Here is a 57,472-nt window from a genome sequence, read left to right as displayed (position 1 = left end):
GGCCGTCTTCAACAACCCCGTCGGGACCGTCGCCGAGCAGCAGGCCGTGGTGGCGCGGCAGGTGGAGCTCATAGCGGGGGCGCCCGCCGGGGCGCGGATACGGCTGGCCATGTTCTACGCCGACGATCCGGCCCTGCCCGACGCGCTGATCGCCGCCCATCAGCGGGGCGTCGACGTGCAGGCGATCTTCGACGAGAAGGCCGTGGGCATGGCCCCGTACAAGAGTCTGCTGGCCGAGCTCGGTGGGGATACGGGCAAGTCGTCTTGGGTGATGAGCTGCGGGGCCGGGCGCGGGTGCGTCGGTACGCGGGCGCTCGGGACCGTCAACGCCATCAACCACAACAAGTTCCTGCTGCTCTCGCAGACCGGCTCCACCCCGAACGTCGTCGTCCAGTCCTCCGCCAACCTGCACGTCGGACGGGACGGGACCAAGGGGTGGAACAACGCCCTTGTGTTGGTGGGGAATGAGGGGATTTACGCCGCCTACAACGGGTACTTCGACGATCTGCGCGCCCGGCGCGCCAACAACGACTACTACTCCACCGGGCGGCCCCCCGTCGCCTCCGGCAACGCCAAGGCGCACTTCTATCCGCGCGCCGAGAGCAACGGGGCGCCCTACAACGACCCGTCCGAGGACACCGTCGCCACGGTGCTCGACAACGTGAAGTGCTTCGGCAACTCCAAGTACGGCACGACCGACAACCACCGCACCCGCATCCGGGTCAGCATGACCATCTTCAGTCGGCCCTACCTCGCCGACCGGCTCGCCGAGCTCGACGCGCAGGGGTGCTACGTCGAGGTCTCCGAGACGTACAACCCGGACAGCGCGCTGGAGAAGCAGTCGCTTGAGACGCTGCTGAAGAAGACCTCCAGTGTGTACGGCGGGGTCATCACCAAGTACTACTGCCAGGCCGACTCCACCTGGATCCACGACAAGTACCTGCTGGTGGAGGGGAATTACTACAACACCCCGGACCGCAAGGTCCTGTGGACCGGCAGCCACAACTGGAGCGGGAACTCGCTGCGGCAGAGCGACGAGACCATGCTCCAGCTGGAGGACAGCACCGTGTTCGACTCGTACGTGGCCAACTTCAACCAGCTGCGCGCCGCGACCACGCACCAGCCCGCCAACGGCGCCGCCGCCACCTGCTGAAGAGCTGAAGAGAAGCCTGGTGAAGTGCCGCGCCCCCGGTCCGTGAAGGGGCGCGGCACTCGCTCGTCAGCGGCCGGAGCGGATCAGCGCCCGGACCATCCGGCACGTCGTGTCGGACGGCGGGTGCACTCCGATCAGCTCCGCCGTGCTCCGTATCTTGCGGTTGGGCGCGTGCTCCGGCTGGTACACACCCGTGTCGAGCAGCGCGATGGCCAGGCGCATCGCTTTGAGGCGCCTGTTGTGCGTCTCGTACCACACCCGCGGACGCCCGGCGGGCAGCGGCACCTTTTTCAGGGACATCAGGGATATCAGGGACAGCTGTTGCGGGGCGCGCGAAGTCAGTACGGCAGCGGCCATGGGCATCCTCCTGGGCAGTCGGGAACCCTCTCGAACTGCCTCAATTTTACTGCCCACCACTGACAATCGCCGTTGACCGAGGGGTCTTTGAGCTGGTCACGGGCGTATCGGCGGTACCTTGGGCCCCATGGAGATCTGGATCAACCCCGCCTGTTCCAAGTGCCGCAGCGCCATCCAGCTGCTCGACGCGGAAGGCGCCTCGTACACCGTCCGCCGCTACCTGGAGGACGTGCCGTCCGAGGACGAGATCCGGGCCGTACTCGAACGGCTCGGCCTCGAACCGTGGGACATCACGCGCACCCAGGAAGCCGACGCGAAGGAGCTCGGGCTCAAGGAGTGGCCGCGCGAGGCCGCCTCGCGCGACCGCTGGACCGCGGCGCTCGCCGCGCACCCCAAGCTGATCCAGCGGCCCATCATCACGGCGGAGGACGGTACGGCCGTGGTGGGCCGCACCGAGGAGGCGGTACGGGACGCGCTCTCCCGGTGAGGCCCCTGCGCCTGGCCTAGCGCACCCGCTCGTCCGTCCCCGCCACCTTCCGCGCGGTGACGTTCAGGCGGTTCCACGTGTTGATCGTGAAGATCAGCGCGAGCAGCCCGCCGAGCTCCTGCTCGCTGAACTCCTCGGCCGCCTCCTCGAACACCTCGTCGCTCACCTCGCCGTCCGCGATCAGCGTGACCGACTCGGTGAGGGCGAGCGCCGCGCGCTCCTGCGGCGTGAAGAAGTGCGGGGCCTCGCGCCACACGCCCACCATGTGCAGGCGCTCCGGGTTCTCGCCCGCCTTGTGCGCGTCGCTGACGTGCATGTGGAGGCAGTACGCGCAGTTGTTGATCTGCGAGGCCCGTATCTGCACCAGCTCCACCAGGGCGGGGTCGAGGTGCTCGGTCGCCGCGATGTTGAGGGCGATGATCGCCTTGAACGCCTTCGGGTTCGCCTTGGCGAAGTCGATCCGTACGGGGTTCTGGGCGGCGGCCCGGGCGATGGTCTCGGTGATGTCGGCGGTGTCGGTGGTCCTCGGGGCGATCTGCGTCGTCGTCATGATCATTAATCTACGGGGGCGGGCGACCGGTCCACAGGTGCATTTCCGTGGCGAAAAGGTGGGTCAATTTTGCTTGGCCCGCGAGGCCGCCTCCGAGCCCGGCCCGCCTCTCCCGTTGTCATACTTTCGGGCGAAATATTTCGTACTTAACGGGGACGATCACCCCCGAAACCCTCGCCTACCTTGGAGGCTTCCCCACCCGCACCCCGCAGGGAGTCCCCATGCAGCAGAACTGGCTGTTCGGCGGCGTGTACGGGACGGTCCTGAGCAGCGCGCTGCTCGCGGCGCTGCACAGCGAGGGCACACCGTTCACCCCGTACTACAACGCCGCCTGGATCCTGGTGACCGCCGGCACCGCCGCGCTCGCCCACGCCTACGCGCACCACATGTCGTCCCACCGGCAGAACGGCGGCACCCAGCGCTGGCGACGGCTCGGTGTGACGCTCGCCGACGAGTGGCCGGTGATCATCGCCTGTATGCCGACCGTGCTGCTGCTCGTCGTCTCCGGGCTCGCGGGCTGGGCGGAGAAGGACGTCACCAGCGCGGGGCTGATGCTCAACACGGCGCTGCTGTTCGGCTGGGGCACGTTCGCCGCGCTGCGGGAGGGCTATCGGCGCCGGTCCGCCGCGCTCATCGGGGGCGCGGACGCGGCGATCGGGCTGCTCATCGCGGGGGCGAACGCCGTCATCAAATAACCCGGCCGGTCGCCGCCCCCTTCGCGTTCGTCTGCGGACCGTGGGTGGCTGGTCGCGCAGTTCCCCGCGCCCCTAAAAGTGCCGCTCCGCGGCAATCCCCTGGGCGCCCCGAAGGGGCGCATCTCAGGGGCACGGGGAACTGCGCGAGCAACCCACCACTCACCCGCAGACAAAACCCGGGCCAAAAACGCAAATCGTCGGTTACGAACGAAACCTGAGTAACACCGGGTTCACAAACGGGCAACGGACGGGAAATCCCGGGGTGTGAGGCTGCCCGCAACAGCCGCGGTGCCCCGCACGGCGCCCCACCGGCTCCCGCACCACCAGCAGCTCCCGCAAAGGATGGCTTCCGTGACGTTCAAGGCTGAGTACATCTGGATCGACGGCACCGAGCCGACCGCCAAGCTCCGCTCGAAGACCAAGATCATCGCGGGCACGCCGGACGGGACCGAGCTGCCGGTGTGGGGTTTCGACGGCTCCTCCACCAACCAGGCCGAGGGCCATGCCTCCGACCGCGTGCTGAAGCCGGTCTTCTCGTGTCCGGACCCGATCCGCGGCGGCGACAACGTCCTCGTCCTGTGCGAGGTCTTCGACATCGACGGCACCCCGCACGAGTCCAACACGCGCGCGCTGCTGCGCCCCCTCGCCGAGCGGTTCGCCGCGCAGGAGCCGATCTTCGGCATCGAGCAGGAGTACACGTTCTTCGACGGCGCCCGTCCGCTGGGCTTCCCGGTCGGCGGCTTCCCGGCCGCGCAGGGCGGCTACTACTGCGGTGTCGGCGCCGACGAGATCTTCGGCCGCGAGATCGTCGAGAAGCACCTCGACCACTGCCTCGCCGCGGGCCTGAGCATCTCCGGCATCAACGCCGAGGTCATGCCCGGCCAGTGGGAGTTCCAGGTCGGCCCGGTCGGCCCCCTGGAGGTCTCCGACCAGCTGTGGGTCGCGCGCTGGCTGCTCTACCGCACCGCCGAGGAGTTCAACGTCTCCGCCACCCTCGACCCCAAGCCGGTCAAGGGCGACTGGAACGGCGCGGGCGCGCACACCAACTTCTCCACCAAGGCCATGCGCGAGGGCTACGACGCGATCATCACCGCGTGCGAGTCGCTCGGCGAGGGCTCCAAGCCGATGGACCACGTCAAGAACTACGGCGCGGGCATCGACGACCGCCTCACCGGCCTGCACGAGACCGCCCCGTGGAACGAGTACTCGTACGGCGTCTCCAACCGCGGCGCCTCCGTCCGCATCCCGTGGCAGGTCGAGGTGGACAAGAAGGGCTACATCGAGGACCGCCGCCCGAACGCCAACGTCGACCCGTACGTCGTGACCCGGCTGATCGTCGAGACCTGCTGCACCGGCCTGGAGAAGGCCGGCCAGGTCTGAGCCGGAACCGGCCCGCAGGAACCGTCCCGGAGGGCGCCCACCGCACACGCGGTGGGCGCCCTCCGGGCGTTGCGGGACGGTGAGTTCCGGTCACCGAGTGCCAAGGTTCCGTATCAGACTGTGGGAGGGCGCTGCTCAGTGCCGGGAGGATCTGGTTGAATGGGCCCATGGCCAGCTACCCGAACCCCGCGACAGGTCGCAGCGACCTAGAGCCGTTCTGGCCGTCTCGTCAGGACCACGACTTCGACCGGGTGTGTTGCCGCGCGATGAACGCGCCGGCCCTCTAAAGCCTCCCCTCATCGAAGGCCTTCGGCCCGCGCGCAACGACGTACGTCCCCTGCCGACGACTCCGCGCGAAAGAGCTGACCTCTCATGGCGAACGCCCGTACCTTCTCCGCCTCCGCTGCGACCGCTGCCCGCCCCGGTCCCGTACCCCTGGGACGCCATCGACTCCGTGCCGTCGACCGCGACGAGGTGGCCGCCACCGGCACGGTCGTCGACTTCCTTCCGCCGGGCGCCACTTGGCTGCCCGCGCCCCAGCACACCCTGCCCGCGCTGCCCGGCCACCCGCCGATGGTCGGCTACCTGGTGCTCGTCCCGGCCGACCAGCAGCCGCTGCTCGCCGCCGCGCCCGACCCGGTGGCCGAGGAGCCCGACGCGGACGCGGCGGCCGGCGACGCGCTCGTGCGCATCGACGCGGTCCGCCGGACCGCCGAGGTCGACGGGCGCGTGCTCGACCTCACGTACCTCGAATTCGAGCTGCTCGCCCATCTGGTGGCGCACCCCCAGCGGGTGCACACCCGCGACCAGTTGGTGACCACGGTGTGGGGGTACGGCCACGTCGGCGACGGCCGGACCGTGGACGTCCACGTCGCCCGGCTGCGCCGCAAGCTCGGCACCCAGCACCGCTACGCGATCCAGACGGTGCGGCGGGTCGGGTACAAGTACGCGCCCTGATCCGCCCGTACGCGCTCACCGGGCCGCCCCCGGCACGGACCGCCGTGCCGGGGGCGCCCCCTTTTCCGGCAAACTGGGAGGTCAGGGGTGGTGGTAGGTACACCCCGGCCGGGGGGACCGGCCCCGTGACCGCGCCCGTGCGGCGCGGCGAGAATGGGATCCGCAAGTACGCGGGGGCCCGTGAAGGGGGACGAGGACGATGGTGACGCGCACAAGGGCGGGGCTGCTCGCCGGTGGCCGGGGGTTCGGCCTCTCGACGAGCGCCATGGCCGTCGGGATCCTCCTGTTCACCCTGACCACCGTGTCGATCGCCCTGATCCCCGTCGGCGTGGGCGTGTTCACCACCCCGGTCGTGCTCGACGCGGTACGGGTGTACGCCAACCGGCGCCGCTCCCTGGCCCGGGAGTGGCTGGGGATGGAGATCGCCGTGCCGTACCGGCCGCTCCCCCGCGAGCGGGCCGGGGTGCTCGGCGCGGTGGAGCGGTGCGGGTCGCTCCTGAAGGACCCGGCGACCTGGCGCGACCTGGAGTGGCTGCTCGTCGACATGACGGCGGGCGCCGTCATCGCCCTCCTGGCACCCGCGCTGCTCCTCTACAGCGTGTGGGGCGTGGTGCTCGCGGCGGGCGTCTGGAAGCCGATCGACGACGCGGGCGGCGGCCTGTGGTTCACCTTCGTCCACATCACCTCGCAGCCGACGGCCAACCTGGCGGCCGTCCTCGGATTCGCGTACGCCGTCCTCGGCCTGTTCGTGAACCCGGCGCTGATCAGGGCCAACTTCACGATCGCCAGGTCGCTGCTCTCCCCCACCCGGGAGCAGGCGCTCGCCCTGCGGGTGGAGCGCCTCACCGAGACCCGGCACGACGCCGTGGACACCTCGGCCGCCGAACTGCGCCGCATCGAGCGCGACCTGCACGACGGGGCGCAGGCCCGGCTGGTCGCCGTGGGCATGAGCCTGGGCACCGTGGAGGCGCTGATCGAGAAGGACCCCGCGCAGGCCAAGGCGCTGCTCGCCAAGGCGCGCGAGTCGTCCGCCGAGGCGCTCACCGAACTGCGCGACCTGGTCCGGGGCATCCACCCGCCGGTCCTCGCCGAGCGGGGCCTCGGGGACGCGGTGCGCGCCCTGGCGCTGCGCCTGCCGGTGCCGGTCGAGGTCGACGTGGAGCTGCCGGCCGGGCGCGCGGACGCACCGGTCGAGTCGGCCGCGTACTTCGCGGTCAGCGAAGTCCTCACCAACGCCGTCAAGCACGCGCGGGCCGACCGGATCTGGGTCGACCTCTCGTACGGGAGCGGGGCGCTGCGGATCTCGGTCACCGACGACGGGCGCGGCGGGGCCCGGGTGGGCGGCGGCTCGGGGCTGAGCGGTCTGGAGCGGCGACTGGGTACATTCGACGGCGTCCTGGCCGTCAGTAGTCCCGTGGGCGGCCCCACCATGGTGACCATGGAGATTCCTTGCGCGTTGTCCTAGCCGAAGACCTCTTCCTGCTCCGCGACGGGCTCGTACGGCTGCTTGAGGCGTTCGACTTCGAGATCCTCGCGGCGGTCGAGAGCGGGCCCGAACTGACCAAGGCGCTGGCCGAGTTGGACCCCGAGGTGGCGATCGTCGACGTACGGCTGCCGCCCACCCACACCGACGAGGGCCTGCAGTGCGCGCTGGCCGCCCGGCGGGCCCGGCCGGGGCTGCCGGTCCTGGTCCTGTCGCAGCACGTGGAGCAGCTGTACGCGCGCGAGCTGCTCGCCGACGGGAACGGCGGGGTCGGCTACCTCCTCAAGGACCGGGTCTTCGACGCGGAGCAGTTCGTGGACGCGGTGCGGCGGGTGGCGGGCGGCGGCACGGCGATGGATCCTCAGGTGATCTCGCAGCTCCTCTCCCGCAAGGTGCGGGACTCGCCGGTGGCCGGGCTCACTCCGCGCGAGCTGGAGGTGATGGAGCTGATGGCCCAGGGGCGGTCCAATGCGGCGATCGCGCAGCAGCTCACCGTCACCGAGCGGGCCATCGCCAAGCACACGTCCAACATCTTCGCGAAGCTCGGCCTGCCCGTCTCCGATGATGACAATCGGCGGGTGCTGGCTGTGCTTGCTTACCTTGAGCGCGGGTGAGCTGTTCTCTGGTCGGGCGTTCGGCTGCGGACCGTAGGGGCTGGGCGCGCCCACGCGGCGGAGCCGCACATGTCACAGCCCCGCGCCCCTAGCGGGTTGGCGTGGGCCGGGACCGCGATGGACCGTCCTGGACGCCCCCAGCCGCAGTCTCGCGCGTGGGTGGCGCGGCACGCGGCCCCCGGCGGGTTAGCCTGGCCGCAATGAACCGTATGACCACGCCCTGGGGCGAGTACGACCTGACCCGTTTTCCCGAGGACCCGCGCGACCAGCTGCGGGCCTGGGACGCCGCCGACGAGTATCTGCTGCGGCACCTGGAGGACACGGACCTCTCCGGGTCCGTGGTGGCCCTCGGCGACCGGTGGGGCGCCCTGACGACCGCGCTGGCGGCCCGGGGGGCGGGCTCGCTCACGCAGATCAGCGAGTCCTTCCTGGGCCAGGAGGCGACCCGGGCGAACCTGGCGCGGGCGGGGGTGGCGGAGGACTCCGTCACGCTGCTCTCCACCCACGACGAGCCGCCGGCCCGGGTGGACGTGCTGCTGGTGCGCGTGCCGAAGAGCCTGGCCCTCCTGGAGGACCAGCTGCACCGGCTCGCGCCGGGCGTGCACGCGGGCACCGTGGTCGTCGGCACCGGCATGGTGAAGGACATCCACACCTCCACGCTGAACCTCTTCGAGCGGCTGCTCGGCCCGACGAGGACCTCGCTGGCCGAGAAGAAGGCCCGGCTGATCTTCTGCGAGCCGGACCCGGAGCTCGCCCGGCCGGTGAACCCGTGGCCGCTGACGTACTCCCTGGAGATGGGCATCGGCCCGGCCTCCGGGCTCGCCGTCACCAACTACGCGGGCGTGTTCTGCGCCGACCGCCTCGACATCGGCACCCGCTTCCTGCTCCAGCACATGCCCGCCCGCTCCGGCCCGGACCGGGTCGTCGACCTCGGCTGCGGCAACGGCATCGTGGGTACGGCGGCGGCGCTGGCCAACCCCGAGGCGACGGTGGTGTTCACGGACGAGTCGCACCAGGCGATCGCCTCGGCGCGGGCGACGTTCCGGCTGTGCGCGGGCGCGGCCCGGGAGGCCGACGCCGAGTTCCGGCTCGGCGACGGGCTGAGCGGGTTCCCGCCGGGCTCGGCCGACCTGGTGCTCAACAACCCGCCGTTCCACACCCATCAGGCGACCACGGACCGCACCTCCACGCGGATGTTCACGGACGCGCGCGAAGCGCTGCGCCCGGGCGGCGAGTTGTGGGTCGTGGGCAACCGCCACCTGGGCTACCACCTCAAGCTGGAGCGGCTCTTCGGCAACAGCGAACTCGTCGCCAGCGACCCGAAGTTCGTGGTGCTGCGCGCGGTCAAGCGCTGAACGTCCGACCCGGCCGACCGGTGTTCCTGGAGATACCTACGAAATAGCCGGGGCGTTGAACGCCCCACGTGCCCCATGCGTATGGAACGACGCGCTGCTTCAAGCGAAGGAGTTCCATGGGACGCTCAATACGAAAACGGCCGACCTTCCCCCGGCGGATGACGATGGCCGCCGCGGCACTCTTCATCGGTGGGGGCGGCCTTGTCGCGGTGAATGTGTACGCCTCGGCGAGTGACGACCCGGGGAAGGCCCAGGTGCGGGCCGCCCCGGTGCGGAATTTGTCGACGATCGACTGCCCGGACGTGTCCAACAACCTGCCGGACGTGCCGGATGCGGCCCGCCCCGAGGTGGATCGCGAACTGGCCGCCATTGATACGCAGATCACCGACGCATACGAGAAGTTCGCCTCGAACAAGGACCGCGTCGACCGGGATCCCGGGTACGCCCAGCAGGTCGTACTGGATCCGCTGAAGGACAAGCGGACGGCGTCGCTGGACCGGATCACCGGCGCCGTGGGCCGCGGCGGCGGACAGCAGCCGCAGGGAATGCAGGGGCTCGCCCCCTGCACCCTGCGCGCCGACGACAACGGCACAGGCGGCCAGGGAGCCGCCCAGGCGGCCGGACAGGCCCAGGGCCAAAACCAGGGTCAGGGCCAATGGCAGAACCAGAGCGGCCAGGGCCAGGGACAGCAAGGCCAGGGCCAAGGTCAGGGCCAGGGCGCCGGTGGTCAGGCGCAGGGCGTCGGGAACGGGCCCGCGAAGAGCGACTTCGTCGACATCCGTTCCGTACGGCCGAACGTACGGGCCCCCCAAATCCAGCGCAACGGCTCGACCGGTCTCTTCACCAGTAGTTGCGGCGTCAACCAGAACGCCAAACGGAATCCGGACAACGTCATCGTCGCGCCCGGTGTGAGCAATGGCGCCCACCATATGCACGACTATGTCGGAAACCAGGCGAACGACGCCTTCGCCAGCGACGCCGATCTGGCCAACGGCGGTACGAGCTGCCGCAATCAGGGCGACAAGTCCACGTATTACTGGCCCGTGATCCGCCTTCAGAACGGCCAGAACGAGAACGACGCCAATGCGGACGGCGGCGGCAAGGACAAGAACGTCGGAAAGATCCAGACGCCCGTCCAGGTCACGATCAAGTTCGCCGGGAATCCCGTCAGCAAGGTCACCGCGATGCCGCGCTTTCTGCGGATCATCACCGGCGACGCCAAGGCCTTCACCAACGGGAACGCGAATGCCAACGCGTCCTGGAGCTGCACCGGATTCGAGAACCGCCAGCTCAAGGACAAATACCCGATCTGCCCCCAGGGCAGCAAAGTCGTCCGCACCTTCAATTTCCAGAGCTGCTGGGACGGAAAGAACACGGACAGCGCGAACCACCGGACGCACGTCGCCTTCGCGGGCAGGAACGGTGCGTGCCCGCGCGGCTTCAAGGCGATCCCGCAGCTCCAGCAGCGGATCGTGTACGCCGTGCCGCCGGGCCCCGGGTTCGCCGTCGACTCGTTCCCCGAGCAGCTCCACAAGCCCGTCACCGATCACGGTGACTTCATCAACGTCTTCAGCGATCAGCTGATGAGGAAGGCGGTGACCTGCATCAACACGGGGCGCAGCTGCGCCTGACCGACAGGGCGCGCACGCGCCTGGAAACCCGCTCCCCCTGATTGGCTCCCCCGGGTCACCCCACCCGGGGGAGCATCCCCTGCGCGGTCAGCTCATGTGGTGGTGTCCGGAATGGTTGGTCCCGGTCTCGACACTGCCACCGAGCCGGCCGCGCAGCGCGTTGACCACGTTCTCGTCGCCGACGGCGACCCACTTGCGGCCCACCAGATAGGCGCCGCCGTAGTCCTTGGCGCCGTTGATCCACTCCCGCTGGCCGCGGTCCGTGGCGAAGGTCGCCAGGACGTAGCGGCCGTCCGCAGTGTCGCAGTTGGCCTGTCGCAGCTCGGCCGCGTTCGTGGAGATCTTCGGCTTGCAGGCGGCCTGGGCCGCGATCTGTTCGAGGGTTCCGCCGGCCGTCTTCGGCGCGTCGTGGCCGTGCCCGCCGCAGCCCGCGGCTAGGGTCACGACCGCGGTCACCAGGGCCGCTCGTACAAGAGTGCGCATGCCTCCATCGTGCCCTCAACCACCCTCTCCCCGTGGGCATTTGGCCATTTCAGTGGCCCCATTGCCCGGCACCCGCGCCGCCGTTAACGTGCGCTCCGCACGCGCCTGTTGTCACCCCAACAACACGAGGAGCGCCGAGCCCATGACCGAGCTGTCGAGTCCCCCGACCCCCTCCAGACGTACGGTGCTGAGCACCGCGGGAGCCATCGGCGCCGGGGTCGCGGTCGGGGCGGCAACCCCGGCGCTCGCGGCCCCGGCATCCTCCGCAGTTGCACAGCCGCTTGACATCGGACCCGCCCGTGCCGCCCTCGTCCGGCTCCTGCCCGACCACGCCGCCCGGATCCGCCTCACATCCCTGCCCGCGGGCGGCCCCGACCGCTTCCGGGTCACCGGCTCGGGCGGGCGCATCGAGATCGCCGCCACCGGCCCGGCGACCGCCCTGACCGGTCTGCACTGGTATCTGAAGTACACCTGCAAGGCCCATCTGACCTGGGCGGGCAGCCGGCTGGACCTGCCGCGCCGGCTGCCCGCGCCCGACCGGCCGGTGGAGCGCGCCGCGACCGTCCCGCACCGGTTCGTCTTCAACGACACCCACGACGGCTACACCGGCCCGTACGCCGACTGGCCGCGCTGGGAGCGGCTGATCGACGTCCTGGCGCTGCACGGCTACAACGAGGTGCTGGTGACGCCCGGTCAGGAAGCCGTCTACCACCGCCTGTTGCTGGATTTCGGGTACTCCGACGAGGAGGCCCGGGCCTGGCTGCCCGCACCCTCGCACCAGCCGTGGTGGCTGCTCCAGAACATGAGCGGGTACGGCGGCCCCCTCTCCCCCGCGCTGATCGAGCGGCGCGCGGAGCTGGGCGCGCGGATCACCGCCCGGCTGCGCGAGCTGGGGATGCGGCCGGTGCTCCCGGGCTACTTCGGGACCGTCCCGGACGGGTTCCCCCAGCGCAATCCGGGCGCCCGGGTCGTTGCGCAGGGCGGCTGGAACGGGCTGCGGCGACCCGACTGGCTCGACCCGCGCACCGAGGTGTTCCCGCAGGTCGCGGCGGCTTTCTACCGCCACCAGGAGGAGCTGTTCGGCGACGCGCGGCACTTCAAGATGGACCTGCTGCACGAGGGCGGCACCCCGGGCGGCGTGCCGGTGGCCGACGCCGCACGGGCCGTCGAGAAGGCCCTGCACACCGCCCGGCCCGGGGCCACCTGGGTGATACTCGGCTGGCAGGCCAACCCCCGCCCGGACGTCCTGGACGCCGTCGACAAGTCGCGGATCCTGATCGTGGACGGCCTCTCCGACCTCGCCACGGTCACCGACCGCGAGAAGGACTGGGGCGGCACGCCGTACGCGTTCGGCACCATCCCCAACTTCGGCGGCCGCACCACCCTCGGCGCCAACACCCACCGCTGGACGGGGAAGTTCGCCCAGTGGCGGGACAAGCCCGGCAGCACCCTGGTCGGCACCGCCTACATGCCGGAGTCCGCCGAGCGCGACCCCGCCGCCTTCGAACTGTTCAGCGAGCTCGCCTGGCGGGACGGGCCGGTGGAGCGGGAGGACTGGTTCCGTACGTACGCGGACGTGCGCTACGGGCGCGAGGACGGCCACGCGCGCGAGGCGTTCGCCGCGCTCGCCGCCACCGCGTACCGGCTGACCACCGCCGACGGGCGCCCCGTCGACTCGCTCTTCACCCGGCGACCCTCCATCACCGCCTCCGTCACCACCGCGTTCGAGTCGGCCCGCTTCGACCGCGCCTTCGCCGAGCTGCTCGCCGTACGGCCCTCGCTGCGCGGCTCGGACGCCTACGCGTACGACCTCACCGATGTCGCCCGGCAGGCGCTCGCCGACCGCTCGCGGCTGCTGCTGCCGCAGCTGCGGACCGCGTACCAGGGCAAGGACCGGGCGGCGTTCGGGGTGCTGAGCGCGCTGTGGCTGAGGCTGATGCGGCTGGCCGACGAGATGTCCGGCTGCCACCGGGCGTTCCTGCTCGGCCCGTGGCTGGAGGACGCCAAGCGGTTCGCGACGAGCGCGGAGGAAGCGGTCCGGCTGGAGTGGACGGCGCGGACGCTGATCACCACCTGGGCGGGCCGCTCGGCGGCCGACAACCTCAGCAACTACGCGGACCGCGACTGGCAGGGTCTGCTGACGGACCTTCACTTCCCGCAGTGGCAGGCCTACTTGGACGAACTGGCCGATGCCCTGGCGGCCGGGCGGGCGCCCAGGGCCTTCGACTGGTACGTGGGCGAGGAGGCGTGGACGCGGCAGTCGGGCACGTATCCGGTACGGGCGACCGGCGACCCGTACCGGACGGCGCGGCGCGTCCACGACGCGCTCGCGCGCGCCCCGTACCAGGGGGCCGTGACCGTCGCCGCCGACCCCGTGAGCTTCACGCCCGGCTCCACCGGCACGGTCACGGCGGTGCTGCGCAACCTCAACGGGCTGCGGGCGACCGGCCGCGTCGACTTCGCGCTCACCGGCCTCGACGCCGAGCCGCAGGGCGCCACCCGGCTGAACCGGGTCCCGGCGGCGGGCGAGGGCTCGGTGCGCTGGCGGGTCACCGCGCCCGCCGAGCCGCTGACCGCGCCGCTGCGGGCCATGCCGTACGAGCTGACCACGCGGTACGGACCGGCCGGCGAGGACCGGGTGGCGGTCGTCCGGCGGTCCGCCGTGTATCTGGCGGCGCCGCTGAGCGCCGGGTGGCGGACGTTCACCAGCAACGACGCGGTGTTCGGTGAGCTGGACGGCAGGTTGGCGGTCAACGGCGGCGGCCTCGACCTGTGGAAGGGCATCGCACAGTTCGGCACGGCGTACCGGGAGGGGGCCCTGCGGGAGGGAACGGTGGTGACGCTTCGGGTCGACTCCCTGGAAAACACGGGGAGTTGGGCGCGCGGCGGGATCGTCGTACGCAATGGCCTGGGGGTGCCGGGGGCGGCGGGCTTCCTGAATCTGGCGGCGACTCCTGGGCAGGGCGTGGTGCTCTCGTACGACGCGGACGGCGACGGGCTGCTCGACACCTACCGCCGGATCACGGGGGTGGCGGCGCCGGTGCTGCTGCGGCTGAGCCGCGGCCCGGCCGGGTCGTTCACCGGCGCCTGCTCGACGGACGCGGGGGCGAGCTGGGGGACGGTGGCGACGGTGACGGTGCCGGGGACGGCCGCGGTGCAGGACGTCGGGCTGTTCATGAGCGCGGCGAACGGGGGGAGTGGGGCACGGGGGACGGCGGAGTTCGGGGGGTGGGTGGTGGTGTAGGGGGCGGGGTTACGTTTCGGGGCGGATGGGGGCACACATGGACGCGTCCGCGTCGTGTTTCTTTGTTTCCTGCCCCAGGAGTGCGTCCGCCCATGACCGCGATCCCCGCCACCAGCGTCGCCAACCTCCGCGATCTCGGCGGTACGCCGCTCGCCGGGGGCCGTACGGTCCGGCCCGGCCTGGTCTTCCGGGCCGGGGCGCTCGACCGGTTCGACCCGGACCGGGACCCGGCGGTGGCCGGGCTCGGGATCCGTACGGTCGTCGACCTCCGTACGGACGCCGAGCGGGCCGAGCGGCCCGACCGGCTGCCGTCCGGGGCGCGGCTCGTGATCGCGGACGTGCTGGCGGACGCGGTGAGCGAGTCCGGGGCGCCGACGGCCGCGCGGCTGCGGCACGTCCTCGCCGACCCCGTCGCGGCCGAGCAGCACCTGGGTGGGGGGCGGGCGCAGGTGGTGTTCGGGGACCTGTACCGGGACCTGGTGTCGTCGCCGTCGGCCCGGGCCGCGTACCGCACGCTGCTGCTCGAACTGGCGGACCCGGACGCGGGGCCGGTGCTCTTCCACTGCACGGCGGGGAAGGACCGTACGGGGTGGGGGGCGACGGTGCTGCTGTCCCTGCTGGGGGCGTCGTCGGAGGTGGTGGAGCGGGAGTATCTGGCGGTGAACGGGGCGGTGCGGCAGGCGTTCGCGCCGCTGATCGAGGGGTTCACGGCGCAGGGGGGTGACCCGGAGGTCGCGCTCGCGGTGATTGGCGTGGTGCCGGAGTATTTGGCGGCGGGGTTGGGGGAGGTTTCGTCCCGTTACGGGTCGATGGAGGTGTATGTGCGGGAGGGGTTGGGGGTGGGGGACGGGGTGGTGCGGCGGCTGCGTACCCGCTTGGCGAGTTCCCCCACCCCGCCCCTTCCCTGAACCCTCCGGGGGCGGGTGGGGGTTGAGGTGGGTTTCCCGGGGGCTACGCCCCCGGCCCCCGGGCGGGGCCTGCGGCCCCTGCACCCCGCGTCCTTTCGCCTGCGAGCCGGTGGGGGCTGGTCGCGCAGTTCCCCGCGCCCCTTGAATGCCGCTGCGCGGCAATCCCCTGGGCGCCCCGCAGGGGCGCATCTCAGGGGCGCGGGGAACTGCGCGAGCAACCACCCACCCACCCGCGGACAAAGACCGGGCCGAGTGACTATCCCACCATTCGCTCGTTTTGCTGAACGTGGCCCCGCCCCAGGACATCCTCAGCCGTCCCACCCCCATCGGCATCGAGCAGGCCGAAGCCGCTCTCGTCGAGCACTATCCACGGCTGACCCGGCTCGCCTACCTCGTGCTGCCGCCCTCCCTCGGGCGCAACCGGCGCGTGTTGACCGCGCACGCGCTGGTGCAGCGGTCGCTGCCCCGGAAGCACGGGGGCGGGGAGGCCGCGATTCCGGCGCCCCGGCGCGGGGACCCGGGGTACGGGTTCGTACGGCGGCAGGTCGTGCGGCAGGCGCTGGAGGCGGGGCTGCCGTTGCGGCGGCGGGCCTGGCCCAAGCGGGCGCAGTTGCCGCCGGTGCTGCCGCAGGTGTGGGGGCTCAGGCTCTTCCCCCGCTCCGGCGGAGCCGATGAACTCGCCCTGGACCAGCGGCTCTCCGCCCTCAGCGGGCCCGCCAGAGCCGCCTTCGTACTGCGGGGCCTCGACAAGTTGAGCGATGCCGAGGTGCGGAGAGAACTTGACGCCGTCGGCGTCGAGGATCCGGAGCAAGCCGTCAAGGAAGCCGGGGACCCCGGCGACGGCGCCGCGCTGCTCCAGGCCGCCGAGTTCGACCCCTGTTCCCTCCAGGCCCGGCCCACCGACCTGATGCGCCGCCGCCAGCACCTGCGCGCCGCCCTCGTCGCCGCCGCCGCGCTCGTCGTCTGCGGCACGCTCCTCGGGCTCCCGGGCGACGGCTGGGGGCGGGACGGGGCGGCCGCGCCCCCGTACGCCCGCAATCCCGCCGCCGAGGCCGCCCTCGACCCGGCGCGGGTCGTCCGGGTGGACGCCGCCGCGTGGCGCACCTCGGCCCGTACCGACTTCTCCGTCTGGCCCGCCCGGGGCTCCCTCACCGGCGACACCGCGCTGCTGCGGCGCGCGCTCGCCGTCTGGGCGCGGCCGGGCCGCTCCGTGCAGGTCTCGGCCACGCCGGGGACGCCGTCCGGGCCGCCGATGGGCGCGCCCCAGCTGCTGTACGCGGGGCGGGTCGACCGCGCCTCCGTCGTGCTCTTCTACGACGGGTTGCGCGTCGCCCGGTACGCGGAGCCGGTGGACGGCACCTCCGGAGCCGCGCTCGACTTCGCGCGCGTGGACGGCGCCGACGCCGCCTCCGCCGGGGCGCTCGTGGTCGGCCGCACCGACGGCAACGTCCGCTATCTGACCGCCCCCTGGGTGCGCGAGGCGGCCGTACGGGACCTGCTCGACCCGGCCGCCGCGCCCCGCCCGCTCCCCCGCGACTCGGACGGCGTGACCGGCCCGCTGGTCTCGCCCGCCCAGGCCCGCGACTGCACCTCCTGGGACGTGCTCCAGCTGCGCGACGACTCGGCCGGGCGGCTGCTGACCGACCTCGGGGAGCTCGCGCCCGCCCGGCTCACCTGGGGGCCGCCGGACGCGCCCAGGGACATCACCGGCACCGCCGCCCGCGAGGCCTGGGCCCGCACCGCCTGCCTGCTGCCGACCGTGCGCTCGCGCGGCGTGCGGGCCGTCAACGCGTGGCAGTTCGCCAGGCAGCAGCTGCCCGAGGCCAACGGCACGGCCGCCTGGCTGTGCACCCGGGCCGACACCTGGTCCGGCACGGACAGCCGGGTGCTCGCCCAGTTCCAGGCCCCGGGCGCCGGGAAGGCCACGGCGGGCGCGGTGGCCGCGCGCGCCGAGAACAGCGCGGCCTGCGGCACGCACGAGCCGCGCGTGCTCGCCGGGGTGCTGTGGAAGTCCCGGGGCGGGCACTGGTACGTGCTGGCGGCCGGCAGCGAGGACCTGGCCAAGGTGACCGTCTCCGGCGGCGTCGACGCCTCCGAGCGCGGCCATCTGCTCGCCGTGCGCACCCAGGAGGGCGCCCGCGCCCAGCTCGACGGCCGGCTCACGGACGGGACCCGGGTCGCCGCCCTGCGCTGAACCAGTGCCTGTCGTCAAATTCCCGTCGTCGCCCGAAGGGCGGCCGCGCGGCGTCTGGTGCGTGCTCTGGGGGTCCCCCCTGCTCGAAGAGCTTGGGGGAGTGCCGGGCGGAAGTCCTCGTACTGGACGTACTAGGGCTTTCGCCCGGTGCGGCGAGAGCACGTGCCAGGCGTCGCGCGGCAGGCGGGAATTTGACGACAGGCCCTGGGCCCCGGTGACCGGTTCCGTACGAACAACTCCTCGCACAACCCTGTTGCCAGACGCCTACCCGTCAGTACATTGACGCCATGTCTAATACGCCGCAGCCCGCTCCGGTGGTCTCGGAGCACATAGAGCTCAAGGCCCGGAACGTCTCGTTCGAGTGGGAGAAGACACCGCTCCACTGGATCCCGGGCGACCCGTTCACCGGCCACACCATCAATGTGCTGCACCTGCTGCTCCCGGCGGGCGAGCGCTGGTTCGTGCACGTGTACAAGCAGGTGCTGCCGTACATCCGCGACGAGCGGCTGCGCGAGGACGTCATCGGGTTCATCGGGCAGGAGGCCACGCACTCGGCCGCCCACGACGACGTGCTCCCCCACCTCAAGGCGCTGGGCCTGGACCCCACCCCGTACACCGCGCAGGTCGACTGGCCCTTCGAGAAGCTGCTCGGCGACCGGACGCTGCCGCCGGGGCGGGCGCGCCGGTGGTGGCTGATGGAGCGGGTCGCCACGATCGCGGCGATCGAGCACTACACGGCGTTCCTCGGCGACTGGATCCTCAACGCCGACGCCCTGGACCGGCGCGGCGCCGACCCGGTGATGCTGGACCTGCTGCGCTGGCACGGCGCCGAGGAGGTCGAGCACCGGTCGGTCGCCTTCGACCTGTTCATGCACGTGGACGGCAGCTACCGGCGCCGGGCCAGGACCTGGGCGACCGCGTTCACCGCCCTCCTCTTCCTCTGGCAGCGCGGCGCCCGGTTCTTCATGGAGAACGACCCCTCACTGCTCGACGGCAAGGCCACCGTCGGCGCCTTCCTGCGCGCCGGACGGCAGGGCACGCTGCCCACCGCAGGCGCGATGGCGCGCTCGATCCCGCGCTATCTCAGCCGTACGTACCACCCCTCGCAGGAAGGCTCGACCGCGCAGGCCGTGGCCTATCTGGCGAGCTCGCCCGGCGCCAACGGAGGCCGCTGACATGCCGCGTACGAGGTCCGTGATCCTGGCGGCGGGGGCGGCGCTGCTCGTGCGGCGGGCGGTGCGCCGCCGCATCGCCACCTCGCCGCTGTGGCCGATGCCCGCCCTTCAGACGCCCATCTCGGGGCAGGGCGGGCGGCGCGTGCCCTCGCTGCGGCTCACCGTCGCCGAACGGGCCGTCCCCGCCGAGGGGGTGGCGCTGCTGCGGCTTGAATCCCCGGCGGGCACGCCGCTGCCCGGGTGGCGGCCGGGCGCCCACCTCGACCTGGTGCTGCCGTCCGGGCTCGTCCGCCAGTACTCGCTCTGCGGCGACCCGGCCGACCGCGCCACGTACACCGTCGCCACCCGGCTGATCGAGGACGGCCGTGGCGGCTCGCGCGAGGTGCACGAGCAGCTGCGGGAGGGCGCCGAACTGGTCGTGCGCGGGCCGCGCAACCGGTTCCCGCTGGCCGGGGCACCGGCGTACGCGTTCGTCGCCGGCGGCATCGGCATCACCCCGATTCTGCCCATGCTCAGGGCGGTCGAGGCGGCGGGCGCCGAGTGGCGGCTGCTGTACGGCGGGCGCTCGCGCGCCACCATGCCGTTCCTGGACGAGATCGAGAAGCTCGGGGGCGAGCGCGTCACCGTAGTCGCCGAGGACGAGTCGGGGCTGCCGGACGCGGCCGCGTTCCTGGCGGGTGCGGGCGAGGGCGCGGCGGTGTACTGCTGCGGGCCCGAACCGCTGATGGACGCGGTGGCGGCGGCCCTGCCCGAGGGGCGGACCCTCCACCTGGAGAGGTTCACACCGGGCGCGAGCACCGCGCAGCTCGGCACGTTCGAGGTCGAACTGCGCCGCACCGGCCGCACGCTCACGGTTCCGGCGGGCCGCTCGGTGCTCGCCACGGTCCGCGACGAGCTGCCGAACCTCTCGTACTCGTGCGAGCAGGGCTTCTGCGGAACCTGTCAACAGCGGGTCCTGGAAGGGGAGATCGACCACCAGGACGAGCTGCTCACGGACGCGGAGCGGCAGGACTCGATGCTGATCTGCGTATCGCGCTGCCTCGGACGGAAACTCGTGCTCGACCTGTAGGTACTCTGTTCGCATGACGACCGGGGTGCGGCGCAGGATGGGCGTCGAGGAGCGCAGACGGCAGCTGATCGGGGTCGCGCTGGAGCTGTTCAGCCACCGCTCCCCCGACGACGTCTCCATAGACGAGATAGCGGCGGCGGCCGGGATATCGCGGCCGCTCGTCTACCACTACTTCCCCGGCAAGCAGAGCCTGTACGAGGCGGCGCTTCGGCTCGCCGCCGACGAGCTGGCGGGCCGGTTCGTGGAGCCGCGCGAGGGGCCGCTGGGGGCCCGGCTGCTGCGGGTGATGGGCCGCTTCTTCGACTTCGTCGAGGGCCACGGCCCGGGCTTCGCCGCGCTGATGCGGGGCGGGCCCGCCGCCTCGGCGGTCGGCTCGACCACCGCCAACGCGATGATCGACGAGGTGCGGCACGCGGCGTACCTCCAGATCCTGGCCCACCTGGACGTCCAGGACCCGCCCGCGCGGCTTGAGTTGGTGGTGCGCTCGTGGGTCTCCCTCGCCGAGTCGACCGCCCTGATCTGGCTGGACGGGCGCCGGATCCCGCGTGCCGAGCTGGAGTTGCAGCTGGTCCACGACTTCGCGGCGCTGGCGGCGGTGAGCGCGGCCTACGACGACGAGATGGCGGCCGTGGTGCTGCGGATCATCGCGGACGAGCCGCCGGACGGCCCGTTCGGGGACCTAGTGGCGCGCCTGGTGGCTTTGGCGCCCACCGAGGGCGCCCCGTAAGGGGCGCGGGGAACTGCGCGACCAGCCCCCACCGGCCCGCAGACGAATGGCCACTGCGTACCCGTACCTTGATCGCATGACGACACCGACGGAGACGCTCTCCTTCCGCCTCGCCGCCGAGGACGACCTGGCCACGCTGGTGGCCCTGTACGACGGAGCAGCCCGCTGGATGCAGGGCACCGGCATCCACCAGTGGCAGCCCGGCGAGAAGGACGCGACCCACTTCCAGCAGCGGATGGCCGAGGGCGAGGTCTGGCTCGCGCTGACCGCCGACGGCCGCGCGGCAGGCGCGTACGAGCTGTGGTGGCGGGACGAGCCCGCCTGGGGCGTGCGGCCGCCGGAGGCGGGCTATGTGCACCGGCTGATGACCGACCGTACGCTCGCGCCCGCCGGAACCGGCCGGGCCCTGCTCGCCCACGCCGAGCAGCGCATCGCGGCGGCCGGGCGCCCCCTGTCCCGCCTCGACTTCAAGGCCTCCAGCCCCGGGCTTCGCGCCTACTACGAGCGGGCCGGGTACGCGGTGGCCGGGCAGCAGCCGTTCAAGGAGGGCGGGGGCGGCAGCAACTACGCGGTCGTGCTGATGGAGAAGCGGCTCGGCTGAGCCGCGTCACACCAGACCGGTGAGCCGCAGGGCCAGCAGCGCCACGTCGTCCTCGCGGCTGCCGAACGCGCTCAGCAGCGCGTCGCACAGGGCGCCCGTGCCGCGCGCGGCGTTCGCCGCCGCGATCTGGCGCAGCCGCTCCATGGAGAGCGCGAGGTCGGTGCCCCGGGTCTCGATGAGGCCGTCCGTCACCATCAACAGGACGTCGCCGGAGGCGAGTTGGTGGCGGTACGGGTCGGGGTGGTCGAGACCGAGGCCGAGGAGCGGGCCGTGGACGTCGAGGTAGTCCGTCCCGCCCCGGCCCGGGACGACCAGCGGCGGTATGTGGCCCGCGTTGGCGATCCGGGCGCGACCGAGCAGCGGGTCGATGAGGGCGAGGCAGAGGGTGGCGGTGGCCTCGGGGTGGTAGAGCTGGAGCATCCGGTCCAGGCGGCGCACCAGGACGGCCGGGTCGCGCTCGTCGGTGGCGTACGCCCGTAACGCGTGGCGCAGTTCGACCATGACGGTGGCCGCGTCGAGCGAGTGGCCCACGACGTCGCCGACGCCGACGAGGAGTCCGTCGGGGGTGGGCAGCGCGGTGTAGAAGTCGCCGCCGATCTCGGCGCGGGTGGAGGCGGGCACATAGCGCACGGCGACGTCGGCGCCGGGCAGCCGGGGCTGGTGCTGGGGCAGGAAGCTACGCTGGAGGGTGAGCGCGATGTGGCGCTCCTCGGCGGCGCTGCGCAGCGACTCGGCGGCCAGCGCGGTGGCCTCGGCGAGATGGCCGAGCAGGGCGCGGGTGTCCTGGCCGCCGGTGTCCTGGACGGGGGTGACCAGGCAGACCGGCGGCTGGTCGGCGCGGCTGCGGGCCAGTATCAGCCGGGCGTCGCCGTCCTCCTCGCCGGTCGGCAGTACGCCCGAGGGCCACAGCGGGGCGGGCGCGATCCGCGACCGGACGCCGGTGCAGCCCGCCATGGCCCGCTGGAGCAGCGGGGCGACCGCCGCGGTGGTGGCGGCGGGTTCGTTGCGTGGCGGGCCGCCCGCGTACAGCGTGCCGTCGGCGCCGAAGACGTAGGCGGCGGCCCGGCAGCGGAGCAGGGCGGTGACCGCGGCGGCGGCCGTGTCGGCGAGCTCCTGGGGGCAACTCGTCCCGTACAGCGCGGTGGTGGCGGTGGCCAGGCGGGCGAGGCGGCCCGCGCGGGCGTCGGCGTCGTGGCGGAAGCGGGCGCCGCGCAGGGCGGCCCGGACGACGGCCTGGATCTCCTCGGGCTCGACGGGCACGGCGAGATAGGCGTCGGCGCCCGCGTCCAGGCCCCGGGTGCGGTCGCGCGGGGTGGTGGCCGCGGCCGAGAAGTGCACCACGGGCATGGTGGCGATCTCGGGGTGCGCCTTGATGCGGCGGCACAGCTCGAAGCCGTCCATGTCGGGCAGGCCCACGTCGACCAGGGCCGCGTCGGGCAGGGCGCCGTTCCTGGCCCGGGTGTCGAGCTCGACCAGGGCCTCGGCGGCGGTGGCCAGCGGCACCACCCGGTGGCCCGCGCGCCGCAGGACCGCGCCCATGGCGTAGCGGTTGGCGTCGATGTCGTCGACGACCAGCACGGTGGTGCGGGACGGGTTCACGGCTCATCCCCCGTGGGGCCGTGGGCCCCGGTGGGCATGGTGCGGACTGGCTGCAAGTACGTCCACACGGTAGCGCGCGGGCCGCCCACGGGGGTGCCGGGTCAACTTCCCTGTGCGAAATCACCCTTGAGGGCGTAGCTGAGCCCCTGGTCGAGCCCGGCGCGCGCGCCCCGGCGGAAGGCGCTGTCGTACGCCTGGTCCCCGACGGCGGCCCTGGCCCGGCGCTCGCACTCCTCACGCACGGCGGTCAGCCGGGGCGCGCCCATCTGGGCCTTGCCGACGGTACGCCAGTACTCCTGCCCGATGCCGAGGACCAGGGCGCCCTCCTCGCCGTCGCCCCGGGCGGCCAGCGCGCAGGCGAGCAGGTCGAGGCCGATGGCGATGCCGAAGCTGTCGTGGAGCAGTCGCTTGCCGGCCAGCATGGCGCGGACGTGCTCGGCGGCCTCGGTGGCGCGGCCGAGCGCCAGCGCGGTGACGGCGAGCATGTAGTCGGCGTACGCCCGCATCCAGCGCTCCCCCCGGCTCGCGCACTGGTCGCGCAGCCAGGTCGCCTCGGCGGCGGCCTCGCGGTAGCGGCCGAGGTTGGTGAGGGCGTAGATCCGGGCGAGCGCGCACAGGGCGAGGCCGGGCGAGAAGTCGTCGTCGGCCGCGTCGATGGCCGGGGTGCACACGTCGAGGGCGCCCTCGGCGTCGCCCGGCATCAGGATGGCGCCGCCGAGCAGATAGGCGGCGCGCAGCCGGGACTCGGGGTCGCCGGCGCTCGCCGCGCACCGTCTGCCGTACCGCAGCGCGGTCTCCATGTCGCCCTGGAGGAAGGCGGTCATGCCGAGCGCCCACTCGGCGCGGTCACGGCGCGGTCCGGGCTCGGAATCGAGTGCGAGGGCGCGCTCCAGGAAGCCGCGGCCCTCGCGCAGGTGCCCGCAGCAGAACCAGAAGAACCAGAGCGAGGAGGCCATGTCGAGCGCGGCGTCGGGGTCGGTGGCCAGCAGATGGTCGAGGGCGGTGCGCAGGTCGGCGTGCCCGGCGGCCAGCCGCTCGTACCACTCGACCTGGTCGGGGCCCATCCAGTCGGCCTCGGCTGCGCGGGCCAGGCGGCGGCAGCGCTCGGCGTGGCGGCGGGCCACGGCCGCCTCCTCACCGAGTTCGCCGAGCCACTGGCGGCCGTACTCGCGGATGGTGTCGAGCATCCGGTAACCGGCCCGGCCGCACTGCATCCTGGCCCGGACGACGGACTTGGCGACCAGGCCCGCGAGCGCGGGCCCGACGGCCTCGGGGGCGAGCGGGCCGCCCGCGGCCACCTCCTGGGCGGCTTCGAGGTCGAAGGCCCCGGCGAACACCGAGAGCCGGGCCCACAGCAGCCGCTCCAGCGGGGCGCACAGCTCGTGGCTCCAGCCGATGGTGGTGCGCATGGTCTGGTGGCGGGGCAGCCGGGCGGCCCGGGTGTCGGCGAGGACCTCGAAGCGCGAGTCGAGCCGTTCGGCGAGCTGCTCGACGCTCCACAACCGCAGCCGGGCGCCCGCGAGTTCGATGGCGAGCGGGATGCCGTCGAGTCTGCGGCAGACGGCGGCGGCGGCCTCGGCGCGGGCCGGGGTCTCGAAGGACTTCAGCGACAGCTGCGGGACGGCGTCGACGGCGCGCTGTTTGAAGAGGGTGAGCGCGGCGCCCTCGGGCGGCAGCGGGCCGAGCGAGAAGACACGTTCCTCCGGGCGGCCCAGGGACTGCCGGCTGGTGGCCAGGACGGTGAGCCCCGGCGAGGTCTGCAGCAGCTCCCCGATGAGGTGGCCGCAGGCGGAGACCAGGTGCTCGCAGGTGTCCAGGACCAGGAGCAGCCGTTTGTCGCCGAGCCAGCCGCACAGCGCCTCGGCGGCGGTGCGGGTGGTCTGGTCGGTGACGCCCAGGTGGTCGGCGACGGTGGCGGCGAGCAGTTCGGGGTCGCACAGGGGCGACAGCTCGACCCACCACACCCCGTCGGGACAGAAGGAGCTCCGCTCGCGCGCGCCGCGCAGGGCGAGCCGGGACTTGCCGACGCCGCCCGGTCCGGTGACCGTGACGAGCCGGTGGCCCCGCAACAGGCCGTCCAGGGTGGCCAGTTCCACCGACCGGCCCACGAAGCTCGTGGTCTCCGCTGGAAGATTCCCCAACACGGGCACAGTCTGGACCAGAGAATGGCCTGGTCCAGACACGATCGCACGGTTCAACCAGAAACAATCGAAAAGCGGCCAGGAGCGGTCAGGGCAACGCCATTTCCGAGCGTACGCAGAACACTGACGGACGTCGGCCGGTCACCCTCGCACTCACCCTCGTACGCGCGCGGTGGACCCCCGTACCACCAGCTCCGGCTGGAACACGAACTCCGTGCGCTGCACCGGGTTCCCCCGGATCTCTTCGAGCAGCGCGCCCACCGCGGCCGTCGCCATCGCCCGCACGGGCTGGCGGACGGTGGTCAGCGGCGGGTCGGTGAACGCGATCAGCCGCGAGTCGTCGAAGCCCACGACCGAGACGTCCTTCGGCACGTCGAGCCCGCGCTCGCGCGCCGCGCGGACCGCCCCGAGCGCCATCATGTCGCTGGCGCACACCACCCCCGTACAGCCCTGGTCGAGCAGCACGCCCGCCGCCACCTGGCCGCCCTCGACGCTGAAGAGGGTGTGCCCGATGTACGCGGCGGCCTCCTCGGCGCGCAGCCCGAACCGCTCCCCCAGCGCGGCCGCGAACCCCTCGGCCTTGCGCCGCGAGGGAACGTATCTGAGCGGCCCGGCCGCCAGGCCGATCCGGGTGTGGCCGAGGTCCGCGAGATGGCCCACCGCCATCGCCATCGCCGCGTGGTCGTCGGGCGAGACGAAGGGCGCGCGGATGCGCTCGTTGTACCCGTTGACCAGCACGAACGGCACCCGGCGCTCGGTGAGCGCCAGATAGCGGGCGGGGTCGGCGGCGGTGTCGGCGTGCATCCCCGACAGGAACACGATGCCGTTGACCCCGCGCTCCTCCAGCTGCTCGACCAGCTCGTCCTCGGTCGCCCCGCCGGGCAGCTGGGTGCAGAGCACCGGGGTGTACCCGTGCCCGGCGAGCACCTGCTCCACGGCCTGGGCGAACGCGGGGAAGATGGGGTTGGTGAGCTCCGGGGTGACCAGGCCGACGAGCCCGGCGCTGCGGTGGCGCAGCTGGGCGGGCCGCTCCCAGCCGAGGACGTCCAGGGCCGCGAGCACCCGCTGCCGGGTGGCGTCGGCGACGCCCGGACGCCCGTTGAGCACCCGGCTGACGGTGGCCTCGCTGACGGCCGCCTGGGCGGCGATGTCGGCGAGGCGCGGCCCGGCGTCGGTCACACCGCCCACCACACGGTGGTGTCGGAGTCGAGCACGAACTCGGCCTCTCCCAGGGCGATTTCACCGCTGCCGCTGGAGAGGATCGGCTTCCCGGGCGCGGGCAGGCGCACGGCCTCCCCGGTGAGGTTGACCGTGCAGACGAACCCCTCGCGGGCGAAGGCGAGCACGCCCTCGGGGGCGTCCAGCCAGCGGACCGCGTCGCCCGAGCCGAGGCCGGGGTGCTCGCGGCGGGCGGCGAGGGCGGCGCGGTAGAGCTCCAGGGTGGAGTCCGGGTCGCCGGTCTGCGCCTCGACGGAGAGCGCGCCCCACGACGCGGGCTGGGGCAGCCAGCTGCCGCCGCTGCCGAAGCCGTACGAGGGCCCGTCGACGGTCCACGGGAGGGGGACCCGGCAGCCGTCGCGGAAGCCGTCCTGCCCTTCGGCGCGGAAGAAGGACGGGTCCTGGCGGACCTCGTCGGGCAGGTCGGTGACGTCCGGGAGCCCGAGCTCCTCGCCCTGGTAGAGGTATGCGGACCCGGGCAGCGCCAGCATCAGCAGGGTCGCGGCGCGCGCCCGGCGCAGCCCGAGCGCGCGGTCGCCCGGGGTGCGCAGCTGGGTGCCGAGGCCGGGCGGGTTGGCGAAGCGGGTGGCGTGCCGGGTCACGTCGTGGTTGGAGAGCACCCAGGTCGCGGGGGCGCCGACCGGGCGCATCGCGGCGAGCGAGACGTCGATGACCTCGCGCAGGGCCTCGGCATCCCAAGGGGCGCCCAAATACTGGAAGTTGAAGGCCTGGTGCAGCTCGTCGGGGCGTACGTAGTGGGCCGTGCGCTCCACGGTGGGCGTCCATGCCTCGGCTACGGCGATGCGCTCGCCGGGGTACTCGTCGAGGATGAGGCGCCAGGAGCGGTAGATCTCGTGGACGCCGTCCTGGTCGAAGAACGGCATGACATCGTTGCCCAGCAGCTTGAGCTGGTCGCTGCCGCCGATGTCGGGCAGCCCGGGCGCCTTGACGAGCCCGTGGGCGACGTCGACGCGGAACCCGTCGACGCCCATGTCCAGCCAGAACCGCAGGATCGAGCGGAACTCGTCGGCGACGGCGGGGTGCTCCCAGTTGAAGTCGGGCTGCTCCGGGGCGAACAGGTGCAGATACCACTCGCCGTCCTCGGTACGGGTCCAGGCGGGCCCGCCGAAGATGGACTCCCAGTCGTTGGGCGGCAGTTCGCCGGTCTCGCCGCGGCCGGGCCGGAAGTGGTACCGGGCTCGCAGCGCCGAGCCCGGTCCCTCGCGCAGGGCGCGCTTGAACCACTCGTGCTGGTCGGAGGAGTGGTTGGGGACGAGGTCGACGATGATGCGGAGGCCGAGGTCGTGGGCGTCCCTGATCAGGGCGTCGGCGTCGTGCAGGGTGCCGAACATCGGGTCGATGGCGCGGTAGTCGGCGACGTCGTAGCCGGCGTCGGCCTGCGGGGAGGCGTAGAAGGGGGAGAGCCAGACGGCGTCGACGCCGAGGTCGCGGAGGTACGGGAGCTTGTGGCGTACGCCGTCGAGGTCGCCCATCCCGTCGCCGTCGGCGTCGGCGAAGCTGCGCGGATAGACCTGGTAGATCACGGCGTCCTGCCACCAGTTGGTGCGGGTCCCGTCGTGGGCGGGGGTGGTGCCGGGGGCGGTGAGGTGCGGGGTCATTTTGTCCCTGGGTCGGTGTGGGTGGTGGGTGTTGCGTGCGGGTGGGCTGCGCCTGCGGCGGGCTGGGCCCCCACCCCGCCCCTTCCCGAAAGCCCTGGGCGGGCGGCCGGGTTCGTCGGCTGCGGGCCGGTGGGGGCTGCTCGCGCAGTTCCCCGCGCCCCTGAAAGCCTGTGGCTGAGCAAAGTTCCCCGGCTGCGGCCGACTACCTAAGGGGCGCGGGGAACTGCGCGACCAGCCACAGACGGCCCGCAGACGAAGGCCGGGCAGGAAAAGCCGTCACCCCTTCGTCGCTCCCGCCGTCATCCCCGCAACAAGGTGCTTCTGCGCGAACAGGAAGAACACCGCCGCCGGCACCGCGATCAGCACGGACGCCGCCGTCATCGGCCCCCAGTTCGCCGTGTACTGCGTCACGAACGTCTGCAGACCGCCCGCCAGCGTCAGGTTCTCGTCGCCCACCATGAACGCCGACGAGTACGCGACCTCGCCCCACGCCGTGATGAAGGAGTAGAACGCCGTCACCGCGAGCCCCGGCTTCGCCAGCGGCAGGATCAGGCGCCAGAACGTGCCGAACGGGTTCAGCCCGTCCACCCGCCCCGACTCGTCGATCTCCACCGGGATCCCGTCGAAGAAGCCCTTCATCATCCAGGCGCAGAACGGGACGGCGATCGTCAGATACGTGGTGATCAGGCCCACCGGCTGGTTCAGCAGCCCCAGTTGGCCCATCAGGTTGTAGAGCGGGACGATCAGGATCGCCATCGGGAACATCTGGGTGATCAGCAGCGTCCACATCAGCGGGCGCATGCCGGGGAACTTGAAGCGGCTCACCGCGTAGCCCGTCGTCGCGGAGATGAAGACGCCGAGCAGCGTCGTCACCCCGGCGATCAGCGCCGAGTTCCCGAACCAGGTGAAGAAGCTCGTCTTGTCCACCAGATAGCGGTAGTTGTCGAGCGTCGTGTCCTTGAAGAAGTCCGTGGTGATCGCGTACTTCGCCGGCTTCAGCGACGTCAGCAGCACCCACAGGACGGGGAAGACGGCGATGACCGACGCCCCGATGAGTGTGGCGTGCAGGCCGACCGAAGCCAACGGCGACCGCTTACCGCGTTGCGACGACATCGTCACCACACCTCTCCCTGCTTGCGAAGCGACCGCCGGTACACGACGGCGAAGATCATCAGCACCGCCAGGATCAGCACGCCCCAGGTCGCCGACCCCGCGAAGTCCCGCGGGCTCTCCACGAAGGCCTGGCGGAACGCCTGGGTCACCAGGATCTCCGTCGAGTCGCCGGGACCGCCCCGCGTCAGCAGGAAGATCACCGGGAACATGTTGAACGTCCAGATCGTGGAGAGCAGGATCACCGTGGACGAGACCGAGCGGAGGCCCGGGACCGTGATGTAGACGAACCGCTTCCACGGGCCCGCCCCGTCCATCTCCGCGGCCTCGTACAGCTCGCCCGGGATCGACTGCAGGCCGCCGAGCAGCGCCACCATCATGAAGGGCACGCCGAGCCAGACGTTGACCGCGATGACCGAGAACTTCGCCCACGTCGGGTCGTCCAGCCACGGCACCGCCGAGATGCCGCCGCCGTCCAGGACCTTGTTCAGCAGGCCGTTGTCGCGGTTGAAGAGGAAGCGCCAGGCGAACACCGAGACGAAGCCGGGCACCGCCCAGGGCAGGATCAGCATCATCCGGTACGCCGCACGGCCGCGGAACTGCCGGTTGAGCATGTTCGCGAGGACCAGGCCGAGCAGGAACGTGGCGGAGACACAGCACACCGTCCACATCACGGTCCACACCAGCCGCTGCGCGAACACGGGGTCGTTCAGCACGTCCACGTAGTTGTCGAAGCCGACGAACTTGTACGTGGCGTCGATGTGGTTGGCGCCGATCGTGCGGCCGACGTTGCGCTCGTTGGCGTCGGTCAGCGACAGGTAGATGCCGCGGCCGAGCGGCCATCCGATGATCACGCCGAGGACGATCACCACGGGGGCGACCATCGTCCAGGCGTACCAGTGCGTCGAGAGCGCCCGCCGGAGCCGGCCGGGGCGCTCGCCACTCGCGCGGCCCCGGCCGCGGGCGCCCTCGCCCGCGGCCTTCGCCGTCGACTGGCCGGTGTGGACAGTCATGTCAGTCAGTACCCGTCTCCCGCTGCCCGTCCGCTACTTCCAGTCCTTGAGGATCTTGTGGAAGGCGGTGGCGGAGGCCTTGGCCGCGTCCTCGGGCGAGGAGGCGCCGGTCACGGCCTTGGTGAACTGGAGCTTCAGCGGCTCGAACAGGGCGCCGTTCTCCGGGATCCAGGCGCGCTCGACGGCCTTGTCGACGGCCGGCTTGAAGAACTGGACCATCTCGTTGGACTTGACGTCCGGCTGGTCGTACGCGGCGGTCCGGGTCGGCAGCAGGCTGAGCGCCTTGGTGGTCTGCACCTGGACGGTCTGCGAGGTCAGGTAGTCGACGAAGGCGTGCGAGGCGTCGCGGTTCTTGGAGCCCGCATAGACCGCGAGGTCGTGGCCGCCCTGCGGGGCGCCCTGGCCGGCCGAGCCCGCCGGGACGACGGCGACACCGAGGTTGGACTTGTCCTTGAACGCGTCGCCCGCGTACACGTCGGCCACCGACCAGGGCCCGTTGACCATCATGGCGACCTTGCCCGACTTGAAGGCGGTCTCCATGTTGTTCCACCCGTCGGTGGCGTTGGTGATCGCGGCGCCGGAGGTGACCAGGTCGCGCGCGGCCTTGAAGGCCTTGACCCCGGCCGGGCCGTCCACGGTGACCTTCTTGTTCTTGGCGTCGACCAGGTCGCCGCCCTCGCCGTAGATGAACGGCAGGAACCAGAAGGAGTCGTCGCCGCGCAGGTACATGCCGGTGTTGCCGGTCTTGGACTTGATGGCGGCGGCGGCCGTCTTCACCTCTTCGAGGGACTTCGGCGGCTCGACGCCCGCGTCCTTGAGCATCTTCTTGTTGTAGAAGAGGCCGAGGGTGTCGATGACCTGCGGGACGGCGTACATCTGGCCGTCGTACCTGCCGCTGGCCGCGGCCTGCTTGAGGAAGGCGGAGTCCACTTCCTTGGCCTTGGCGTCCGGGACCTTGTCCAGGTAGCCGAGCGAGGCGAAGTCGGCGACCCAGCCGACGTCGGCGCGGATGACGTCCGGCGCGTCGGAGCCGCTGCTGAACGCGTTCTTGATCTTGTTCTGCGCGTCACCGTACGGCACGTTGACGTACTTGACGGTGACCTTGGGGTGCTGCGCGTGGAAGTCCTCGGCGATCTTCTTGAACGTGGCCTTCTCGGTGTCGTTCGAGGTGTCCCACCACGTGACGGTGCCGGAGAGCTCGCCCGAGCTCTTCTTCTCGCCGCTGTCACCACTGTCACTGTCGCCGCAGGCCGTCGCCGCGAGCGCCAGGGTCGCGACCAGCGCGGTGGCCGCTATGCCACGTCGCATGTGAACTCCTTCAACGGGTGCCGCGCCATCACGGCGCCGGATCGCCAGGAACGTAACAAGGATGAAAGAAGACCGAAAGACCTTGCGAAGAATTTCTGCAAGGCCGGTCGATCGTTACATCCGCGTGTCCACACGGTTGCCGATGCGCGCCTTGTCAGGAGGGGCGCACGTACTCCATGGGCACGCCCGGGAGCCCCGCGCCGCCTTTGCAAGCCTTCCGCAAGAGCTTGCAGGACTGTTACCTTCGAGGTGCAGCGGCGTTGATCCCGTAGTCGCAGGACACCGTGCAGGCCACTGGAGAGGGACCCGTTCATGACGCAGGAGCTGACCACGACCACCGCCGTCGCGGGCCGCGGCCAGGGCCGGGACCCCGGAAGCACCGGCTGGTGGCGCGACGCCGTCATCTACCAGGTGTACGTCCGCTCCTTCGCGGACGGCGACGGCGACGGCATCGGCGACCTGCCCGGCATCCGGGCCCGCCTCCCGCACCTCGCCGCCCTCGGCGCGGACGCCGTCTGGCTCACCCCGTTCTACGCCTCCCCGCAGGCCGACGGCGGCTACGACGTGGCGGACTACCGGGCCGTCGACCCGCTCTTCGGGAACCTCCAGGACGCCGACGACCTGGTCCGCGAGGCCCACCGGCTCGGTCTGCGCGTGATCGTCGACATCGTCCCCAACCACACCTCCGACCAGCACAGCTGGTTCCGCGCGGCGCTGGCCGGCGGCCCCGAGCGCGACCGCTACCACTTCCACCCGGGCGAGCGGGCCGCCGTGCCCGCCCAGGGCGGCGCCGCTCCCCCCAACGACTGGGAGTCGGTCTTCGGCGGCCCGGCCTGGACCCGTACCGAGGACGGCGACTGGTATCTGCACCTGTTCGCCCCGGAGCAGCCCGACCTCAACTGGGAACACCCCGAGGTGCGGGCCGAGTTCGAGTCGGTGCTGCGCTTCTGGCTCGACCTCGGCGTCGACGGCTTCCGCATCGACGTGGCCCACGGCATGGTCAAGGCGGCCGGGCTGCCCGACATCGGCGCCCGCGAGCAGGCCAAGCTGATCGGCGCCCAGGAGCTGCCGTTCTTCGACCAGGACGGCGTCCACGAGATCCACCGCTCCTGGCGCCGGCTGCTGGACTCCTACGAAGGGGAGCGCATCGCGGTCGCCGAGGCCTGGGCGCCCTCGCCCGAGCGCCTCGCCCTGTACGTACGCCCGGACGAACTGCACCAGGCCTTCAACTTCCAGTTCCTGAACTGCCCGTGGGACGCGGCCGAGATGCGCGCGGTCGTCGACGCCTCGCTCGCTGCGACCAGCTCGGTCGGCGCTCCGACCACCTGGGTGCTCTCCAACCACGACGTGGTGCGCCACCCGACCCGCTACGGCGGCGGCGAGCGGGGCCTGCGCCGGGCCAGGGCCGCGGCCCTGCTGATGCTGGCGCTGCCCGGGTCCGCGTACCTCTACCAGGGCGAGGAGCTGGGCCTGCCCGAGGTGACCGACCTGCCCGACGAGGTCCGCCAGGACCCTTCCTTCTTCCGCGCCGAGGGCCAGGACGGCTTCCGCGACGGCTGCCGGGTGCCCCTTCCGTGGACCGCCGAGGGGCCCTCGTACGGCTTCGGCAGCGGCGGCAGCTGGCTGCCGCAGCCGAACTCCTGGCGCGGTCTGTCCGTCGAGGCGCAGACCGGCGACCCGCGCTCGACCCTGGAGCTCTACCGCTCGGCGCTCGCGCTGCGCCGCGAGCTGCCGGGGCTCGGGGACGGGGAGATGGAATGGCTTGAGGCCCCCGAGGACGTGCTGGCGTTCGCCCGGCCGGGGTTCGTGTGCACGGTCAACACGGGCGCCGGCGCGGCCCAACTCCTGGTCCCCGGACGGCCGCTCCTTTCGACCTCGGCGCTGGAGTTCACCGGCGGTAACGTCACGATCCCCGCCGAATCCGCGGTCTGGTGGGCAATCTGACGTGCGACCGGTACAGTCCAATCCCGTGACCGCACGGCTTGCCGACATCGCAGCCCAGGCGGGGGTCAGCGAAGCCACAGTCAGCCGCGTGCTCAACGGCAAGCCCGGTGTGGCCGCGGGCACCCGTGAATCCGTGCTAGCCGCCCTCGACGTCCTCGGCTACGAGCGGCCGGTACGGCTGCGCAGGCGCAGCGCCGGTCTGGTCGGTCTGATAACGCCGGAGCTGGAGAACCCGATCTTCCCGGCGCTGGCCCAGGTCATCGGCCAGTCGCTGACCCGCCAGGGGTACACCCCGGTCCTGGCCACCCAGACGCCCGGCGGGTCCACCGAGGACGAGCTCACCGAGATGCTGGTCGACCGGGGCGTCTCGGGCATCATCTTCGTCTCCGGGCTGCACGCCGACACCACGGCCGACATGGACCGCTACGAGCAGCTGCGCGCCCAGGGCGTGCCGTACGTGCTGGTGGACGGCTTCTCGCCGAAGGTGCAGGCGCCCTTCATCTCCCCCGACGACCGGGCCGCGATGCGACTCGCGGTCACACACCTCGCGGCCCTCGGCCACACCCGCATCGGGCTCGCCGTGGGACCGAAGCGGTTCGTGCCGGTGCTGCGCAAGATCGAGGGCTTCACGGCCGCGATGGAGGACTCGCTGGGGCTGACCCCGGGCGAGGCCGAGGCGCTGGTCCAGCACTCGCTGTACACGCTTGAGGGCGGTCAGGCCGCGACCACCGCGCTGATCGCGGCGGGGTGCACGGCGGTGGTGTGCGCCAGCGACATGATGGCGCTGGGCGCGATCCGGGCGGCCCGCCAGGCCGGGCTCGACGTGCCCAAGGACATCTCGGTGGTCGGCTTCGACGACTCCCCGCTCATAGCGTTCACCGATCCCCCGCTGACCACGATCCGCAAGCCGGTGACGGCCATGGGGCAGGCGGCGGTCCGCGCCCTCCTGGAGGAGATCGGCGGCACCCCGGCCCCGCACAGCGAGTTCGTGTTCATGCCCGAGCTGGTGGTTCGCGGTTCAACCGCTTCTGGACCGGCACCCAAGTAGCACTCCGCTGGGACGGTCGCCCGGTTCGGCATAAAATCGAGGGAAGAGTCATCCTCTCCTCCGTGAGGAGTCCTCCACAAGGAGTAGGAATCCGGACCGAACCCGACCGGAGGACGATCTGCGGGGCCCAGGTCCATCTGGCAGACTCTCTCGCTATGGGTGAAATGACCGTGAAGACTCTGGAAGGTACGGCGGACACCCCGTCGGCCGCCTCGTCGGCTGCGCCCACACCCGTATCAGAAGAACACGTCACCGAAGCGCCGACGCCGCCGGTCCCGGCACCGCCCACCACTCTGCTCCAGCGGCTGCGCACCCCGCGCCGCCCCCGGATCTGGTTCGAGGTCCTCCTGATCGCGGTGAGTTACTGGACGTACTCACTGATCCGCAACGCCGTCCCCGAGCAGAAGTCGCAGGCGCTCGACAACGCCGACTGGATCTGGTCGGTCGAGCAGCACCTCGGCATCGCGGTGGAGCAGTCCGTCAACCACGCCGTCAACTCGGTGACATGGCTGATCACCGGCATGAACTACTACTACGCCACGCTCCACTTCGTGGTGACGATCGGCGTCCTGGTGTGGCTCTTCCGCAGCCACCCGGGCCGCTACGCGGCGTCCCGGCTGATCCTCTTCGCCACCACCGGCGTGGCCCTGGTGGGCTACTACTTCTACCCGCTGGCACCGCCCCGCCTGATGAACGGCGGGAACTTCGTCGACACCGTCCTGGTCCACCAGACCTGGGGCTCGATGGCCTCGGGCGACCTGAAGAACATGTCGAACCAGTACGCGGCGATGCCGTCCATGCACATCGGCTGGTCGCTGTGGTGCGGCCTGACGATCTTCGCGCTCGCCAAGGCGCCGTGGGCGCGGATCCTCGGCCTGCTCTACCCGACGGCGACCCTGGTCGTCATCGTCGCGACGGCCAACCACTTCTGGCTGGACGCGGTGGGCGGCATCATCTGCCTGGCCTTCGGCTTCCTCGTCTCGTACGTCTGGTACGGGAAGCTGCCGCACCGGCTGGCGAGGCGGGTCGAGAACCCGCCACGCGGCCGCGTGGTCACCGGCACGGCGCGCGCGTAGCCGTTCCTCGCCTGCCCGGGCCCGGCCCGCTGCGGATAGGCTCGGATCCGACCTTGATCCGGCGCGGAGCCGGGCGCGGTGGCAGTGGGAGGCGGCGGGATGGCGGCGGTGCCGGGGCGCAGGAGCAGTACCTTCACACGGCTGCTGCGGTTCGGTTTCACCGATCCGTCGGCGGCCGAGCGGCTGCTCGACACCCCGGAGCTCGCCTCCGTACGGACCGATCCGGTGCTCCTGGACGCGCTGGGCGCGACCGCCGACCCCGATCTGGCGCTCGCCGGTCTGGTGCGGATCGTGGAGGCGCAGGAGCCGGCCGAGCGGCAGGCGCTGCTCGACACCCTGATCACCGCCAAGCCGCTGCGGGACCGCCTGCTCGGGGTCCTGGGGGCCTCCGAGGCGCTCGGTGACCATCTGGCCCGGCATCCCCGCGACTGGCACGCGCTCGTCACCTACGAGGCCGTGGACCTGCATCCGGGAGTCGCGGAGTTCGAGCGGGGCCTCGCGCTGGCCCAGGACCCGGTGGCGCTGCGGGTCGCCTACCGCAGATGCCTGCTGACCATAGCGGCGCGCGACGTGTGCGGGACGACCGATGTGGCCGAGACGGCCGCCGAGCTCGCGGACCTCGCCACCGCCACCCTGCGGGCCGCGCTCGCCATCGCCCGGACCGCGGCCCCCGACGACGCCGCGATATGCCGGCTCGCGGTGATCGCGATGGGCAAGTGCGGCGGCCACGAGCTGAACTACGTCTCCGACGTCGACGTGATCTTCGTCGGGGAGCCCGTGGACGGCGCCGACGAGCGCAAGGCCGTCCAGGCCGCCACCCGGCTCGCCTCGCACCTGATGCGGATCTGCTCGGAGACCACCGTCGAGGGCACCATCTGGCCCGTCGACGCCAATCTGCGCCCCGAGGGCCGCAACGGCCCGCTGGTGCGCACGCTCTCCTCGCACCTCGCGTACTACCAGCGCTGGGCGAAGACCTGGGAGTTCCAGGCGCTGCTCAAGGCGCGCGCGGTGGCCGGGGACCCGGAGCTGGGGGCCTCGTACATCGAGGCGGTCTCCCCGCTGGTGTGGCAGGCGGCCGAGCGCGACAACTTCGTCGCCGACGTGCAGAAGATGCGCCGCCGGGTCGTCGACAACATCCCGGCCGCCCAGGTCGACCGCGAGCTGAAGCTGGGTCCTGGCGGGCTGCGGGACGTCGAGTTCGCCGTGCAGCTGCTCCAGCTGGTGCACGGGCGCGGCGACGCGACCCTGCACAGCGGCACCACCCTGGACGCGCTCGGCGCGCTCGCGGCGGGCGGCTACGTGGGGCGCGCGGACGCCGCCCAGCTCGACGAGGCGTACCGCTTCCTGCGGGCGATGGAGCACCGCATCCAGCTGTACCGGCTGCGCCGCACCCATCTGGTGCCCGAGGACGAGGCCGATCTGCGGCGCCTGGGCCGCTCGCTCGGCCTGCGCACCGAGCCGGTCAGCACGCTCAACCGGGAGTGGAAGAAGCACGCCTCCGTGGTGCGGCGGCTGCACGAGAAGCTCTTCTACCGGCCGCTGCTCGACGCGGTCGCCCAGCTCTCCCCCGGCGAGACCCGGCTCAGCCCGCGCGCGGCCGGACAGCGCCTGGAGGCCCTGGGGTACGCGGACCCGGCCGCGGCCCTGAGACACCTGGAGGCGCTCTCCTCGGGCGTGACCCGCAAGGCCGCCATCCAGCGCACCCTGCTGCCGGTGCTCCTCGGCTGGTTCGCCGACTCGGCCGACCCGGACGCGGGCCTGCTCGGCTTCCGCAAGGTCTCCGACGCCCTCGGCAGGACCCCCTGGTACCTGCGGCTGCTGCGCGACGAGGGCGCGGCGGCGGAGAACCTGGCCCGGGTGCTCTCGGCCGGCCGCCTCGCCCCCGACCTGCTGCTTCGGGCCCCGGAGGCGGTGGCGATCCTGGGCGACCCGGAGGGCCTGGGGCCGCGCATGCGCGAGCCCCTTGAGCAGGAGGTGCTGGCCGCGGTGGGCCGCGCCGAGACCGCCGAGGGCGCGGTCGCGGCGGCCCGCGGCGTACGGCGCAGAGAGCTGTTCCGCACCGCCGCGGCCGATCTGATCGGCTCGTACGGCACGGAGGAGAACCCGGCCGAGGAGGACCCGGGGGCGCTGGTCGACCGGGTCGGGAACGCGGTGACCGACCTGAACGCGGCGACGCTGGCGGGCGCGCTGCGGGCGGCCGTGCGGGCGGAGTGGGGCGACACCCTGCCCACCCGGTTCGCGGTCATCGGCATGGGCCGCTTCGGCGGGCACGAGCTGGGCTACGGCTCGGACGCGGACGTCCTGTTCGTCCACGAGCCGCGCGAGTTCGTCGACGAGCAGGAGGCGACGCGGACCGCCAACCGGGTCGTCGCCGAGATGCGCCGACTGCTCCAACTCCCCACCGCCGACCCGCCGTTGCTGATCGACGCGGATCTGCGCCCGGAGGGCAAGAGCGGCCCGATGGTGCGCACGCTCGCCTCGTACGCCGCGTACTACCGCCGCTGGTCCCTGGTGTGGGAGAGCCAGGCGCTGCTGCGCGCCGAGCCGATGGCGGGCGACGCGGAGCTGGGGCGGCGGTTCGTCGAGCTGATCGACCCGCTGCGCTACCCGGCCGAGGGGCTCGGGGACGACGCGGTGCGCGAGATCAGACGCCTCAAGGCCCGGATGGAGTCGGAGCGGATGCCGCGCGGCGCCGACCCCACGCTCCACACCAAGCTGGGGCGCGGCGGCCTCTCGGACGTCGAGTGGACGGTCCAGCTGCTCCAGATGCAGAACGGCTGGGCCGAGCCGGGCCTGCGCACCACCCGTACCCGGGACGCGCTCTCCGCCGCCCACGCGGCGGGCCTGATCTCCACCGAGGACGCGGTGATACTGGACGACGCGTGGGTGCTGGCTACGCGGGTGCGGAACGGGGTGATGCTGGTGCGGGGGCGTCCCGGCGACACGTTCCCGTCCGACGGGCGCGAGCTGGCGGCGGTCGGCCGGTACCTGGGGTACGAGCCCGGTCATGTCGGGGACATGCTGGACGACTACCGCCGGGTCACGCGGCGGGCGCGGGCGGTTGTGGAGCGCCTGTTCTACGGAGCGTAGCCCTTGCGCGGGCGGCTGCGGGCGATCTGTGGCCAGCCATTCGACTGCGGACCGTGCGGGGTTGCTCGCGCAGTTCCCCGCGCCCCTGAGATGCGCCCCTCCGGGGCGCCCAGGGGATTGCCGCGCAGCGGCACTTAAGGGGCGCGGGGAACTGCGCGACCAGCCCCCACCGGCCCGCGGACACAAACACACCCAACCGTTCCCCAGTCCTTCACCCGCAAGGATCTTCCGGTCTTCACACACCGCCCCTAACCTCTCGGTGCACCGCCCCCCACATCCCCCTCACCGGAGGTACCGCCGTGTCCGGCTGGTCCATGCCCCGCCGCCGCACCCGCACCGCCCTGTTCTCCGCCGTCGGCCTCGCCGCCGCGTCCGCCGGCCTGTGGGCCGGGCTCGGCGGCACGTCCGCCGCCTCGACGACGGCGACCGTGCCCACCCCCGACCACACGGTGGTCGTGGTCTTCGAGAACCACGCGTACAACCAGGTCATCGGCAGCTCCAGCGCCCCGTACATCAACTCGCTGAAGAGCGGCGGCGCCAACCTCACTCAGTCGTACGCCGAGACCCACCCGAGCCAGCCCAACTACTTCGCGATGTTCTCCGGCTCCACGCAGGGCATCACGGACGACAGCTGCTACACGCCCGGGTTCTCCTCCGCGCCCAACCTGGCGTCCGAGGTCATCGCCAAGGGAAGGACCTGGGCGAGCTACAACGAGTCGCTCCCCAGCCAGGGGTCGACGACGTGCAGCAGCGGCAAGTACGCCCGCAAGCACAACCCGTGGTTCGGCTTCTCCAACGTGCCGACGTCCAGCGCCAAGACCTTCGCGCAGTTCCCGACGGACTTCACCACGCTGCCCACCGTCTCGTACGTCGTGCCGAACCTGTGCAGCGACATGCACGACTGCTCGGTCTCGACCGGTGACACCTGGCTGAAGAACAACCTGAAGGCGTACGCGGACTGGGCCAAGACCCACAACAGCCTACTCGTCGTCACCTTCGACGAGGACAACCGGCTCGCGGGCAACAAGATCGCGACCGTCCTCTACGGCCAGCAGGTCATCCCGGGCTCGTCGTCCTCGACGACGTACAACCACTACAACCTGCTCCGCACGATCGAGGACATGTACGGCACCACGCACGCCGGCCAGGCCGCCAACGCCTCGGACATCACGGGCATCTGGGCCTCCTGACGTGTACGTAGCAGACAGCCGCAGCACCCCCGCGGCCCCCGCCGCCCGGCTCACCACCGGGCGGCGGTCCGCCGTCGCCCCGACCGTCCTCGCGCTGGGTGCGGTCAGTCTCATCACCGACGTCTCCTCGGAGATGGTCACCGCCGTCCTGCCGCTCTACCTGGTCACGGGCCTGGGCCTGTCGCCGCTCGGCTTCGGCCTGCTCGACGGCGTCTACAACGGCTTCAGCGCGCTGGTCCGCCTGGTCGGCGGGCACCTGGCCGACCGGGGCGGGCGCCACAAGGCCGTCGCGGTCTTCGGCTACGGCCTGTCGGCGGTGTGCAAACCGCTGCTCCTGGTGGCGGGTTCGCTGCCGGTGATCGGCGCGGTGCTCGCGGCCGACCGGACGGGCAAGGGGCTGCGCACGGCGCCGCGCGACGCGATGATCTCGCTGGCCTCGGCGCCCGAGGCGCGCGGGCGGGCGTTCGGCGTGCACCGCGCGATGGACACGGCGGGCGCGCTGCTCGGGCCGCTGGCCGCGTTTCTGATCCTGCGTCAAGCGGTGGACGGGTACGACGCCGTGTTCACGGTGAGCTTCTGCGTGGCGGCGGTCGGCGTGCTCGTCCTGGTGCTGTTCGTACCCGCGCGCACCGCCCCCGAGCGGGCCCCGGACGCGCCCCGCGCCTCGCTGAAGGCGGCGCTGGCGTTGCTCGGCGAGCGCGAGGTGCGCCGACTCGCCCTCTGCGCCCTGCTGTTGGGCCTGGCCACGGTCAGCGACTCCTTCGTCTACCTCCTGCTCCAGCGGCGCCTGGACGTGCCCGACCGCTGGTTCGCGCTGCTGCCCCTCGGGACGGCGGCCGCGTTCCTGCTGCTGGCCGTCCCGCTGGGCCGCCTCGCCGACCGGGTGGGCCGCTGGCGGGTCTTCCTCGGCGGCCACGCGGCCCTGCTGTGCGCGTACGCCCTGCTGCTGCCGGGCTGGCGCGGCGCGGCGCTCCCGTACGTCGTCCTCGCCCTGCACGGCCTGTTCTACGCGGCGACCGACGGCGTCCTGATGGCCGCGGCGGCGGGCGCCGTCCCGGCCGAACTGCGCTCCAGCGGGCTGGCGTTGATCCAGACCGGCCAGGCGTCGGCCCGCTTCGTCTGCTCGATCGCGTTCGGCGCGGCGTGGACCGCGTGGGGCGACCGCACGGCGCTGGCCACGGCGGCCGTGGCGCTCGCGGTGTGCGCGGCGGGGGCGGTGCTGCTGCGCCCGGCGGACGCGTCCAAGGTCGACGGGGGAGGGCCCGCATGACCGTCCGTATGACCCTGCGCAGCAAACTGATCGTCCTGGTGACGGCCCTGGTCGTCCTCGCGGGCGTGGCCACCGCGTCCGTGCTGCACGCGGCGGGCCGCGCGGACCGCAAGAACCGGGTGCAGGCGGACGGGCCGCCGGTGACGGGCGGCGCGGTCTCGCTCGCCCCGGACTCCGGCCGCCGGATCGTCTTCCGCAACATGGCGTGGGGCCCGCACCGCGACGAGCTCGCCACGGTCCCGGCCGCCGATCCGTCGGGGCCGCGCACCGCCTCCGGCGTCAAGTGCCTGCGGTTCTACGCGGCCGCCGGGACCGGGGTGTGCCTGCGGGCCGAGCGGGGCGCGGTGCAGGACGGCTACCAGGCGGTGATCCTGGACGCGCGGCTCAAAGAGCGCGCCCACTACAGCCTGCCGGGCATCCCGACCCGGGCCCGGGTCTCCCCGTCCGGCCATCTGGCCGCCTGGACGGTCTTCGTCGGCGGCGACTCGTACGCGGGCACCGACTTCTCCACCCGCACGGCGATCCTGGACACCCGCACGGGCAAGCTGACCAAGACCCTGGAGGACTTCGCGATCGAGCGCGACGGGCACCCGTACCGCGCCTTGGACGTGAACTTCTGGGGCGTCACGTTCGCCGACGACGAGCACTTCTACGCGACGATGGCGACGGGCAGGAAGACGTATCTGGTCCGCGGCGACCTCCCCTCCCGCAAGGTGACGACACTCCGCACCAACCTGGAGTGCCCGTCCCTCTCCCCCGACGGCACCCGCCTCGCGTTCAAGAAGCGCGTCCCCGGCCTCCCGGCGGACGCGCCCTGGCGCCTGTACGTCCTGGACCTCGCCACGCTGCACGAGACGCCCCTGGCGGAGCCGCGCAGCGTGGACGACCAACTGGTGTGGCAGGACGACAGGACGGTCACGTACTCGTTGCCGGGCGACTACGGGGCCGACCTCTACACCCTCCCGGCGGACGGGACGGGCAGCCCGCGCCGACTGCTCACCGCAGGGCTGGCTCCGGCGTATCTGGGCTGATCAGCCGCCCGCAGGGAGGGGCGGGGCGGTCAGTCCTTGTGGAAGCGGTACGACTCCCGCTCCATCTCGCGGACCTCGACCATGACGTGCAGGCGGCGGCCCTCCGGGGCCGTCGCGTGCTGGAGGGCGATGTCGCGGACCGTCTCGGCGAGCTTCTCGCGGGCCTCCTGGGTGCGGCCGGTGAGGATCGACAGCTGGACGAAGAGGGCGTCGATGTCGTCCTCGCCCTCGCCGAAGTAGGACTCCTCTATCCGCCGGAAGCGGGTCTTGAAGGCCGCGGCCGGGGCGTCGACGATGCCCGGCGCGGCGGCGTGGACCTCGCGCGCGAAGGTCTGGCGGTCGAAGGTCTCGGCGAGACGTTCCGAGTACTCGACATGGACGAACGGCATGCTCAATCCTCTGGTCGCACGGCGGGACCGGCTGGCTCCCAGCAGCCGCAACCGGCCGCCGCCGGGCGGTATTCCCCGGCTGCCGGTCCCGCCCCGCGCCTCAGGACGGCTGGACCAGCCCGATGACGTTCCCGTCGGCGTCCTTCACCGACGCCGTCAGCCGCCCGCCCCCGACGTCCTGGACGTCCTGGAGCGCCTGCGCACCCGCGTCGAGCAGCGTCTTCACGGTCTTCTTGATGTCGTCGACGTGCCAGTACGGCACCGGCCCCGTCATCCCCTTGCCGTGGCCGTTGGGGTCGAGGCCCACTTCCTGGCCCGCCGCGTTGAACTGCACGTAGTACGGCTCGTCCATCACGGGATCGGCGCCGAGGAGGCCGCCGAAGAGGGCCTTCGCCTGCGCGATGTCCTTGACGGGATAGATGATCGTCTTGAGGCCTTGGGTCATGGGGGTGCTCCTCGCAGTGCGTAGCGCGGGGGCAGCCCTCCGGCCGCCCCCTGCCAAGACATACCCCGGCGGCCGGACCCGCCCGCCGGGCTCACCCGAATGCCCCCGCGGAACGCCCCTACAGCACCGGCAGGTTCTTCCGCAGCTCGAAGGCGGTGACCTCGGAGCGGTACTCCTCCCACTCCTGCTTCTTGTTGCGCAGGAAGAAGTCGAAGACGTGCTCGCCGAGCGTCTCGGCGACCAGTTCGCTGCGCTCCATCAGCGAGATCGCCTCGCCCAGGTTCTGCGGGAGCGGCTCGATGCCCATCGCGCGGCGCTCGGAGTCGGAGAGCGCCCAGACGTCGTCGTCGGCGCCCGCCGGGAGCTCGTAGCCCTCCTCGATGCCCTTGAGGCCGGCCGCGAGGAGCAGGGAGTACGCCAGGTACGGGTTGCAGCCGGAGTCCAGGGAGCGGACCTCGACGCGGGAGGAGCCGGTCTTGCCGGGCTTGTACATCGGCACCCGGATCAGCGCGGAGCGGTTGTTGTGGCCCCAGCAGATGTACGAGGGGGCCTCGCCGCCCGCGCCCGCCGTGCGCTCCGAGCCGCCCCAGATGCGCTTGTAGGAGTTGACCCACTGGTTGGTGACGGCCGAGATCTCGGCGGCGTGCTTGAGCAGGCCCGCGATGAAGGAGCGGCCGACCTTGGAGAGCTGGTACTCGGCGCCCGACTCGTAGAACGCGTTGCGGTCGCCCTCGAAGAGGGAGAGGTGGGTGTGCATGCCGGAGCCGGGGAACTCCGAGAACGGCTTCGGCATGAAGGTCGCCTGGACGCCCTGCTCAAGCGCCACCTGCTTCATGACCAGGCGGAACGTCATGATGTTGTCGGCCGTGGAGAGCGCGTCCGCGTAGCGCAGGTCGATCTCCTGCTGGCCCGGCGCGCCCTCGTGGTGGCTGAACTCGACCGAGATGCCCATCGACTCCAGCATGGTGATCGCCTGGCGGCGGAAGTCCATGCCGACGTTCTGCGGGGTGTGGTCGAAGTAGCCGGAGTTGTCGGCGGGCACCGGGCGGGTGCCGTCCAGCGGCTTGTCCTTCAGCAGGAAGAACTCGATCTCGGGGTGGGTGTAGAAGGTGAAGCCCAGGTCCGAGGTCTTGGCGAGGATGCGCTTGAGGACGAAGCGCGGGTCCGCGAAGGACGGCGAGCCGTCGGGCATCAGGATGTCGCAGAACATCCGCGCGGTGCCCGGGGCCTCCGCGCGCCACGGCAGGATCTGGAACGTGCTCGGGTCCGGCTTGGCGATCATGTCGGACTCGTACACCCGCGCGAAGCCCTCGATGGCCGAGCCGTCGAAGCCGATGCCCTCGTCGAACGCCTGCTCCAGTTCGGCAGGAGCCACCGCGACCGACTTCAAAAAGCCGAGCACATCGGTGAACCACAGGCGCACAAACCGGATGTCACGCTCTTCGAGGGTGCGGAGCACGAACTCCTGCTGCTTGTCCATAGCCACATCCTTGCAGTTCAGACGGCCTGTGCACCACCGCCCGGGCATGAGGGGGAACCATCAGTATCGGGGCCCGGGATTACCGCCACATTACGCACCCGGTATGACCTGCGGCACGTCACCTCCCCACAGTCGCACCGGGTGCCGCGCGGGGCGAGGCCGTGGGGGATACTCGCTCCTCGTCGCATGCAGAAACGTCCCCGCAACGGTCGATTACGGCCACCGGGTACGGACCCGAGTACTGCCAACGAGTGCAGCACGAGTACGGCTATGGAGAACCGCAGGATGACCGGCACCCAGATGGAGCCCCCGGATACCGTCGCCGCCCCGCCCACGGCGGAGCCCACCGTCCGCCGCTGGCGGGCCTGGCTCCTGGACGGCCTGTCCGAGCGCTCCGCGCGCCACCCCGGACCGCACGGCACCCCGCCGCAGGAGCACAAGGGCCACTCGTGGTGGCGGGTGATGTGCCTGACGGGTGTGGACTACTTCTCCACCCTCGGCTACCAGCCCGGCATCGCGGCCCTCGCGGCCGGACTGCTCTCGCCGATGGCCACCCTCGTACTGATCGCGCTGACCCTGCTCGGCGCGCTGCCGGTCTACCGGCGCGTCGCCAAGGAGTCCCCCAACGGCGAGGGCTCCATCGCCATGCTGGAGCGGCTGCTGCCCTGGTGGGCGGGGAAGATCTTCGTCCTGGTGCTGCTCGGCTTCGCGGCCACCGACTTCATGATCACGATCACGCTGTCGGCGGCCGACGCCTCGGCCCACGTGGTGGAGAACCCCTTCGCCCCCGACTGGCTGCACGGCTCCAACCTCTGGATCACGCTGGCCCTGGTCGCGGCCCTCGGCGCGGTCTTCCTCAAGGGGTTCAAGGAGGCCATCGGCGTCGCCGTGGTGCTCGTGGCCGTGTATCTGACGCTCAACCTGGTGGTGCTGGCCACCGCCGTCGGCAAGATAGCCACCGAGCCGGTCGTGGTGGACGACTGGTGGCACGCGGTGAGCGCCGAGCACTCCTCGCCGCTGGCGATGGTCGGCGTGGCGCTGCTCGTCTTCCCCAAGCTCGCGCTCGGCATGTCCGGCTTCGAGACCGGCGTGGCGGTGATGCCGCAGATCACCGGCGACGCCTCCGACACGTACACGAAGCCGCTCGGCCGCATCCGCGACACCCGCAAGCTGCTCACCACCGCGGCCCTCGTCATGAGCGGCTTCCTGCTGGTCTCCAGCCTCGCCACGACGATCCTCATCCCGGAGGCGGAGTTCAAGACGGGCGGCGACGCCAACGGCCGCGCCCTCGCCTACCTCGCCCACCAGCACCTGGGCGAGGCCTTCGGCACGGTGTACGACGTGTCGACCATCGCGATCCTCTGGTTCGCCGGGGCGTCGGCGACGGCCGGGCTGCTCAACCTCGTCCCGCGCTATCTGCCGCGCTACGGCATGGCCCCGGAGTGGACCCGCGCGGTGCGCCCGCTCGTGCTGATCTTCGTGGCGATCGCCTTCTTCATCACCTGGTGGTTCGACGCCGACGTCGACGCCCAGAGCGGCGCGTACGCGACCGGGGTGCTCGTCCTGATGCTCTCGGCGTCGTTCGCCTCGACCGTGGCCGTACTGCACCGGGGCAAGCGGGCCGCCGCCCTCGGGTTCGGCGCGATCACCGCCGTCTTCGCGTACACCCTGGTCACCAACGTCATCGAGCGGCCCGACGGTCTCAAGATCGCGCTGCTGTTCATCCTGGCGATCCTGCTGTCGTCGTTCGCGTCCCGGGTGCACCGGGCGTTCGAGCTGCGGGCCAAGGAGATCACCTTCGACGAGGCGGCGAGCCGGTTCATCGACGAGGCGGCGGCGAGCGGGCCGCTGCGGCTGATCGCCAACGAGCCGCAGGAGCACAGCACCCGGGAGTACCGCGCCAAGGAGTACAGCCAGCGCGAGGAGACTCACATCCCCGACGGGCGGCCGGTGCTGTTCCTGGAGGTGTTCGTGCGCAACTCCTCGGACTTCACCACCGAGCTGACCGTGCACGGCGACGAGAAGCACGGGGTGCGCAGGCTGCGGGTCGAGGGCGCGGTGGTGCCCAACACCATCGCGGCCGTGATGCTGAGCCTGCGCGACCGCACCGGCCAGGTGCCGCACGCGTACTTCAACTGGACCGAAGGCCACCCGCTCAGCCATCTGCTGCGCTTCCTGGTCTTCGGCGACGGCGAGGTCGCCCCGGTCACCCGCGAGGTGCTGCGGCGCGCCGAGCCGGACCTGAAGCGGCGTCCTCGGGTCCACGTGGGCTGACCGCCGGGGTCCGCGCCGGACCGCCGCCGGGTCCGCTGCGGGCCGCTCACGGGCCCGTGGTGGCCCGGTTCCGGCCGGGTGGCCTGATCTTGGCCGACCCCGCCCTGCCGTACGTCGCTCTTCCTCCCCTAGCATCTGCGCCTATGGGGGGAGTGCGACGCATGCGCATCACACGTCCCGTGGCGCTGGTGAGCGCCATGGCGACGCTCCTCGCCGCGCTCTTCCTCTGCCTCACCGCGGGCGGCGGGGCTAGCGCCGACCCGGGCCCCCGGGCCCACCACGCCGTGGCGGTGAGCGGCGCGGCGCAGTACAGCTGCCCGTACGACCGGGGCGACTGCGGGCTCTTTCCGCACGCGGATCCGGCCGTGCTCACCGCGCCGCCGCTCGACACCCCGGCGCCGGGGGGCGCGCACGCCGTACGGGCCGCCGCGCCCCGGCCCGCGGGGGCGCCCGCGCGGTCCGGGGCTCCGCCCCGGGTCCCTGACCTTCATGTCCTTCAGGTGCTGCGGACGTAGGCACGGTTTCGACTGCGGGCCCGCTTGGGCTGGTCGCGCAGTTCCCCGCGCCCCTAAAGGGGCACGACACAGCTCGCCCCCTGACTTCCCCATCACCAGAAGGACTTGAGCCCCCATGGCCAGCAAGGAAACCAAGAGCTCGCGCCAGGCGCGGATAGCCGAGATGCGCCGCGCCGAGCAGGCCCGCGAGCGGCGCAACAAGATCGCCGCCGTCACCGTGTCGGTGGCGATCGTCGCCGGACTCGTCGGCGTCGGCGCGTACCTGCTGAACAAGGAGTCCGACGACAAGGACAAGCAGCAGGCCCAGAAGGCCGCCGACGCCAAGGCGACCATCGCGGGCGAGAAGGACTGGGACCCGAAGAAGCTCGCCCGCAACCACGTCACCAAGACGGTGTCGTACCCGATGAAGCCGCCGGTCGGCGGCGACCACGACCAGGTGTGGATGAACTGCGGCGGCGCCGTCTACAAGAAGCCGATCCCCGACATGAACGCGGTGCACTCCCTTGAGCACGGCTCGGTCTGGGTGACCTACAGCGACAAGGCGCCCGCCGCCGATGTGCAGAAGCTCTCCGACAAGGTCTCCAAGACGCCGTACTCGCTGATGAGCCCGTACCAGGACCAGGCCGGGGCGATCATGCTCAGCGCCTGGGGCAAGCAGGTCACCGTGACCAGCGCGGACGACCCGCGGGTCAACCAGTTCTTCGCCAAGTACGTACAGGGCGCGCAGACGCCGGAGCCGGGCGCGGCGTGCACGGGCGGGCTGGACCAGAAGTGAACCGCACCTACTGGGCGTCCCTGGCGGCGGTCGTGGCGGCCCTGGTGTTCGCCACGGTGGCCACGGTCGCCAGCGCCACCGGCGGCGACTCCGAACCCGCCGCGCACACCCCGGTGGCGGCCTCGGCGGACGCGGGCTTCGCGCGCGACATGGCCGTCCACCACCAGCAGGCGGTGGAGATGTCGTTCATCGTGCGCGACCGCACCAAGGACGAGGAGGTCCGCCGGCTCGCGTACGACATCGCCAACACCCAGGCCAACCAGCGGGGCATGCTGCTCGGCTGGCTCGATCTGTGGGGGCTGCCCAAGTCGGAGCCGGAGCGGCTGCCGATGGCCTGGATGGGCATGGGCAGCGAGCCCGGCGCGGACGGCGCGCTGATGCCCGGCATGGCGACCAACACCGAGCTCGCCCGGCTGGGCAAGGCGGACGGCAAGCAGGCGGAGGTCCTCTACCTCCAGCTGATGACCGAGCACCACAAGGGCGGTATCCACATGGCCCAGGGGTGCGCCCAGCGGTGTACGACCGAGGTGGAGCGCCGTCTGGCGCAGGGCATGGTCGACTCCCAGCAGTCGGAGATCGACCTGATGGCGCAGATGCTGAAGGCACGTACGTAACCCGACTTATGGGACTATAGCTGCCCAACGCCGTCAAACCGGACCCAAGTCCCGCCGCTGCGGCGGGACTTGGGTTTCTCTTGACATCGGCATGCCCCCCGCATGAACCGTTCCTCACCAGAGTGACGCTGTGCATGTGCAGATCAAGTGCATATGCCTCCCAGGTGAAGAGCCTCATGCAGGGGGTCAAATGAGAACCAGCCGCACCAGGCGGCGTGCCGTGAGCATGGCAGCGACACTGCCTCTGCTCGCCGGCGCGCTCGCTCTCGGCATACCGTCCGCCCACGCGGCGGACCCCGTGCCGTCCGGGCGGGCCGCCCTCACGGGCACCAAGCCCGTGTGGGCCACCGGCGCCGCCGACCAGGGCGCCACGGCGAACACGAACAAGGTCGACGCGCGCGTCTACCTCGCGGGCCGCGACGCCAAGGGCCTCGCCGCGTACGCCGCGGCCGTGTCGGACCCGAGCTCGGCGTCGTACGGGAAGTTCCTCACGGCCGCGCAGACGCAGCAGCGCTTCGGGGCGACCGAGGAGCAGATCGCGGCGGTCACCGGCTGGCTGAAGTCGGCCGGGCTGACTGTCACGGGCAGCAACCAGCACTACGTCTCGGTCTCCGGCGACGTGGCCGCGGCGGAGAAGGCGTTCGCCACCCAGCTGCACAACTACCGCAAGGGCGGCCGCACTTACCGCGCGCCCGTGCGGACCGCCTCCGCGCCGGGCGCGCTGGCCGACGCGGTGCTCACCGTGACCGGCCTGGACAACGCCCCGCACAAGGCGACGCACCACGAGACGCTGCCCGGGCCCGGCCCCGCCTTCAAGAACTCCGGGCCGTTCTCGACGTACTACGGCTCGAACATCGCCACCACCCTGCCGGACGCGTACGGCACCAAGGTCCCGTACGCGGTCAAGGGGTACACCGGCAAGCAGCTGCGGGCGGCGTACGGCGCGGGCGGCTACACCGGCAAGGGCGTGACCGTCGCGATCACCGACGCGTACGCCTCGCCGACGATGGCGAAGGACGCCCAGCAGTACGCGCTGCGCAACGGCGACAAGCCGTACAAGCACGGCCAGTACAGCGAGGTGAAGCCCGCCGACTACAACAGCGTGGAGGCGTGCGACGCGGCCGGCTGGTACGGCGAGGAGTCGCTGGACGTCGAGGCCGTGCACGCGGTCGCGCCGGACGCGGACATCGTGTACGTGGCGGGCGCGTCCTGCAACGACCCGGATCTGCTCGACGCGCTGAACAAGGTCGTCGACAACCACCTGGCCGACATCGTCTCCAACTCGTGGGGCGACATCGAGGCCAACGAGACGCCGGACGTGGCGGCGGCCTACGACCAGACGTTCAAGCTGGGCGCGGTCGAGGGCATCGGCTTCTACTTCTCCTCCGGCGACGACGGCGACGAGGTCGCCAAGACCGGCAAGAAGCAGGTCGACACCCCGGCCAACTCGGCGTGGGTGACGGCGGTCGGCGGCACGTCGCTGGCGGTCGGCAAGGGCGACACGTACAGGTTCGAGACGGGCTGGGGCACGCTGAAGGCGTCGCTGGCGGCGGACGGGAAGAGCTGGACGGGCTTCCCGGGCGCGTACACGTCGGGCGCGGGCGGCGGTACGAGCTCGACGGTGAAGCAGCCGTTCTACCAGCGGGGCGTGGTCCCGGACGCGCTGGCGAAGGCGAACGGGTCGGCCCGCATGCGGACGGTCCCGGACATCGCGGCGGTCGCGGACCCCAACACGGGCTTCCTGGTGGGCCAGACGCAGACGTTCCCCGACGGTGCGGTGAAGTACGACGAGTACCGCATCGGCGGTACGTCGCTGGCGGCGCCGGTGATCGCGGGCGTGCAGGCGCTGGCGCAGCAGGCCCGGCACTTCCCGATCGGCTTCGCGAACCCGTCGATCTACGCGCGCTACGGCTCGCCGCTGTACCACGACGTCACGGACCACCCGCTGGGGGCGCGTGACCTCGCGGTGGCGCGGGTCGACTTCGTGAACGGGGTCGACGCGTCGGGCGGCCTCGCGACGTCCGTCCGCACGCTGGGCAAGGACAGCTCGCTGCGGGCGGTGCGCGGCTACGACGACGTGACGGGCGTGGGCACGCCGTCCCGCGGCTACGTGGCGTCTTACGGCCGCCACCACTAGCCACGCGGCTTTTGCCTATCCCTGCCCCGGGGCCGGTTTCGGTCCCGGGGCAGGGGTTTTTACCCCACCCCACCCCTTCCCGAAAGCCCTCTGGCGGGCGGCCGGGTGGTGGGCTTCGCCCCCGGGAGAGCCACCTCAACCCCCACCCACCCCCGGAGGGTTCAGGGAAGGGGTGGGGTGGGGGATTCCGCACCCAGGATCGCCTCCGCCACCCGGCCCGCGTCGTCCAGCATCACCAGATGCCCCGCCCCCTCCGCCACCTCCAGGCGGCCCCCCAGCACGTCCGCCAGAGCCCGCTGGCAGGTGAGCCAGGACGGGCCGCCCGCGCCGCCCGCCAGGACCGTCACCGGGACCGGAGGGAGGGGGAAGTGGTCGCGGAGGTGCAGGAGTTCCGCCGCCACCGGGCGGTAGCGGGCGTTCTCCAGGAGCAGGCCCCGCCACACCCGGGACGTCCGGTAGCAGCGGCGGACCAGGGCGGCCGGCGCCGGGTCGGGACCGCCCGTGCGGGACAGGCGGACCGTGGCCCGGCGCAGCAGGGGCCCGAGCGCCGCCGGCAGACCCGCACCCGCCAGCACCGCCCCCGCCACCCGCGCGGACACCACCCGCGCCCCCACCCCCACCCGGGCCTCCGGCTCCACGCTGGAGTCCACCAGCACGAGCGCTGCCGTACGGGAAGGGTGCAGCCGGGCGTACGCCTCCGCGTGGAAGCCCGCGATCGAGTGCCCCACCACCGTCACCGGCCCGGACACCCCCACCGCGTCCAGGACCGCCGCCATCCGGTGCGCCTCCCCCGAGGCCGTCGGCGGCGCCGGCGCCGGGCCGGAGAGGCCGTGGCCGGGGCGGTCGAAGCGGACCACCGTGCGGTGGGGGGCCAGCAGCGCCGCCACCTCGTCCCAGTCGAACCAGGCCATGCCCAGGCCCGCGCTGAGCAGCACGGGCGGACCGCTCCCCGCCACCACCACGTGGTGCGGCACCCCGTCGATCCGTACGAACGTCATACTCGATTCTCGCGCGCCACCGCGTAGGAGAGCACCCCCAGCCACACCGCGACCAGCAGCACCTGCCCCCGCTGCCCGGCCCCCAGCGACCAGGTGCCGCGCCCGGCCTCGAACGCGGCGATGGCGGCCAGCGTCCAGACGGTGACGGCCAGTTCGAGCACCACCAGCATGGGACCCACCCGGGCCAGCGGGGCCCATCGCCCGTAGCGGCGGGCGGCGACCGTGAGCGCCACGACGCCGACCAGCGCGCCGGTCATGGCGACGCTGCTGCTCACCGCGTGCGCGGTGTGCGTGGCCGGGACCAGACCGGCCGTCTCGCGCGCCGCGCACTCGGGGTCGACGGTCGGCGCGCAGCTCAGCGGCAGTCGGGAGTCGGCCACGGTCGCCGCGCCGAACAGCACGAGCCCCGCCCACCCGGCCACCGACCAGGCCCGCCGGTCGCACCGCCACAGCGCCCACGCCGACCCGGCGAACACCAGCGCCCCGGCCGTCAGGTCCGTCGCCCGGAAGAGCCCGCCGAGCGGCTGATCGGCCGCGGCGAGCTCGCTCACATACGTCTGCACGGGGTCGAGCCCGGTGTGGACGACCACTTCGAGCACCCACGCGGTGTACGCCAGCGCGCCGAGCGCCAGCAGGACCACCGCGGGCCGGACGCGTGAACCGGTTGCTTCCTCTTCGGCCGCGTCCGTGCTCGTCATGGGGCCATGATCACCCGCGTGCCCCGGGTCCCGCACGTCGGACCATACCGGGTGGGGGTAAGGTGCGGTCCATGGTGACCGCGAGGAGGACGACGGCGTACGGGCAGCTGCTGCTCTGCGCCGCGCTGCTCTTCGGCATCTTCACGATGCACACGGTCGGGCATCCGGCGGAGCACACGGCACCGACGGCCGCCGCGGAGCACTCCGCGATGGCCATGGATCCGCCTGCCGTCGCCGGTCACCACCAGGCCGCCGCCGCTCCCCGCCACGAGCCCATGCGCGGGATGGACCCCGGGTCCGTGTGTCTCGCCGTGCTCGGCGTCTGGGGCCTCGCCCTGCTCGCCGTACGGCTGCTGTCGGCGCGCGGCCGGACGCCGGGCGCGACCGTCGTACGCGGCCGGACCCTGCGGCCCCCCTGGCCCAACCCTCCCCCTCGCTACGGGAGTTCCGTCGCCGCCTTGTCGGTGCTGCGCCAGTAGGAGCGCGCGAAGCAGGACACGCGCCCCTACTCCTTCGCATGCCCACACCACGAGGTGCACCCAGTCATGTCCGCACACCCCACCCGCCGCGCCGTGCTCGGCGCCACCACCGCCGTCGCGGGCGGCGCCCTGCTCGCCGCCTGCTCGGGCTCCGGCTCGATGGACGGAATGGACGGCATGGACCACGGCTCCAAGCCGTCGGCCACGTCCCCCGGCTTCGTCGACCCCGCAGGTCCCGAGGTCGCCGCCGCCGAGGCCCGGCGCGGCTCCGGGCCCGTCAAGAACGTCCGCCTCACCGCCACCGCCACCCCGCTCGACCTGGGCGGCGGCCGCACCGTCCGATCCTGGGCGTACGGCGACAAGCTGCCCGGGCAGGAGGTGCGGGTCACCGCGGGCGACACGCTCGCGCTCACCCTCGCCAACCACCTCCCCGAGCCGACCTCGCTGCACTGGCACGGCCTCGCCCTGCGCAACGACATGGACGGGGTGCCCGGTCTGACCCAGCGGCCCGTCGCGCCGGGGGCGTCCTTCGCCTACCGGTTCGCCGTCGCCCACCCCGGCACGTACTGGTTCCACCCGCACTCCGGCGTCCAGCAGGACCGGGGCCTGTACGCCCCGCTGATCGTCGAGGACCCGAAGGAGCCGCTGGCGTACGACCGCGAGTGGGTCGTCGTCCTGGACGACTGGGTCGACGGGGTGGACGGCTCGACGCCGGACGCGGTGCTCGCGGAGCTGCGCGGCGGGATGGGCGGCGGGTCCAGGGGCGGCATGGACCACTCCGGACACGACATGGGCGATATGGGCGACATGGGCAACACGCCGACGCGCGCCGCCGGTCCCTCCCGCATGCTCATGGGCGCCACCAGCGAGCCGCTGGGCGGTGACGCGGGCGACGTCGCGTATCCGTACTACCTGGTCAACGGCCGTACGCCACAGGACCCTTCCGCCTTCACCGCCAAGCCGGGCGAGCGCATCCGGCTGCGGATCGTCAACGCGGGCGGGGACACCGCCTTCCGCGTGGCGCTCGGCGGCCACGAGCTGACGGTGACCCACACGGACGGCTTCCCGGTCCGGCACACGACGGCGGACGCGCTGCTGCTCGGCATGGGCGAGCGGTACGACGTGCTGGTCACGGCGGGCGACGGGGTGTTCCCGCTGGTGGCGCAGGCCGAGGGGAAGAAGGCGGCGGCGCTCGCGGTGCTGCGCACCGGCGGCGGGGCCGCGCCCACCGCCTCCGTACGGCCCAAGGAGCTGACCGGGCGGCTGCTCACGGCCGACAAGCTGGCGCCGGACGCGTCCGTGGCGCTGGCGCCGAAGGCGCCCGACCGGACGGTGAAGCTGACGCTGACCGGCGGGATGGCGAAGTACGACTGGGCCTTCGACGGGAAGCCGTACCGGCCGGACGCGCGCCACCCGGTCCGCGCGGGCGAGCGGGTGCGGATGGTCTTCGCCAACACGACGTCGATGTGGCACCCGGTGCATCTGCACGGTCACACGTTCGCGCTGGCGGGCGGCGCGGGCGGGGCCCGCAAGGACACGGCGGTCGTACGGCCGGGGCAGACGCTGACCGTGGACTTCGACGCGGACAACCCGGGCCTGTGGATGGTCCACTGCCACAACGTCTACCACGCGGAGGCCGGGATGATGACGGTCCTCGGCTACCGGAAGTAGCCCCGCCGGTGGGGTGGAGCGGGGCGCCGCGACCCCGCTCCACCCCCCATCGCGTCGCTTTGACGATTACACTGGCGGGGTGCCTCAACTACGTCTCGCTCTGAATCAGATCGACTCGACCGTCGGCGACATCGCCGCGAACGCCGAGGCGATCGTGCACTGGACCCGGCACTGTGCCGAGCAGGGCGCGCACCTCGCCGCCTTCCCCGAGATGATGCTGACCGGCTACCCCGTCGAGGACCTGGCGCTGCGCTCCTCGTTCGTCGAGGCGTCCCGGCAGGCGCTGACCGACCTCGCGGCGCGGCTGGCCGCCGAGGGCCTCGGGGAGCTCCCGGTGATCGTCGGCTATCTCGACCGGTCGGCCGCGCGGCCCCGCTACGGCCAGCCCGCGGGCGCCCCGCGCAACGCGGGCGCGGTGCTGCACCGCGGCGAGGTGGTGCTCAGATACGCCAAGCACCACCTGCCCAACTACGGCGTCTTCGACGAGTTCCGGTACTTCGTGCCGGGCGACACCCTGCCCGTGATCCGGGTGCACGGCGTCGACGTGGCCCTCGCCATCTGCGAGGACCTCTGGCAGGACGGCGGCCGCGTCCCGGCCACCCGGTCCGCCGGGGCCGGGCTGCTGGTCTCGATCAACGCCTCGCCGTACGAGCAGAACAAGGACGACACCCGGCTCGAACTGGTTCGCAAGCGGGCCCAGGAGGCGGGGTGCACCACCGCGTACCTGGCGATGGTGGGCGGCCAGGACGAGCTGGTCTTCGACGGCGACTCGATCGTCGTCGACCGGAACGGCGAGGTCGTCGCCCGCGCCCCGCAGTTCACCGAGGGCTGTGTCCTGCTCGACCTGGAGCTGCCCGCCGCGGGCCCGGTCCCGTCCGGGACCGTCGACGACGGGCTGCGGATCGAGCACGTGATCCTCTCCGAGGAGCCCGTCCCGGCGTACGAGCCGGAGCGCACCGGAGGCCAGGCGGACCGTCTCGACGACGACGAGGAGGTCTACTCGGCGCTGGTCACGGGGCTGCGCGCGTACGTCTCCAAGAACGGCTTCCGGTCCGTCCTGATCGGTCTGTCCGGCGGCATCGACTCGGCGCTGGTCGCCGCGATCGCCTGCGACGCGGTCGGCGCGGAGAACGTGTACGGCGTGTCGATGCCGTCCAAGTACTCCTCGGACCACTCCAAGGGCGACGCGGCCGAGCTGGCCCGGCGCACCGGCCTCAACCTGCGCACGGTGAGCATCGAGCCGATGTTCACCGCCTACATGGTCTCGCTCGGGCTCACCGGGCTCGCCGAGGAGAACCTCCAGTCGCGGCTGCGCGGCACCATGCTGATGGGGATCTCCAACCAGGAGGGCCACCTCGTGCTCGCGCCGGGCAACAAGTCCGAGCTGGCGGTGGGGTATTCGACCCTGTACGGCGACTCGGTCGGGGCGTACGGCCCGATCAAGGACGTCTACAAGACGACCGTGTTCCGCCTCGCCAACTGGCGCAACAAGGCGGCGGCCGACCGCGGCGAGGTCCCGCCGATCCCGGAGAACTCGATCACCAAGCCGCCCAGCGCCGAGCTGCGCCCGGACCAGGTGGACACGGACTCGCTGCCGGACTACGCGGTCCTGGACGCGGTCCTGGCCATGTACGTCGACCGCGACCAGGGCCGCGAGGCGATCGTGGCGGCGGGGTTCGACGCGGAGCTGGTGGCGAGGACGCTGCGGCTCGTCGACACCGCCGAGTACAAGCGGCGCCAGTACCCGCCGGGCACCAAGATCTCCGCGAAGGGCTTCGGCAAGGACCGGCGGCTGCCGATCACCAACCGGTGGCGCGAGTCGGTCTGAGCCCCCGGGCCTCAGATCTTCAGCCGGGCCGCGATCGGCAGGTGGTCGCTCGGCGTCCGGCCCAGGGTCCACGAGGACTTCGGCTCGACGCCCTTGACCATGATCTGGTCGATCCGGGCCATCGGGAACGACGCGGGCCAGGTGAAGCCGAAGCCGTTGCCCGCCGCGCCCTGGGTGGAGCGCATCTGCGAGGTGATGTTGTTCAGGGCGCGGTCGTTCATGGTGCCGTTGAGGTCGCCGAGCAGGACCACCTTCTTCAGCGGGTCGCTCGCGATCGCGTCGCCCAGGGCGTCCGCGCTGGCGTCCCGCTGGCGCGCGGTGAACCCGGCGCTGAGCTTCACCCGGACCGAGGGCATGTGCGCCACGTACACCTTCACCTGGCCCGCGGGCGTGCTCACGGTGGCCCGCATGGCGCGGGTCCAGCCCAGCCTGATCTCGACCGGCTCGGCCTCGCTCAGCGGGAACTTCGACCACAGGCCCACCGTGCCCTGCACCGAGTGGTGCGGATAGGTCCCGGCCAGCGCCTTCTCGTACGCGCCGACCTTGTCGCCGGGCAGTTCCTCCAGGGCGAGGACGTCGGCGCCGGAGGCGATGAGCTCGCGGGCGGTGCCGGCCGGGTCGGGGTTCTCGGCGTTCACGTTGTGCGTGGCGACGACCAGGTCGCCGCCCTTGCTCTCCTTGTCGGTGAGCAGCCCGCCGAAGAGATTCAGCCACACCACCGCCGGGAGGAGCAGGGCGATCAGCGCGGTCGCCGAGCGGCGCCACAGGGCGAGGCCGAGGAGCACCGGGACGAAGAGGCCGAGCCACGGCAGGAAGGTTTCCGTGAGGCTGCCCAGGTTGCCGATCCGGTTGGGGATCTTCGCGTGGACCAGCATGACCAGGGCGATCAGCACCGCGAGCCCGGCCAGGACCAGACCCCGCCGCCAGATGCCGGGGTCCCCTCTCCAGCCGTCGAGCAGGCGCCGGACCCGGGATCCGGAGCGCTCACCCTCCGCGCTGCCGTTCCCCGTCTCCGTCACGTACGCCCGCGTCATACCGTCGTCCTCACTGCCTTGCCGTTCGCACTCCGCCGCCTCGATGACCCTAGGCGATGGAGGGCGGCTTTCCCTGTCCCCGTACTGCCTCGATGACGACGGGGCGCCGCGCCGGGTTCCAGCGGGTCACGGTTGAGGGGGTGGCTGTGACAAAACGCGCATATTTGCCAGGCAGGTGGTTCAAAGCTCACGTATTTGCGTGACTGAGGCACCCACTTCCCGTCGGCGGGGGTGGGATGCCACCATGGAAGTGGTCCGGAGACGCCGTCAGGGCGCTTCGAGATGACGAACAGGAGCCGTTGCGATGACGCAACAACTTAAGGCTGCGCAGAATCCGCCCGTAGAACGTTCCGACAGCAGCAAGGCGCTGTACGGGGGCAAGTCCACGCGCCGCGTCACGATCCACGACATCGCC

Annotated in this window: 48 protein-coding genes (2 of these 48 running past the window's edge); 32 read left to right on the top strand and 16 right to left on the bottom strand. The window is 72.2% G+C overall.

The features are described from left to right. Positions 1–1,153 carry the 3' portion of a phospholipase D-like domain-containing protein gene (locus tag QIY60_RS20550; protein WP_283143736.1) on the top strand. 122 nt of this gene lie to the left of the window's left edge, so the window shows 1,153 of its 1,275 coding nt (coding positions 123–1,275); the start codon falls outside the window, past its left edge; its stop codon occupies positions 1,151–1,153. Between the two features lie 66 nt (positions 1,154–1,219). Here the strand turns inward: QIY60_RS20550 and QIY60_RS20545 are convergent, their stop codons facing one another. Further along, positions 1,220–1,453: a hypothetical protein gene (locus QIY60_RS20545; protein WP_283146016.1), complete on the bottom strand. Its 234-nt coding sequence runs from the start codon at positions 1,451–1,453 to the stop codon at positions 1,220–1,222. A 184-nt stretch (positions 1,454–1,637) separates the two neighbouring features. Between QIY60_RS20545 and QIY60_RS20540 the strand changes: the two genes are divergently transcribed. Next, positions 1,638–1,997, top strand: coding sequence for an arsenate reductase family protein (locus QIY60_RS20540; RefSeq protein WP_283143735.1), 360 nt, complete (start codon positions 1,638–1,640; stop codon positions 1,995–1,997). 16 nt (positions 1,998–2,013) lie between these two features. Here QIY60_RS20540 and QIY60_RS20535 read toward each other — a convergent pair whose 3' ends face one another. After that, a complete protein-coding gene (locus QIY60_RS20535; RefSeq protein WP_283143734.1) occupies positions 2,014–2,553 on the bottom strand; it encodes a carboxymuconolactone decarboxylase family protein in 540 nt (179 codons plus the stop codon). A 215-nt stretch (positions 2,554–2,768) separates the two neighbouring features. On the opposite strand from QIY60_RS20535, the gene QIY60_RS20530 reads away from it, so the two are divergent. The 7 genes from QIY60_RS20530 (at position 2,769) to QIY60_RS20500 (ending at position 10,662) form a co-directional block, all read left to right on the top strand. Next, positions 2,769–3,242, top strand: coding sequence for a hypothetical protein (locus QIY60_RS20530; RefSeq protein ID WP_283143733.1), 474 nt, complete (start codon positions 2,769–2,771; stop codon positions 3,240–3,242). A gap of 351 nt (positions 3,243–3,593) precedes the next feature. Next, positions 3,594–4,622 (top strand): glutamine synthetase, encoded by a 1,029-nt coding sequence (gene glnII / locus QIY60_RS20525; protein ID WP_283143732.1) that lies wholly within the window; start codon positions 3,594–3,596, stop codon positions 4,620–4,622. A gap of 372 nt (positions 4,623–4,994) precedes the next feature. After that, complete coding sequence (locus QIY60_RS20520) at positions 4,995–5,579, top strand: winged helix-turn-helix domain-containing protein (protein ID WP_283143731.1); 585 nt, start codon at positions 4,995–4,997, stop codon at positions 5,577–5,579. A gap of 199 nt (positions 5,580–5,778) precedes the next feature. Further along, a complete protein-coding gene (locus tag QIY60_RS20515; RefSeq protein WP_283143730.1) occupies positions 5,779–7,044 on the top strand; it encodes a sensor histidine kinase in 1,266 nt (421 codons plus the stop codon). After that, the gene (locus QIY60_RS20510; RefSeq protein WP_283143729.1) at positions 7,029–7,676 is read left to right on the top strand and encodes a response regulator transcription factor; all 648 of its coding nucleotides are present in this window, start codon (positions 7,029–7,031) and stop codon (positions 7,674–7,676) included. Before QIY60_RS20515 ends, QIY60_RS20510 begins: the two co-directional genes overlap by 16 nt. Positions 7,677–7,885: 209 nt before the next feature. Next, on the top strand, positions 7,886–9,031 hold the full coding sequence (locus QIY60_RS20505; RefSeq protein ID WP_283146015.1) for a methyltransferase: 1,146 nt from the start codon (positions 7,886–7,888) through the stop codon (positions 9,029–9,031). Positions 9,032–9,147: 116 nt separating this feature from the next. Next, complete coding sequence (locus QIY60_RS20500; protein WP_283143728.1) at positions 9,148–10,662, top strand: DUF1996 domain-containing protein; 1,515 nt, start codon at positions 9,148–9,150, stop codon at positions 10,660–10,662. 87 nt (positions 10,663–10,749) lie between these two features. Here QIY60_RS20500 and QIY60_RS20495 read toward each other — a convergent pair whose 3' ends face one another. After that, the gene (locus tag QIY60_RS20495) at positions 10,750–11,145 is read right to left on the bottom strand and encodes a hypothetical protein (RefSeq protein WP_266978920.1); all 396 of its coding nucleotides are present in this window, start codon (positions 11,143–11,145) and stop codon (positions 10,750–10,752) included. Positions 11,146–11,287: 142 nt separating this feature from the next. On the opposite strand from QIY60_RS20495, the gene QIY60_RS20490 reads away from it, so the two are divergent. The 7 genes from QIY60_RS20490 to QIY60_RS20460 all read left to right on the top strand — a co-directional run bounded on the left by QIY60_RS20490 (position 11,288) and on the right by QIY60_RS20460 (position 21,063). Then, the gene (locus tag QIY60_RS20490) at positions 11,288–14,389 is read left to right on the top strand and encodes an alpha-N-acetylglucosaminidase (protein ID WP_283143727.1); all 3,102 of its coding nucleotides are present in this window, start codon (positions 11,288–11,290) and stop codon (positions 14,387–14,389) included. A 92-nt stretch (positions 14,390–14,481) separates the two neighbouring features. Then, positions 14,482–15,297 carry a tyrosine-protein phosphatase gene (locus tag QIY60_RS20485; protein ID WP_283143726.1) on the top strand — a complete coding sequence of 272 codons (816 nt, stop codon included), beginning with the start codon at positions 14,482–14,484 and terminating at the stop codon, positions 15,295–15,297. 277 nt (positions 15,298–15,574) lie between these two features. Then, positions 15,575–17,491 carry a hypothetical protein gene (locus QIY60_RS20480; protein ID WP_283143725.1) on the top strand — a complete coding sequence of 639 codons (1,917 nt, stop codon included), beginning with the start codon at positions 15,575–15,577 and terminating at the stop codon, positions 17,489–17,491. 287 nt (positions 17,492–17,778) lie between these two features. Beyond that, positions 17,779–18,666, top strand: a complete 888-nt coding sequence (locus QIY60_RS20475; RefSeq protein WP_283143724.1) for a metal-dependent hydrolase — start codon at positions 17,779–17,781, stop codon at positions 18,664–18,666. 1 nt (position 18,667) lies between these two features. Next, entirely contained in the window at positions 18,668–19,735 is a 1,068-nt protein-coding gene (locus tag QIY60_RS20470) for a PDR/VanB family oxidoreductase (RefSeq protein ID WP_283143723.1), read from the top strand. A 13-nt stretch (positions 19,736–19,748) separates the two neighbouring features. Next, a complete protein-coding gene (locus QIY60_RS20465; protein WP_283143722.1) occupies positions 19,749–20,462 on the top strand; it encodes a TetR/AcrR family transcriptional regulator in 714 nt (237 codons plus the stop codon). A 76-nt stretch (positions 20,463–20,538) separates the two neighbouring features. Beyond that, positions 20,539–21,063 (top strand): GNAT family N-acetyltransferase, encoded by a 525-nt coding sequence (locus tag QIY60_RS20460; RefSeq protein ID WP_283143721.1) that lies wholly within the window; start codon positions 20,539–20,541, stop codon positions 21,061–21,063. Positions 21,064–21,069: 6 nt separating this feature from the next. Here QIY60_RS20460 and QIY60_RS20455 read toward each other — a convergent pair whose 3' ends face one another. From QIY60_RS20455 to QIY60_RS20425, 7 genes are all read right to left on the bottom strand, one after another. Next, on the bottom strand, positions 21,070–22,662 hold the full coding sequence (locus tag QIY60_RS20455) for a fused response regulator/phosphatase (RefSeq protein ID WP_283143720.1): 1,593 nt from the start codon (positions 22,660–22,662) through the stop codon (positions 21,070–21,072). 101 nt (positions 22,663–22,763) lie between these two features. Continuing rightward, positions 22,764–24,806 (bottom strand): NB-ARC domain-containing protein, encoded by a 2,043-nt coding sequence (locus QIY60_RS20450; protein WP_283143719.1) that lies wholly within the window; start codon positions 24,804–24,806, stop codon positions 22,764–22,766. 150 nt (positions 24,807–24,956) lie between these two features. Continuing rightward, entirely contained in the window at positions 24,957–25,982 is a 1,026-nt protein-coding gene (locus QIY60_RS20445; RefSeq protein ID WP_283143718.1) for a LacI family DNA-binding transcriptional regulator, read from the bottom strand. After that, entirely contained in the window at positions 25,979–27,640 is a 1,662-nt protein-coding gene (locus tag QIY60_RS20440) for a glycoside hydrolase family 13 protein (RefSeq protein ID WP_283143717.1), read from the bottom strand. Before QIY60_RS20440 ends, QIY60_RS20445 begins: the two co-directional genes overlap by 4 nt. Before the next feature lie 276 nt (positions 27,641–27,916). Beyond that, positions 27,917–28,753, bottom strand: coding sequence for a carbohydrate ABC transporter permease (locus QIY60_RS20435; protein WP_283143716.1), 837 nt, complete (start codon positions 28,751–28,753; stop codon positions 27,917–27,919). A gap of 2 nt (positions 28,754–28,755) precedes the next feature. After that, positions 28,756–29,763, bottom strand: coding sequence for a sugar ABC transporter permease (locus tag QIY60_RS20430; RefSeq protein WP_283143715.1), 1,008 nt, complete (start codon positions 29,761–29,763; stop codon positions 28,756–28,758). Positions 29,764–29,796: 33 nt separating this feature from the next. Beyond that, positions 29,797–31,071, bottom strand: a complete 1,275-nt coding sequence (locus QIY60_RS20425; protein WP_283143714.1) for an extracellular solute-binding protein — start codon at positions 31,069–31,071, stop codon at positions 29,797–29,799. Between the two features lie 312 nt (positions 31,072–31,383). Here QIY60_RS20425 and QIY60_RS20420 point away from each other — a divergent pair, with 312 nt between their 5' ends. The 7 genes from QIY60_RS20420 (at position 31,384) to QIY60_RS20390 (ending at position 41,720) form a co-directional block, all read left to right on the top strand. Beyond that, a complete protein-coding gene (locus QIY60_RS20420; RefSeq protein WP_283143713.1) occupies positions 31,384–33,015 on the top strand; it encodes a glycoside hydrolase family 13 protein in 1,632 nt (543 codons plus the stop codon). A 25-nt stretch (positions 33,016–33,040) separates the two neighbouring features. Further along, a complete protein-coding gene (locus tag QIY60_RS20415; RefSeq protein ID WP_283143712.1) occupies positions 33,041–34,063 on the top strand; it encodes a LacI family DNA-binding transcriptional regulator in 1,023 nt (340 codons plus the stop codon). Between the two features lie 155 nt (positions 34,064–34,218). Continuing rightward, complete coding sequence (locus QIY60_RS20410; protein ID WP_283143711.1) at positions 34,219–35,139, top strand: phosphatase PAP2 family protein; 921 nt, start codon at positions 34,219–34,221, stop codon at positions 35,137–35,139. A 99-nt stretch (positions 35,140–35,238) separates the two neighbouring features. Then, a complete protein-coding gene (locus QIY60_RS20405; RefSeq protein WP_283146014.1) occupies positions 35,239–38,229 on the top strand; it encodes a bifunctional [glutamine synthetase] adenylyltransferase/[glutamine synthetase]-adenylyl-L-tyrosine phosphorylase in 2,991 nt (996 codons plus the stop codon). A gap of 299 nt (positions 38,230–38,528) precedes the next feature. Next, a complete protein-coding gene (locus QIY60_RS20400; RefSeq protein WP_283143710.1) occupies positions 38,529–39,419 on the top strand; it encodes an alkaline phosphatase family protein in 891 nt (296 codons plus the stop codon). A 1-nt stretch (position 39,420) separates the two neighbouring features. Then, positions 39,421–40,689, top strand: a complete 1,269-nt coding sequence (locus tag QIY60_RS20395) for an MFS transporter (protein WP_283143709.1) — start codon at positions 39,421–39,423, stop codon at positions 40,687–40,689. 8 nt (positions 40,690–40,697) lie between these two features. Then, the gene (locus QIY60_RS20390) at positions 40,698–41,720 is read left to right on the top strand and encodes a TolB-like translocation protein (RefSeq protein WP_283146013.1); all 1,023 of its coding nucleotides are present in this window, start codon (positions 40,698–40,700) and stop codon (positions 41,718–41,720) included. A gap of 29 nt (positions 41,721–41,749) precedes the next feature. Here the strand turns inward: QIY60_RS20390 and QIY60_RS20385 are convergent, their stop codons facing one another. The 3 genes from QIY60_RS20385 to QIY60_RS20375 form a co-directional block, all read right to left on the bottom strand. After that, positions 41,750–42,109 carry an isomerase gene (locus tag QIY60_RS20385; RefSeq protein WP_283143708.1) on the bottom strand — a complete coding sequence of 120 codons (360 nt, stop codon included), beginning with the start codon at positions 42,107–42,109 and terminating at the stop codon, positions 41,750–41,752. 100 nt (positions 42,110–42,209) lie between these two features. Next, on the bottom strand, positions 42,210–42,554 hold the full coding sequence (locus QIY60_RS20380) for a VOC family protein (protein WP_283143707.1): 345 nt from the start codon (positions 42,552–42,554) through the stop codon (positions 42,210–42,212). A 118-nt stretch (positions 42,555–42,672) separates the two neighbouring features. After that, positions 42,673–44,034: a glutamine synthetase family protein gene (locus tag QIY60_RS20375; protein WP_266978977.1), complete on the bottom strand. Its 1,362-nt coding sequence runs from the start codon at positions 44,032–44,034 to the stop codon at positions 42,673–42,675. Positions 44,035–44,319: 285 nt separating this feature from the next. Between QIY60_RS20375 and QIY60_RS20370 the strand changes: the two genes are divergently transcribed. The 5 genes from QIY60_RS20370 to QIY60_RS20350 all read left to right on the top strand — a co-directional run bounded on the left by QIY60_RS20370 (position 44,320) and on the right by QIY60_RS20350 (position 50,349). After that, positions 44,320–46,308 (top strand): amino acid transporter, encoded by a 1,989-nt coding sequence (locus QIY60_RS20370; RefSeq protein WP_283143706.1) that lies wholly within the window; start codon positions 44,320–44,322, stop codon positions 46,306–46,308. Between the two features lie 161 nt (positions 46,309–46,469). Continuing rightward, a complete protein-coding gene (locus tag QIY60_RS20365; protein ID WP_283143705.1) occupies positions 46,470–46,823 on the top strand; it encodes a hypothetical protein in 354 nt (117 codons plus the stop codon). 115 nt (positions 46,824–46,938) lie between these two features. Then, positions 46,939–47,598 carry a DUF3105 domain-containing protein gene (locus QIY60_RS20360; RefSeq protein ID WP_283143704.1) on the top strand — a complete coding sequence of 220 codons (660 nt, stop codon included), beginning with the start codon at positions 46,939–46,941 and terminating at the stop codon, positions 47,596–47,598. Then, on the top strand, positions 47,595–48,212 hold the full coding sequence (locus tag QIY60_RS20355; RefSeq protein WP_283143703.1) for a DUF305 domain-containing protein: 618 nt from the start codon (positions 47,595–47,597) through the stop codon (positions 48,210–48,212). Before QIY60_RS20360 ends, QIY60_RS20355 begins: the two co-directional genes overlap by 4 nt. 226 nt (positions 48,213–48,438) lie before the next feature. Beyond that, positions 48,439–50,349, top strand: coding sequence for a S53 family peptidase (locus QIY60_RS20350; protein WP_283143702.1), 1,911 nt, complete (start codon positions 48,439–48,441; stop codon positions 50,347–50,349). Positions 50,350–50,510: 161 nt separating this feature from the next. Here the strand turns inward: QIY60_RS20350 and QIY60_RS20345 are convergent, their stop codons facing one another. Together QIY60_RS20345 and QIY60_RS20340 are read right to left on the bottom strand one after the other, a co-directional pair. Further along, positions 50,511–51,347, bottom strand: a complete 837-nt coding sequence (locus QIY60_RS20345; RefSeq protein ID WP_283143701.1) for an alpha/beta hydrolase — start codon at positions 51,345–51,347, stop codon at positions 50,511–50,513. After that, complete coding sequence (locus QIY60_RS20340) at positions 51,344–52,045, bottom strand: DUF998 domain-containing protein (protein ID WP_283143700.1); 702 nt, start codon at positions 52,043–52,045, stop codon at positions 51,344–51,346. The genes QIY60_RS20345 and QIY60_RS20340 overlap by 4 nt, the downstream gene beginning before the upstream one ends. 71 nt (positions 52,046–52,116) lie before the next feature. Here QIY60_RS20340 and QIY60_RS20335 point away from each other — a divergent pair, with 71 nt between their 5' ends. The 3 genes from QIY60_RS20335 to QIY60_RS20325 all read left to right on the top strand — a co-directional run bounded on the left by QIY60_RS20335 (position 52,117) and on the right by QIY60_RS20325 (position 56,023). Then, positions 52,117–52,524, top strand: coding sequence for a DUF6153 family protein (locus tag QIY60_RS20335; protein ID WP_283143699.1), 408 nt, complete (start codon positions 52,117–52,119; stop codon positions 52,522–52,524). 66 nt (positions 52,525–52,590) lie between these two features. Continuing rightward, a complete protein-coding gene (locus QIY60_RS20330) occupies positions 52,591–54,195 on the top strand; it encodes a multicopper oxidase family protein (protein WP_283143698.1) in 1,605 nt (534 codons plus the stop codon). 79 nt (positions 54,196–54,274) lie between these two features. Further along, positions 54,275–56,023, top strand: coding sequence for an NAD+ synthase (locus QIY60_RS20325; RefSeq protein WP_283143697.1), 1,749 nt, complete (start codon positions 54,275–54,277; stop codon positions 56,021–56,023). Between the two features lie 11 nt (positions 56,024–56,034). On the opposite strand, the gene QIY60_RS20320 is transcribed toward QIY60_RS20325, so the two are convergent. Continuing rightward, entirely contained in the window at positions 56,035–57,057 is a 1,023-nt protein-coding gene (locus QIY60_RS20320) for an endonuclease/exonuclease/phosphatase family protein (RefSeq protein ID WP_283143696.1), read from the bottom strand. Between the two features lie 304 nt (positions 57,058–57,361). Here QIY60_RS20320 and panB point away from each other — a divergent pair, with 304 nt between their 5' ends. After that, positions 57,362–57,472, top strand: partial view of a 3-methyl-2-oxobutanoate hydroxymethyltransferase gene (gene panB / locus QIY60_RS20315; protein ID WP_283143695.1) — the beginning only. Its footprint extends 768 nt past the window's final position; the window shows 111 of its 879 coding nt (coding positions 1–111); its start codon is at positions 57,362–57,364; the stop codon falls past the right edge of the window.

The organism is Streptomyces sp. BPTC-684, from assembly GCF_030028635.1.
Lineage (GTDB): Bacteria > Actinomycetota > Actinomycetes > Streptomycetales > Streptomycetaceae > Streptomyces > Streptomyces noboritoensis.
Note: the sequence above shows the minus strand (reverse complement) of the source record. Positions and strands in the feature narration are given on the sequence as shown.

What these genes read in the sequence shown, in the direction of transcription:
- QIY60_RS20545 (WP_283146016.1), bottom strand. Translation starts at nt 1,453, where the DNA reads ATGTCCCTGAAAAAGGTGCCGCTGCCCGCCGGGCGTCCGCGGGTGTGG.
- QIY60_RS20540 (WP_283143735.1), top strand. Translation starts at nt 1,638, where the DNA reads ATGGAGATCTGGATCAACCCCGCCTGTTCCAAGTGCCGCAGCGCCATC.
- QIY60_RS20535 (WP_283143734.1), bottom strand. Translation starts at nt 2,553, where the DNA reads ATGATCATGACGACGACGCAGATCGCCCCGAGGACCACCGACACCGCC.
- QIY60_RS20530 (WP_283143733.1), top strand. Translation starts at nt 2,769, where the DNA reads ATGCAGCAGAACTGGCTGTTCGGCGGCGTGTACGGGACGGTCCTGAGC.
- QIY60_RS20520 (WP_283143731.1), top strand. Translation starts at nt 4,995, where the DNA reads ATGGCGAACGCCCGTACCTTCTCCGCCTCCGCTGCGACCGCTGCCCGC.
- QIY60_RS20515 (WP_283143730.1), top strand. Translation starts at nt 5,779, where the DNA reads ATGGTGACGCGCACAAGGGCGGGGCTGCTCGCCGGTGGCCGGGGGTTC.
- QIY60_RS20505 (WP_283146015.1), top strand. Translation starts at nt 7,886, where the DNA reads ATGACCACGCCCTGGGGCGAGTACGACCTGACCCGTTTTCCCGAGGAC.
- QIY60_RS20500 (WP_283143728.1), top strand. Translation starts at nt 9,148, where the DNA reads ATGGGACGCTCAATACGAAAACGGCCGACCTTCCCCCGGCGGATGACG.
- QIY60_RS20495 (WP_266978920.1), bottom strand. Translation starts at nt 11,145, where the DNA reads ATGCGCACTCTTGTACGAGCGGCCCTGGTGACCGCGGTCGTGACCCTA.
- QIY60_RS20490 (WP_283143727.1), top strand. Translation starts at nt 11,288, where the DNA reads ATGACCGAGCTGTCGAGTCCCCCGACCCCCTCCAGACGTACGGTGCTG.
- QIY60_RS20485 (WP_283143726.1), top strand. Translation starts at nt 14,482, where the DNA reads ATGACCGCGATCCCCGCCACCAGCGTCGCCAACCTCCGCGATCTCGGC.
- QIY60_RS20475 (WP_283143724.1), top strand. Translation starts at nt 17,779, where the DNA reads ATGTCTAATACGCCGCAGCCCGCTCCGGTGGTCTCGGAGCACATAGAG.
- QIY60_RS20470 (WP_283143723.1), top strand. Translation starts at nt 18,668, where the DNA reads ATGCCGCGTACGAGGTCCGTGATCCTGGCGGCGGGGGCGGCGCTGCTC.
- QIY60_RS20465 (WP_283143722.1), top strand. Translation starts at nt 19,749, where the DNA reads ATGACGACCGGGGTGCGGCGCAGGATGGGCGTCGAGGAGCGCAGACGG.
- QIY60_RS20460 (WP_283143721.1), top strand. Translation starts at nt 20,539, where the DNA reads ATGACGACACCGACGGAGACGCTCTCCTTCCGCCTCGCCGCCGAGGAC.
- QIY60_RS20440 (WP_283143717.1), bottom strand. Translation starts at nt 27,640, where the DNA reads ATGACCCCGCACCTCACCGCCCCCGGCACCACCCCCGCCCACGACGGG.
- QIY60_RS20435 (WP_283143716.1), bottom strand. Translation starts at nt 28,753, where the DNA reads ATGTCGTCGCAACGCGGTAAGCGGTCGCCGTTGGCTTCGGTCGGCCTG.
- QIY60_RS20430 (WP_283143715.1), bottom strand. Translation starts at nt 29,763, where the DNA reads ATGACTGTCCACACCGGCCAGTCGACGGCGAAGGCCGCGGGCGAGGGC.
- QIY60_RS20425 (WP_283143714.1), bottom strand. Translation starts at nt 31,071, where the DNA reads ATGCGACGTGGCATAGCGGCCACCGCGCTGGTCGCGACCCTGGCGCTC.
- QIY60_RS20420 (WP_283143713.1), top strand. Translation starts at nt 31,384, where the DNA reads ATGACGCAGGAGCTGACCACGACCACCGCCGTCGCGGGCCGCGGCCAG.
- QIY60_RS20410 (WP_283143711.1), top strand. Translation starts at nt 34,219, where the DNA reads ATGGGTGAAATGACCGTGAAGACTCTGGAAGGTACGGCGGACACCCCG.
- QIY60_RS20405 (WP_283146014.1), top strand. Translation starts at nt 35,239, where the DNA reads ATGGCGGCGGTGCCGGGGCGCAGGAGCAGTACCTTCACACGGCTGCTG.
- QIY60_RS20390 (WP_283146013.1), top strand. Translation starts at nt 40,698, where the DNA reads ATGACCCTGCGCAGCAAACTGATCGTCCTGGTGACGGCCCTGGTCGTC.
- QIY60_RS20385 (WP_283143708.1), bottom strand. Translation starts at nt 42,109, where the DNA reads ATGCCGTTCGTCCATGTCGAGTACTCGGAACGTCTCGCCGAGACCTTC.
- QIY60_RS20380 (WP_283143707.1), bottom strand. Translation starts at nt 42,554, where the DNA reads ATGACCCAAGGCCTCAAGACGATCATCTATCCCGTCAAGGACATCGCG.
- QIY60_RS20375 (WP_266978977.1), bottom strand. Translation starts at nt 44,034, where the DNA reads ATGGACAAGCAGCAGGAGTTCGTGCTCCGCACCCTCGAAGAGCGTGAC.
- QIY60_RS20370 (WP_283143706.1), top strand. Translation starts at nt 44,320, where the DNA reads ATGACCGGCACCCAGATGGAGCCCCCGGATACCGTCGCCGCCCCGCCC.
- QIY60_RS20365 (WP_283143705.1), top strand. Translation starts at nt 46,470, where the DNA reads ATGCGCATCACACGTCCCGTGGCGCTGGTGAGCGCCATGGCGACGCTC.
- QIY60_RS20360 (WP_283143704.1), top strand. Translation starts at nt 46,939, where the DNA reads ATGGCCAGCAAGGAAACCAAGAGCTCGCGCCAGGCGCGGATAGCCGAG.
- QIY60_RS20350 (WP_283143702.1), top strand. Translation starts at nt 48,439, where the DNA reads ATGGCAGCGACACTGCCTCTGCTCGCCGGCGCGCTCGCTCTCGGCATA.
- QIY60_RS20345 (WP_283143701.1), bottom strand. Translation starts at nt 51,347, where the DNA reads ATGACGTTCGTACGGATCGACGGGGTGCCGCACCACGTGGTGGTGGCG.
- QIY60_RS20340 (WP_283143700.1), bottom strand. Translation starts at nt 52,045, where the DNA reads ATGACGAGCACGGACGCGGCCGAAGAGGAAGCAACCGGTTCACGCGTC.
- QIY60_RS20335 (WP_283143699.1), top strand. Translation starts at nt 52,117, where the DNA reads ATGGTGACCGCGAGGAGGACGACGGCGTACGGGCAGCTGCTGCTCTGC.
- QIY60_RS20330 (WP_283143698.1), top strand. Translation starts at nt 52,591, where the DNA reads ATGTCCGCACACCCCACCCGCCGCGCCGTGCTCGGCGCCACCACCGCC.
- QIY60_RS20320 (WP_283143696.1), bottom strand. Translation starts at nt 57,057, where the DNA reads ATGACGCGGGCGTACGTGACGGAGACGGGGAACGGCAGCGCGGAGGGT.